The sequence below is a fragment of the Stenotrophomonas sp. S41 genome (assembly GCF_016624625.1).
Classification (GTDB): domain Bacteria; phylum Pseudomonadota; class Gammaproteobacteria; order Xanthomonadales; family Xanthomonadaceae; genus Stenotrophomonas.
The window spans coordinates 1-55,595 of sequence record NZ_JACVTV010000013.1 but is presented as its reverse complement, the minus strand read 5'-3'; the positions used below and the strand labels follow the sequence as shown (position 1 = coordinate 55,595).

Here is a 55,595-nt window from a genome sequence, read left to right as displayed (position 1 = left end):
ACAGCAGCCAGGCCGAAGCAAACCGCTTGCGCCAGAACAGCCATGCCAGCAGGGCTGGCACGGCGGCATGCAGGAACAGATGGAAGATCGCGCGCGCGCTCATCGGCGTCGGTTGCGCCGGGTCATCCCCGGCGCACCGCAGACATCACGCCAGCGGTTCGTCGGACAGGTAGGTGTAACCGGTCAGGCCCGCTTCCAGCGCCTGCGACAGTTCCTGCGCACGTTCCGGCGACAGCTCGGCCGCGGCCACGCGCTCGGCATAGGCCGCGCGCAGGTCGTCCAGCTTGTAGCCCACGTAGTCCAGCATCACGTCGGTGGTGTCACCGCGGCGCTGCTGGGTGATCGCGTAGCCATCGGCATCGGCCACCACTTCCACGGCATCGGTATCGCCGAACAGGTTGTGGATGTCGCCCAGGATTTCCTGGTAGGCACCGACCATGAAGAAACCGATGCGGTAGCTCTCGCCGTGCTTCATCGCGTGCAGCGGCAGCGAGGTGTCCAGGCTCTCGTTCTCGACATAGGTCTTCACCATGCCGTCCGAGTCGCAGGTCATGTCGGCGATGATGCCGCGACGGTCCGGGGTCTCGTTCAGGCGCTCGATCGGCACGATCGGGAACACCTGGTCGATCGCCCACGCATCGGGAATCGATTCGAACACGCTGAAGTTGACGAAGTACTTGTCGACCAGGCGCTCGTTCAGTTCGTCCAGCGCCGGGCGGTGGCTCTTCTCGTCGTAGCTCAGGCGCGCACGCACACCGTGGGCGATGGCGTAGAACAGATCGTCGATGCGCGCACGCTGCGGCAGGTCGATCTGGCCCAGCGCGTAGCTGGCCAGGCCTTCGGCGTGGAAGTGCTGCGCTTCCTGGAACAGTTCCACGGCCGGGCGGGTGTCCAGTTCCTCATGGATCTCGCGCAGGTGGCGGATCGAGGCCGGCTCGTCGTCGTGCTGGTCCGGCACGCGACCTTCCTGCGCCTGCTCCACTTCAGAGACGTTGGCGATCAGCACCGCGTGGTGCGCGGTCATCGCGCGGCCGCACTCGGTGACGATGCGCGGCGGGGTCAGGCCGTGTTCTTCGCAGGCATTGGCCAGCGGCTGCACGATGTTGCTGGCGTACGAATTCAGCCCGTAGTTGATCGAGCAGAAGCTGCGCGAACGGGTGCCTTCGTAATCCACGCCCAGGCCGCCGCCCACGTCCACGTGGGTGATCTTCGCGCCCAGCTGTGACAGCTCGACGAAATAGCGGGTGGCTTCGCGCATGCCGTTGGCGATGTCGCGCACGTTGGAGATCTGCGACCCCATGTGGAAGTGCAGCAGGTTCAGGCAGTCGGCGTATTCGGTATCGCGCAGCGACTTCCACAGGTCCAGCAGCTGGCGCGGGGACAGCCCGAACTTTGCCTTGTCGCCACCGCTGTTCTGCCACTTGCCGGCGCCCAGCGAGGCCAGGCGCATGCGCACGCCCAGGCCCGGCTTCACGTCCAGCGCCTTGGATTCCTCCAGCACCAGCTTCAGCTCGGACGGCTTCTCGATGACGATGAAGGTCTGCAGGCCCAGCTTGCGGCCGATCAGGGCCAGGCGGATGTACTCGCGGTCCTTGTAGCCGTTGCACACGATCAGGCCACCCGGGCGCGACAGCGCCAGCACGGCCATCAGCTCGGGCTTGCTGCCCGCTTCCAGGCCGAAGCCTTCACCGTGGTGGCTGGCCAGGGTGCCGGCCACGCCGCGGTGCTGGTTCACCTTGATCGGGTACACGGCGGTGTAGCCGCCCGGGTATTCCCAGTCCTGCTGGGCCTGGGCGAACGCCGCCTGCAGCTTGCCCAGGCGCTGGCCGAGGATGTCCGGGAAGCGCACCAGCAGCGGCAGCTTGGCGCCGCCGGCACGAGCCGCGTCCACCACCTTGGGCAGCGACACCACCGGGCCGTCTGCCCCGGTCGGTCTCACCACCATGTGCCCGGCCTGATCCACATCGAAATAACCATCCGCCCAATGCGGGATCGAGTAGGTCTTGCGGGCTTGGTCGAGGGACCAATCGGTCATTGCAGTCGGCCTTGTTGGCAATAAAAGGGGGGGCATGATAACGCCTATATGCCCACAGGTTCGTTATCATGCGCGCCCGCGCCCGTGGCAGGTCTGAACCTGAACGGGCCGATCCGTCCGGATGTGGCATCTGTGCCACGCGGCCCCGCCCGCCAGCCCGGCTTCAACCCTCCGAACAGGACCGTAATCCAATGACTGACAGCAGCAACTGGTACATCGAACACTTCGAACGCACTGGCTCGGCCATCGGCTTCCGCATCACCGGCAAGCTGGACGAGGTGCAGTCGCCGTTCCAGAAGATCGAGATCTTCCAGACCACCGACTGGGGCAACCTGATGACCATCGACGGGGCCATCATGCTGACCAGCAAGGACAACTTCTTCTACCACGAGATGATCAGCCACCCGGTGCTGTTCACCCACGCCGCGCCCAAGCGCGTGGTCATCATCGGTGGCGGCGACTGCGGCACCCTGCGCGAAGTGCTCAAGCACAAGGGCGTGGAGAGCGTGACCCAGTGCGATATCGACGAGCAGGTCACCGTGATGGCGCGCAAGCACTTCCCGGAGCTGTGCGATTCCAACGATGACACCCGCGCCGAACTGCTGTTCGACGACGGCGTGGCCTACATGGCCAACTGCCCGGCCGGCAGCGTGGACGTGGTGATCGTCGATTCGACCGACCCGGTCGGCCCCGGCGAAGGCCTGTTCAACAAGGCGTTCTACGAGAGCTGCTTCAAGGCCCTGAAGGACGACGGCATCCTGGTGCAGCAGTCCGAATCGCCGCTGATGCAGCTGGAGCTGATCAACGAGATGCGCACCGAGATGGGCAAGGCCGGCTTCGGCTCGTTCAAGACCCTGCCGTTCCCGCAGCCGTGCTACCCCACCGGCTGGTGGAGCGTGACCATGGCGCGCAAGGGCGAGAGCGGCTTCGACTTCCGCCAGGCCGACTCGGCTGCCAAGACCTTCAACACCCTGTACTACACCGCCGCGCTGCACACCGGCGTGCTGGTGACCCCGCCGTTCGTGGCATCAGCCCTCAAGGGCTGATGGCAAGGTGTGCCGACCAACGGTCGGCACCTACCGGGGCTAATGCGTGCCGACCAACGGTCGGCACCCACCAATGAAAAACCCGCGCTGGCGACAGCGCGGGTTTTTCGTGTCCCGGTAGCGCCGGGCCATGCCCGGCGAACGTTCAATCAGATCGCCCAGATACCCGCAATCACCGCCACCACCAGGCCCCACTTGATGACCTGGTAGGCCACCACGCTGCGCTCGCGCAGGGCCTTGGCCTTCAGGCGCACCTTGTACACGCCACCGAAGGCCTTGTTGACGCCACCGGTCGGGTCACCCGGCAGGTTCGGCGAGGCACCGCCGGCCAGCAGCGTGGACGCCACCGCGCGGTTGAACAGGCCCGGCAGGCCGAAGCGCAGCGGGCGGGCGATATCGCAGAACAGGATCACGCGGTCCTGGTCGGTCTCGTTGTGCGCGTGGTGGATGTAGGTCTCGTCGAACATCATCCACTCGCCATCGCGCCAGCTCTTCTTCACCCCGTCCACCACGATGTAGCAGCCATCGTCGTTGGGCGTGCTCAGGCCCAGGTGCAGACGCAGCGAACCGGCGAAGGGATCGCGGTGCGGGCGCAGTTCGCTGCCCGGCGGCAGCTGCGCGAACATCGCCGCGCGCACGTCGGGAATCGATTCGATCAGGGCCACGGTCTTCGGGCACATCGCCTTGGCCGACGGGTGCGACGGGCCGTACCACTTCAGGTAGAAGCGCTTCCAGCCACGGCGGAAGAACGAATTGAAGCCGGCATCGTTGTAGCTGCTGGAGGCGGCGATCTTCTGCGCATCGCGCAGCGCCAGCGCCTCGTCGCGGATCACCTGCCAGTTCTGCCGCAGCGGCTCGAGCTGCGGGAGCTCCTTGCCCGGGTCCAGGAACGGCGTGGTCGGCACCTTCGAGAACAGATACATGATGACGTTGATCGGGGCCATGAAGCTGGAGTGGTCCAGCAACTGGCGCGACCAGCGCGCGCGGACCTTGCCGCGGTAATGGATGTACAGCACGCAGGCCACGAACAGCGCTGCCAGGACAATCTTGATGATCAAAACACTTTCCTCCAGCGGGCGCCGGACAGGGAAACGAACGATGCGGCCGCGCGGCCTGCACCAGGGGAGACGCGGCAGGGGACGGGGACGTGCCGGGTGGGGGCGGCCGCCGATGTCGCGGGTTAACAGCTTATGGTCCGCAGCCGCTGCGCCGGGGTCAAGTTACCCGTGCGCCCTGTTCAGCATCACGTAGCTGAACAACCGGCCTACGCTGCCCGGATGCCTGCCCGCGACCCCGCCCCCTACCCTGCCCTCAGCGCCCGCTACGCGGATTTCTTCCCGGACCAGCCCGCCGCCATGCCGCGCAGCGAGGCCTTCCAGTGGGCGGGGGGTTCGCTGCAGCTGGACCGCCACGGCCCGGCCGATGCCGACGCGACCGTGCTGCTGGTGCACGGCGCCGGCGGCTACGGGCGCATGTTCGCCCCGCTGGCTGCCGGCCTGGCCCACGCCGGGCATGAAGTGCTGGCGCCGGACCTGCCCGGCTACGGCCTGAGCGTCGCCCCCTGGAAGGCCATCGACTACGGCGTGTGGAAGCAGGCCCTGCTGGCCCTGATCGACGCCGAGCACCAGCGCCGGCCGCGCCCGATCGTGCTGCTCGGCGCCAGCATCGGCGGCTACCTGGCCTACTTGGTCGCTGCCGAATCGCCGTGGGTGCGAGGCCTGGTGGCCACCACCCTGGCCGACCCGCGCGATCCCGTGGTACAGGCCGCGCTGGTGCGCCAGCCGTGGATGCGCGCCCTGCTGCCCACGCTGCGGCCCCTCAGCCACCTCACCCGCGGCCTGCGCGTGCCGGTGCGCTGGTTCACCCACATGCAGCGCATGTCGCGCGACCCGGCCCTGACCGCGCTGGTCTGCGCCGACCCGCTGGGCGGCGGCAACCGCGTGCCGCTGGGGCTGATGGCCTCGCTGTTCGACACCGCCCCGGCGCTGGAACCCGAGCAGTTCCAGCGCTGCCCGGTACTGATGCTGCACCCGGCCTGCGACGACTGGACCCCGGTGGCGATCAGCGACCGCTTCTTCCAGCGGCTGGCCGCGCCCAGGCAGCGGGTGCTGCTGGATGCCTGCGGCCACTTCCCCATCGAGCAGCCTGGCCTGGACCAGCTGCGCGACGCACTGCTGCCGTTCGTGCAGCGCATTGCCGGCCAATTTGCAGGCAAACCATTGAATGAAAAGGCCCGAAGCGCTAAGTGAGACGAAATTGTCCGATCAGGCGCGACGAACTGTTCCAGCCACGACCCCGACATTTCTCCGACAAAACGTGGATTAGCGAACTCGGCGGTACTAAAATTCACTTAACGAAAGTTTAGCTACCTCCCCCCAGTCGTACCGGTTCGCTTGACGCTCCAGCGCCACCCACCGGGTCGTCGTCCGAGACCCCGCCATGACTTCCACTGTTTCCCCCTCCCCGTCCTGCGGCGATGACGCCGTGGCCCCGCTGCTGCTCAAGCGCGGTGAACGTTTCCTCGCCCCCGATGTGTACCGCACCTGCCTGGACGGCCGTCCGGCGGTGGTGAAGGACTACTCCCGCTACCGCGGCACGCCGGTTTCGCTGATCGCGCGCCTCATGGTGCGCCGCGAAGCGCGGATCCTGCAGCGCCTGGGTGGCTGGAAGCACGCCCCGGCCCTGCTCGGCACCCTCGGCGGCCTCGCCCTGGGCATGGAATTCATTCCCGGGCAGACGCTCAGCACCGCGCAGGCGGTGGGCAATGAAGTGTTCGACCAGCTGCAGCATGCGCTCAGCCGCCTGCACGCGGCCGGCATCACCCACAACGACCTGCACGGCACCAACGTGGTGGTGAGTGGTGGCGTGCCGGTGCTGCTGGACTTCACCTCGGCCTGGCGCGCCCCGCGCTGGCTGCGCCGCAACCCGCTCAGCCGGCAGATGCGCCGCAGCGACATGAAGAACCTGCTGAAGATCCGCCAGCGCGTGACCGGCCAGGCGCCGAGCGCCGCGCAGGCGGCCCTGGTGGCCGACCCGGGCTGGGTCGCGGCCGTGCGCCAGGGCTGGAAGCGGTTCTACAAGTGGGCGAAGCAGCGCTAAGCGCTGCTGCCGTGCGTGATGGCGGGGTAGAGTCGACCGCTGGTCGACTGCCCTTCCATTCGCGCCAGAAATGCCCGCGCTGCGCGCGATCGTCGACTACGTGATAGTCGACTAACAGTCGACTCTACAAAAACGGATTACAGCGCGTCCGCGTCCAGCTCGCCGGTACGAATGCGCACCACGCTGCCCAGGTCGTACACGAACACCTTGCCGTCGCCGATCTTGCCGGTGCCCGCGGCCTTCACGATCGCCTCGACCACCAGTTCCACCTGGTCATCGGTCACCGCCACTTCCAGCTTCACCTTCGGCAGGAAGTCGACCACGTACTCGGCGCCACGGTACAGCTCGGTATGGCCCTTCTGCCGGCCAAAGCCCTTCACCTCGGTCACCGTAATACCGGTGACCCCACGCTCGGCCAGCGCTTCGCGCACGTCGTCGAGCTTGAACGGCTTGATTACCGCCATGACCATCTTCATCGTCGATCTCCTGTATTCCGGCGTGGAGGATAGCGCCTGAACGCGCCCGGCGCGAAACCGCCGCCGCCTGTGCGGGCGCGCGGCCCGCAAGTATCCTTATGCAGGAACGGCCTGCCAGGCCACGGAGTCCCCCATGATCGACCTGAACCACCTCGATGACCTTGCCCGCCGCCTGAGCGACCTGGTCCCGCCGGGCCTGCGCGAATCGCGCGAGGAACTGCAGGCCACCTTCAAGACCGCGCTGCAGGCCGGCCTGGCCAAGCTGGACCTGGTGACCCGCGAGGAGTTTGAAGTGCAGCGCGCGGTGCTGTTGAAGACGCGCGAGAAGCTGGATGCACTGGAAGCGACTGTGCGTGAGCTGGAGGGGCGGGATTCAGCCCAGGGCTGAGGATCCAAGGTGCGATGCATGGTCGTCGGCAATCTCCCATAGCCGAGCGACCGTCGTGTCATGAAGTGAGCCAGTGACACCAAGCCACAACCCAAGCACCATGCTCTTCTCCTAGACGCGCGGTCATCGCTGGCGAAACGCCAGGGCGGGATCAACCTTGGCCGCGCCCAAAGCGGGAATCAGAGCGGCGATCTGGCAACTCAGCAACGTCAGTCCCGCACCCAGCGCCACCGAAGCGGCGCTTACTGCAGCCATCTCCAGCTGGAGCGCAAGAAGACGGTTCGCCGCTACGGCCAACCCTGCACCCAGGATCACGCCAAGCCCTGCAACAACGGCACTCTCCACCGCAAAGAGGGCCACCACGTCACGTCGGGATGCCCCGAGAGCGCGCCGGATGGCAATCGACCGCTGTCTGGCAGAGACCCAGTAGTGGCTCATTCCGAACACCCCCAGCGCTGAAGAAGCGGTCACAACAACAACCACTGCCAGCAACACATTTGACCTGGATGCGTCCTTGGCGAAGTGCGCTGTCCTGAGCTCGGCAACGGAGCGAACCGGCTCCTGTACAAAGCCAGGCATGGACGAGGACAGGGCGCGAATCACGGCCCGCTTCGCCTCCAGATCAAATGGCACGCTCAGCCGGACGGCATACAGCCCCCCGATACTCTCGGTATCGATCTTCACTTCCGAGATCACGGCCTCGTAGTCGCTGGCATCACCGGTGGATGCGCTCCTGAAGTCTGCCGTGATACCCACGACCCGCAGGGTCAGTGGATAGCTGCCCCACACCTCGGTATGGACCATCTTTCCCAGAGCGTCGCCGGCAGGGAAAAGACGCTTGGCGAGACTGCGGGTGACGACCGCAGGTACGGCCAACGTGCTGTTGGGCTCAAGTACGTCCTCTACGGCAGGTGCCTGCAGGCTCCCCAGCGCAACGCCCTGGACAACTGACGTACCCAGTACGCTCGCGAGCTGCTCGCTTCCAAAGTAGATATACGGGTGCCCTGACGCATCGCGGTTGGACTTCTCCAGCCGCACCGACCCACGCTCCACCGCGAAAGGGACCGGGCCGATTGCTGCGGCGCTGATACCTGGCACATCCCGCAGTGCACGCAGCCCAGCGCCCGAACTGGTTGCGGCATCTTCGAAGCCGATGACGCCTATGTTCTGCACTACGGCGATACGGGCCTCGCTCAGGCCGGACTCGGCATCGATGCGTTCCGAAGCCTCCAGAACAATCGTGGATATGTTTGCAAGCACCGCCATGGAAACTGAGATCTGAAGCACCATGAGCGCGACTACGGTGAAGTGCTTCGACACCGTTCTCAGCGTCGTCATCAGCGCGTGAACCACCGTCATGGTACTTCCCCCATGCGCAACGATACGAACCGCTGGCTGGCTCTCCACAGCGGAATCGACGCCGACAGAAGTGCAGACATCGCCGCGATCAGGGGGCACAGGGCCACGTACCACCACGCAATCGAAAGGTGCGATGCATACGCACTTGAGAGATCCTGCACGACCCGGAATCCGAGGAGGACCATTGGAATGGAGACGAGTCCTCCGGCGGCCCCCAGCACGGCTGAATGAACGGCGAGCTGCCTGACGATGTCTCCACGGGTTGCGCCAAGCGACCGGCGAATGGCGATCTCCCTGGATCGCCCCACGAAGCCAGCCAGAAAGAGGCCGGCGGCATTCACGAGGCAGATGACCAGGACACCGGCTGCGAAGCACAGCTGTGTACTGACTTCATCGGGAAGTACGTCATTGATCGCCAGCCACTCCTTGAGCGGTGCAACGCGGGAGAACACGTCAGTGGCTCTGCCTGAATCGACCTGCGCCAGCCCATAGCGGTGCAGCGCACTGCTGAATGCGCCGATCGCCTGCGTGTCGATCAGCTGGACCCATAGCTGCAGCCAAGCGCACGATGCGCTCTCCGGATCCTCAGGGACACCGTCGCGACAGGACATCGCGCCCATGCCGTAGTCCTTTGGCAGCGCACGCCATGCCGCCAGCGGGATGTAGAGACGTTCGCTCTCCGCGTAGGCACCGCCTCGAAGATCGTGGAATCGTGGAATGGGATTCCAGTCCTCCACCACGCCGACGATGGAGAAGCTCCGCGTGGCCAGCTCGATCTGTCTGCCCACCGCAGATTCCGATCCGAACAGTTCCCTGGAGAGTGATCGCGAGATCACTGCAACGCGCGCTCCATTCTGGTCATCATCGGATCGCCAGAAGGCCCCGGAGAGCACCTTCAGGTCGAACAGGGAATGCGCATCTGACGTAAAACCTCGAACGGCAATCATGCCGAGCGGCCGATCCGTTCCCATGGGCCTGTAGGGAAGCCAGGATGATGACGTTGCGACGCTCGGGACGCCGGTGAGCCGAGTGATCTCCTGCACATCGTGGAGCGACAGCACAGGCAGCGGCCGGGCAGAGCTGGATCGGGCGGCATCATCCCGCAGATCAAGCTCCACGTGATAGAGAGAATGACTGATGCTGGGTGCGGGGTCGCCCCCGAGACCGATCCGGATCAGCAGCATCGTGGCAAACGCGCTTATGCCTGTCGCCACGGCGAGCACGATCAGGATGCTGAGAAGTTTCGATCTATGGATGCCGGATAGTGCGAGTTCCAACGCGTATCGCATGCGCTCCTCTCCTTGGTACGCTGGAAGAGATGCGCCGCCGCAAGGGCGGCACATCAAGTGCAAGTCTCAGGATCACTTGCATGCACAGCCGGAAACGCAATTCCCGCTGTTTACCTTGCAGACCGCGCCGGCAGCCTGGACGCCCCCAGCGCCCAGCATTTCCAGAGCGCGCGGATCACGCACTTCGCAAAGGCCGTTCTCGTCATAGACGAACGGGTGATTGGTTTCAGCGGTCTGTCTGATCTCTTTCATAACCTCTCCTTGGCGCTGCGATGTGCCCGACGAGCCCAGCGGCTCGTGGGGATCTGCCGATGTACGGCAAATTCGATGCCCGCGGCCTCATGCGGGTTGAGTTCGTTTCTTCCACTCCACCCTTCGCTCTGCCAATAGATTCTTGCTATCGACGGCATCCGAGCCTGTCGCAATCGCGGGAATCAGTTGATACGCCAGCGCTTCATCATCTGCGTGGCACAGCAGGCGGCTCTTGCTCTCTGCGTGCCCATGAGATGCATTTGATGCCTATGACGTCATGCAGGAAGCGGATTGCCCCGTGATCGACCTGGGTCCCTCTCAGCGGGAAGCACGACCCACATCCCCTTCTTCCGTGATAGCGTCTGAACGACCACACCGGGCACCGGACGCCCCTCGATCCCGACAGGAGTCACGATCATGTTTCGATGCTGTGCGTTGTTGTTCGCGCTGGCCCTGCCCAGCGCCGCTGTAGCCGCAGACGGCCTGGACCCTGCAGCCACCGAGCGCTGCGTGGCCTGGATGAAGGAACGCCCATCCAGCGCACCGGCCGAGGTACGCACGGTCGCGCCCGATACGCTTTGTGCCGACTTCACCAGCAGCCTGACCAGCGAAAGCCGCGATGCCTTCCTCACGCAGATGGCGAACACCCCTGCAGGCATCACGCCGCAGGTGATCGTTCGCTCGCTGGGCGGCGACGTCGAGCTGGGCATGGACATGGGCGATGCGATTCTTGATCGCAAGGCCAGCGTCCATGCCTATCAGGTATGCGTGTCGTCCTGCGCCAACTACCTGTTCCTGCGCGCACGCGCCACGTCATGGCCGACAGCGTCGTGCTGTTTCATGGCGGCATCGTGCCCCGCATGAAGAAGTTGCCCGACGTCACCGCCGAAGGCAGGCAACGCCTGCAGCGCAACATCGAACGGCAGGATGCATTCCTGCGCCGCGCGTCAATCTATCCGCAGCTGTTCGAATGGATGGACCGGCTCAACCAGCCCAATCTCATTGTCATGCGGCACTGCTCCACCGACCGCAAGATCACCTTGATGCAGCTCTCTGATGCGGTACTGGCCGGCATCGGCGCGCCGGTGTCGAGCAACGAAGGCCCGCAGGGCCAGGAAGCGGTGGATGCACTGGTGGCGCGCTACGGGCCGGCGATGGCGGTGTGCTACTGGGACCACCCGGTAAAGCTCTGACCTGCTCTCCCTCGATCTGGGGCAGATCAGCGGCAGTAATACGGCGTTGCAACGAAGTGCAGCACCTTTGACGGCGATGCAGCAATCGTCCCGGGATCGCCGAACGTTGCGTAGTTGATCGTGCGTCGCAGCGTCGCCTTGGGGGAAATGCGATGCTCACCGCAGCCACCGGGGCAATATATGCTGGAGAAAATGCTGCTCGGCGCCAGCGCCTTTGCATCGACCTGCAGGTAGGTCGCTTCCTGCGACACATCAAAACCGCCGATGTCATTTGGCCAGTTCTCGGCAGAGACGCACATCGCGCGCATGTCCAGGGAGGTCAAGGTGATCTCGAATCTGCGCGCGTCAGCGTTATCGAATATATCCAGCCGGAATTTTTCCGCCGACGGACGCTGGAAGGGTGTTGCGCAGGACGACAGCAACGCCGCCAGTCCCAGCAACATGCATCCTCGTGGCCATGCCATGAAAAACTCCTTCCCTGGTGAATGTCAGATCCGCGCATCGGGCTCGGCGCGGGCCCGGCGACCTGCATGATGGCACGACCGTCCGTCACATGTGGTCGGCATGACCTTGGGGCGTCGACCGCAGTTTCTCAGCGGTCTGCAGCGGCCGGTATCGCGGCCATCTCAGCAATCGCCTGCACTACCGCAGCCGGATCTTCCCTGGCGATGTCGTGGCCGGTAGCAACGTAGCGATGCACACCGCGCGCGAAGGTCGAGAACAGCAGCGCCTGCTGCGCCTTCCAGATCACCTTGCCCTCAGCGGTTTCCTCAAAGACGAAAGGCGCGTCGGCCACCCGGGTTGCGGTCAGCAGCGCCACCTGCACGTCCGGCATCGAACGCTCGCTCGCCGCATCTGCCGCATCAAGCTGCTCGACCAGCGCGCGGTAGTCCGCGGCCATCGACGGCGGCAGCATCGCCAGCAGCGCCGCATCGTCCGCCTGCACCCGCGCCGCATCCGCCTTCCTGTAGGCCTGCCGCTGTCCCAGCGTGGCCGGGTCCATCAGCACGATGCCACGCACACGTTCTGGATGGCGCCGCGCGAACTCCGTCACCAGCAGCCCGCCGTAGGAATGACCCACCAGAATCACCTGCTGGCCCGGCGCGACGGTCTCGATCAGCGCGCTCAGATCACTCAGGTGGTCATCAATGCGCTTGGTCACGCCATCGGTGCCTGACTTGCCCAGCCCAGCCCGCGCGTAGGCGACGCTGCGGTAGTCGCCACCCAGGCCGCCGATCACCTGCTTCCAGGCACCCGGGCCCTGGCCGAAGCCGGCCTCGAAGACCACCGCGGTCCTGCCGGTCCCCGTCTCCTCGCCCTGCAGCGTGTAGCCCCCGCGCTTGACCGAAATCTCGCCTGCGTGCGCCAGACCGGCGGTCGCCAGCAGGAGGGTCGCTGCCCACATCGTCATTGCCTTGCCCATGGAACATCCCCTGTGCGGGCGCACGCAGACCCGTGGAATGTGGAGGCTGGCGCTTGAGCGCCACGCCACGACTCGCGGCAAATCGTGCTAGTAATGTAGTTACCTACCACACCGAACACCCCTGCCATAGGTCATGACTGTCAGCTGTGGGCGATCTCCTAGCCGCGCGCTCTGAAAACCCTGATGGCGGTCAGTTGCACCCGCGTCGCACCATCAAGCACCTCTCCGCAGGAACCACACATGAGCCTGGCGCTGGTCTACAGCCGTGCCCGCGCCGGGGTCGATGCCCCGCTGGTGCGGGTGGAAGTGCATCTGTCCGGCGGCCTGCCGGTCACCCAGATTGTCGGCCTGGCCGAAGCCAGCGTGCGCGAGTCGCGCGAACGCGTGCGTGCCGCCCTGCTCTGTGCGCGCTTTGACTTCCCGCAGCGGCGCATCACCTTGAACCTGGCCCCGGCAGACCTGCCTAAGGAAGGCGGCCGCTACGACCTGGCCATCGCGCTGGGCATCCTCGCCGCCAGCGGCCAGGTCGAGCCGCAGTCGCTGCTGGGTTACGAGTTTCTCGGCGAGCTCGGCCTGACCGGCGAACTGCGTCCGGTCAGCGGCGCGCTGCCTGCGGCGATTGCGGCTGCCGAGGCCGGGCGCATCCTGGTGGTGCCGCCGGGCAATGCCGCCGAGGCCGCCCTGGCCGAACATGCCGACGTGCGCGTGGCCCGCACCCTGCTGGAATGCTGCGCCGGGCTGGGCAACCCTCGCCTGCTGCCGCCGGTGCAGCGGGTGGACACCACACCGCTGCCCCTGCCCGACCTGGCCGACGTGCGCGGGCAGGCACATGCACGTCGCGCATTGGAAGTGGCTGCCGCCGGTGGCCACCATCTGCTGCTGATCGGCAGCCCCGGCTGCGGCAAGACCCTGCTGGCCTCGCGCCTGCCCAGCCTGCTGCCGGACACCGAGCAGGACGAAGCGCTGCAGCTGGCCGCGATTGCCTCAGTGAGTGGCGAAGGGCTGGACCCGCGGCGCTGGCGGCAGCGGCCGTTTCGCGCACCCCACCACAGCGCAAGTGCGGCGGCCTTGGTGGGCGGCGGCAATCCACCCTGCCCCGGCGAAATTTCGCTCGCCCACCACGGGGTGCTGTTCCTCGACGAGCTTCCCGAATGGAACCGCAGTGCCCTGGAGACGCTGCGTGAGCCTTTGGAGTCCGGGCATATCCGCATCGCGCGTGCGGCGCGTAGTGTGCAGTACCCGGCGCGCTTCCAGTTGGTGGCGGCGATGAATCCTTGCCCGTGCGGATGGGCGGGGGATCGCAGCAATCGCTGCCTGTGTACCGATGAGCGCATCACCCGCTACCGCGCACGCGTGTCGGGGCCGCTGCTGGACCGCATCGACCTGCATATCAGCGTGGCCAGGATGGATGCAGTGGAGCTGCGGGAAAGCACGCCGCTGGGCGAGCCGAGTGCGGTGGTACGGGCGCGGGTGGAAGCGGCGCATGCACGGCAACGCGCACGGGGTGGGCTGAATGCGCATCTGCCACCGGCAGCGCTGCGGGCGTGCACGCGGTTGAGCGAGGGCGATCAGGATCTGCTGGAGCAGGCGATCGAGCGGCTGCAGCTCTCGGCTCGGGCGATGCACCGGATTCTGCGGGTGGCTCGCACGATTGCGGATCTGGATGCGTGCGAGCGGATCGGGACCGCACACCTGGCGGAGGCGATTGGATATCGGCAGTTGGATCGGGGCAAGGCAGGGGCCTGAGAGCGCTCTCGCTTACGCCCAGAGCCCGACTAACCCAACTCCGCCGTCTCCCGGTCCCTACGAACGTCCTGCGCCCGGCATCTGGAACGTAAACAAGGTTCCCGCGCCTTCATTGGACGCCACCTCGAGTGTCCCGCCATGAGACCTGGCAATTTCCGATGCGATGTAAATGCCCAGACCCAGGCCGGGCCTCGGCAGCTCGCCCTGCTCGCGCGAAAACGGGCTGAAAATGTTACCCAGCCTCTCCGATGGAATGCAGCCTGCGTTGTGCACATCCAGGGTCAGAGCATTGGATGCGGCGTGAACCCTCAGCGTGACAGGCGCAGAGCGCTCGCCGTGCTGGGCGGCATTCGTCAGCAGGTTGGCCAGCAGCTGCGAGAGCCTGCTGGGGTCGCAGACCACGCTGCCCTCGATCTGCATCTGCACGCTGATGTCCTGGCGACCGGTCGCGATTGCCACCTCCGCCGCAACGCGCTCAAGGTCGGCCTGCAACGAATGGCTTTCCCGGAGCGAGATCGGAATGCCGCCACCCAACCGGCCCCGGGCGAAATCGAGCACATCGTTGATCAGCCCATCCATGCGGGTGACGCCCGATGCGATGTGCGCGAGCATCTGCTGCTGACGCTCAGACGTTGCGTCCATTTCCAGCGAATCCGCAGCCACGCTGATCGCCTGCAGCGGGCTGCGAAGATCATGGCCCAGTACCGCAATGAACTGATCGCGCAGGTCTGAAACCCGCTGTGCATCGGTGAGTGCTGTCTCTGCTTCCAGCAGGCGATCCTCCTTGTCGAGGTAATTCCCAACAAGGTCGGCAAGCAGTTCCATGGAGCGTCGGATATGGGCTTCATCGAAGTTGCCCGGCGTCGAGTCAATAGCGCAGAGGGTGCCGAAGAAGCTGCCGTCCGGGCGATGGATCGGCACGGACGCGTAACTCTCCAGCCCGTAGATCCGCGGGGTGTGGTGCTTGGAATACAGCGGGTGTGCACTGGCCTGCGCAAACACGACCGAGGTGGGTGACTGCCTGATCTCATCACAGATGGTGGTTTCCAGGACCAGTTGCCCGCCTGGAACCAGCCCAAACCCCAGGGTGTCCAAGGTGGCGCAGGCCGTCCAGGTCGTCTCGGTCACCCGGGCAATCGCAGTGAATCTCGAGCCGGTGATATGGGCCACGGTTTCAAGGATGCGCGGCACCGCCTCGATACGACCAATCTCAGCGATGTCGTTCAGCAGATTGGGATCGGTCAGGGTATGCATGTAGGGGCAGTCGGGCGCGGTGGCGCATCATCCCATGAAACCGCCGGGGCAGCCGGGGCGCTGCCCGGTCGGGAATGATTGTGCTCCTCCAGTCAGCACCAGCCAGCAACAGCCGCTCTGGGTTACTTCCGGCATTCGCCCGTTTCCCCATCCAGCCCTCATCGTAGGCGCTCATTCAAGCCAAGGGATGGCCGATGCGTCGTAGTGCACTGTGGGCGGTACTGCTTCTGTTCTCACCCGTAATTGCCAGTGCATCTGCACCCAAGGCACGTGCTTGCGAGGACGGCGCGTCAGCCGCCCTGCTCGGATCACAGTGCGCCACGGTGGACGTTCCACTTCGCCATGCCGATCCATCAGGCGAGCACATTACGCTGTTCCTGCGGCGCATAGCGGCCAGTGCGGACGTACCCAGACGAGGCGAGGTCTGGCTGATCTCTGGCGGCCCGGGCGAGTCGGGCGCGTCCCTGTATCCCCTTGTGCAGACCTACCAGCGTGCGTTCCCCGGGTTTGATCTTGTGATCCCCGACCACCGGGGAACGGGTCGGTCATCGCGGATCTGCCCGATCCAGGAAGCACCTGAAAGCCCGGAAGGTACGGGGTTGGCAGGCGCCGAATGGGGCCCGTGCATCGGCAGCATGTACGCCAGCCTGCAGCGCACGTCGGCCTTTTCCATCACTGAGGCTGCGCATGACCTTGGCACTCTGATGTCACAGGCAGATCGCAGCGGGCAGGTGTTGCTGTATGGCGTTTCCTACGGCACCCAGCTGGCGTTGCGTTCGCTCCAGGTCAATGATCTTGATGTGGATGGGCTCATCCTCGACGGACTGGTGCCGCCCGAGACCACTGAAACATGGGACCTCAGCCGGCGCACCGCGCTTGTTGACCAGGTCGGGCGGCAGAGCATGGATGAACGTAGCCTCCAACAATATCGGACGCTGCTGGCGGTGAAAGATGCGGCCTGGCAGAAGGACGTGCCAGGTGGCGACCTGCGCCGGTTCTTCTCCGCTCTGCTGAGCTTCCCTGCGCTGCGCGATCGAATGCCGAAGATCGTGCAGGACCTTTCCGAGGGTGATGCCCGCACCCTCGTTGCCACAGTAAAGGACTGGAATGCCGCGCTGGCGCAGCTGGGACAGGCAGGAAACAACCAGCCGGCCCTGCCGCTGGTGATGCTCATCGCCGCGTCGGAGAACAACGCACGTCCGGAGCTCAGCATGGAGACCGTGAACGAAGAGGCCAAAGATGCGTTGTTCGTCAGTCCCATTCCCGGCCTGCTCGTCAGTGGCAGTGTCCCGCGTTACCCGCGTTATGCCTGGTTCGGAAAAACCCCGGACACCCTGCCACGGACACTGATCCTGCAGGGGACGCTGGATCCGAATACCGCCTACGCCGGTGCCCAGGAACACGCCGCCATGCTCCGCGGGTCAGGTCCTGTCACGTTCCACACGGTGGACCGCGGCGCCCATCTATTGCCGTTGGTTGCGCCAGGCTGCTTCGTCGCAGCTGTCAGCAGCTTCATTGGGGGCGGCATGGTCAGCGAGCGATGTGCAGACCCCTCGTTGGAGTGAGAGGGCTTCCCTGGGGCTGCTTATGACCAGAATGCGCTAACCGAACGCGAAGACAGAAGATCAAGCCGAGACTTCTCGTTCACGAACCGTTCGACGGAATTTTCAGGGCACCCGTCTAGTCTGCAGGCTCCTTCAAGACGGGATGCCTACATGGCCATCAAGGGAGCGGAAGACACATGTTGCTGGCCAGGAGTGGCGGCAACGCGAAGGCCGCTCAGGCGGCGTAACCCGGGCACTGGCCTGCCATGACGTCGCCAGCGACGGCGGCGCCCCCCTTGCCCGCATACACCGAGGTGCCTGCATGCATCCAGACATTCTGGGCTGGGTGGCCACCGTGGTATTGATGGCCACCCTGATCCGGCAGATGGTCAAACAGTGGCAGTCTCCTCACCCGGAGGCCGTGTCGAAATGGCTGTTCCTCGGGCAGATGACCGCCTCCACGCTGTTCACCATCTACAGCGCGCTATTGGGCTCCATCGTGTTCGTGGTCACCAATGCGCTGTTGCTGTTGACCGCGGTGGTCGGCCAGGTGATGGCGTGGCAGCGCCGCCGAAACGCCAGCGCAGCAACTGATGGACGCTGACCATGAGCACGAAAAGCGCGCTGATCATCATCGACCTGTTCAGCCTCTTTGACTTCCCCGAGGGCCGCGCGCTCGGCCCGGCGGCAGTCCGGGCAGCTTACGAGGCCGCGACTCTCATTGCTGCGTTCGACGAGCGGGATCTGCCCGTCATCTTCGCCAACGACAACTTTGGCGACTGGAAGCGTGATTTCCCAGGTTTGGTTGAAGCGTGTCGCCAGCGCGGTGGGCATGCCGCAGACATTGCCGAACGCCTGACGCCGCAGCCGCGGCATTACTTCATCCTCAAACCCAAACATTCCGCGTTTCTGGCAACACCCCTGCCGGTGCTGCTGGCCAAGCTGGGCGTCCAGCGCCTGGTCCTTGCCGGCATGGCACTGGATTCCTGCGTGCTGGCCACTGCCCTCGACGCCAATTCGCGTGAATACGAGACGGTCGTCGCATGGGAAGCGACCGCTGCCCTGCCGGATCGACAGAAGCCGGCGCTGCAGCTTCTGCAGCGCTCCGGTGCCGCAAAGGTGCTGGGCATGCGCGAGGTCATCGCACTGCTTGATGCATAGCACCCGGCATCCCCGGGCGCAGATCAGCCCAGATGAGGCTGCACCACCGCGTTCAGGTGGTCCATGGCAGCCCAGGGGCTGCCCTCCCGTCCGGCCCGTCTGACGAAGCCACGCCAGTCTGCATAGGCCGCTTGGCTCAGCTCGTGTGCATCGGCAGGCAGCAGCCGCATGGACCAATACGGGAACACCCGGCGACCCACGCGCCCCCGCGCCAACTCCACAATCTCGCGATGGCTGCTGGCGCCCAGAATGCGCGAATACGCCACGCCCAAGGCATCTTCCGGGCCTTCGATGTACTGTAGAAAACGCTGCCCATCGAACAGCAGCACGCCGGTGATCCCGGCATCGTGATTGAATCGGGCCGCGTCTTCGACCATCGCGGTCAGGCGCTGTGGATCAAGACCGGAGATTGCCTCGCTGGCGTAGGCGATTGCGCGGTTTGCCATGGTGCTTATGGGTGGGTTTGCCTGAAAGGAAATGTACGGATCCCGCGTCAACGCCGGGTCTTTGCTTGGCCCGCGTGCCGTGAAACAGCGGCCGTCACGCAATCTGTACCGTTCACGATTACCCTGTGAGGAGATGCTCAACAGGTCTTCACATGCGGCGTTGCGATCTACCGGTGTCCTCTCCCGACTCCCTGGCATACGGGCTGCTGCAGGACAGCGCGTGGGTGCACGCGGGGTTGGCTGAATCAGCGCCCGCAGAACTCCGCACCGTGCTGACGATGATCCTCGACTGCCCGGAACCGCTGTGGATCGCGTGGGGGCCGGACAACCTGTTCTACTTCAACGACGCATTCTCGCCCTGGATGGGAAACAAGCTGGACGGCGCCATGGCCAGCCCGGTCAGGATTGTCTGGCACGACGTCTGGGACGAGCTGGGCGGTGCGATTGCCGATGCCATGGCCGGTACCCATCGCAGCTTCCGTAACCTGCGCGTGTTCATGGATCGGGATGGCACGCGGCGGGAGACCTTCTGGACATTCTCGTACTCGCCCATCCGCATTGCTGACGGCAGCGTCGGCGGCATCCTGTGCGTGGTCAGCGACCAGACCGAGTTCGTCTCCGAACGCAATGAGCACTCACGGCAGGTGGAAGCCATCAGCGAGGAGGCGCGGCTGGCCCATGCCGAACTGGTGAGGGCGCGCGAGCAGCTGCGGCAATCGCAGAAGCTGGAAGCCATTGGCCAGTTGACCGGCGGTGTCGCCCACGATTTCAACAATCTTCTGCAGGTCATCACCGGTTCGGTGGACATGCTGCGTTACGGCAGCCCTCGCGACGAGCGGCAGAATCGCCATATCGAGGCCATCGGTGCAGCGGCCGATCGCGCCACCAGCCTGGTGTCCCATCTGCTGTCCTTCTCGCGCAGGCAGACCCTGTCACCCGAAGTATTCGACCTCTGCGCGGGCGTTGAAGGACTGGCCGACATCATCCGCACCCTGCTCGGCGGGCGGGTCGGCCTGCAGCTCGACCTTCCCGACAAACCGCTCCATGTACTGTTGGACAAGACACAGCTGGATACCGCGCTGATCAACCTGGCGGTAAATGCGCGCGACGCGATTGCCGAGCACGGCACGGTGCGCATCTGCGTGCGGCGGGTGGAGGCGATGCCATCGGTACGGTTTGCGCCACCGCTGAAAGGCATGTTTGCCGCGGTCTCGGTCAGCGATGACGGGTGCGGTATTGATGCTTCGGTGATGACCCACGTGTTCGATCCGTTCTTCACCACCAAGGGCGTGGGTGAAGGTACCGGCCTGGGGCTCAGCCAGGTGTTTGGCTTCGTCAAGCAGTCTGAGGGCGAGGTGGATGTTGAAAGCACGGTGGGCGAAGGCAGCACCTTCGTGCTCTATCTGCCGTTGACACATCAGACGCCCGCGGCCGTCGGTATTTCCGAGACGCAGTCGCTGCACGACGCCAAGGGTCTGAACGTGCTGGTGGTGGAAGACAACGTGGATGTGGCTGCATTTGCGGTGTCTGCACTGCGCGAGCTCGGCTGCGGCGTCTTCCTTGCCCGCAACGGCAGCGATGCGTTGGCCGAGCTGGAGCAGAACCATCAGCGCTACCACTCTGTTTTTTCCGATGTGGTCATGCCGGGCATCAGCGGCCTGGAGCTGGCGAAGATGCTTCGCGAGCGCTATCCCGATCTGCATGTGGTGCTGACCAGTGGCTACAGCGAGCTGCTGGCACGCGAGACCGATCACGGCTTCGCGCTGCTGCGCAAACCCTACACGCTGGGGGATCTGGCCCGGGCGATCAACCCGCCCAGAGCGTCCTCTGTGGCGATTGAATCTGCGGGAGATGAAACGGTGTGGCGCACGGTGACCTGAGGCAGCGGCTCCCCCGCTGCCCCGGCGCTGTCCTCAGCCCGCTGACGCATGCTCGGCCGCAAATTCGCCGTACGTACGCAACGGCCGACCGAGCAACTGCATCAAGCGCTCCACGTCGCCCGCGCCCGGCAGCATGCCGTCGCTGATGAATCGCTCGGCCATCTGCCGCATGTCGTAGGCCATCCACGCCGGCATGAACTGGCGCAGGTTCTGCTCGAAGGCGGCCGTGTCATCGCCGCCGTAGGTGATCGTGCGGTTGAGCACATCACTCCAGATGGCCGCGACCTGTTCGCCGGTCAGTGCTTCCGGGCCCACCAGGTTGAGGCGGGTCAGCGCGCTGTTGTCCGGTGCCTGTTCGCGGTTGAGCAGTTCAATGGCGGCGATCTCGGCGATGTCGCGGGTATCGATCATCGCCAGCCCCTTGCTGCCGATCGGCATGGGGTACACGCCGTAGCCCTGCACCACGTCCTTGATGGTGAGGTCGTTGTCGATGAAATAGGCCGGGCGCAGGATCGTGGCGCTGAAGCCCATCTGCTCGATCATGCGCTCCACGCCGAATTTGCCGGCGAAGTGCGGCACGTTGACGTAGCGGTCGCTGTGGATCACCGACAGGTAGACCACCCGCTTCACCCCGGCCTCGCGGGCAACGTTGAGGATGATGAGCGCCTGGGTGAATTCGTCGGCGACCACGGCATTGAGCAGGAACAGCGTGGAGACGCCCTCGAGTGCGAGGCGCAGGGCATCCACATCCAGCATGTCGCCCTGCACCAGCTGCACGCTTGCAGGGAGGTTGGCGGTGGCGGGGGTGCGAACCAGGGCGCGGACGTTCGCGCCGCGCTGGGTGAGGTGCTGGACGACCTGACGGCCGATGGTGCCAGTGGCGCCGGTAACAAGAATGGTCATGGGGTACTCCGGGTGAGTGGTGAGGCCTCATGATTGTTGATCCGCATACGGGCCGATAGCCCATATACTTGGACCACCCGTCTCACTGGTGGAACACATGGACCTGCTGGCCCTGGCCGACTTCAACCTGGTGGCGCGGCACGGTGGGTTTGGCCGCGCCGCGCGCGCCGCAGACCGCCCAAAGGCAACACTGTCCCGGCGCGTGGGTGAGCTGGAGGCAAGCCTGGGGGTGCGGCTGTTCGAGCGTGGCTCGCACACATTGAAGCTCACCGAGGAAGGTCGGGCGCTGTTCGAGCGCACCGAGACGCTGCTGACCGATCTGGAGGAGGCGGCTACCTCCATCGCCTCGGGCGGCGACACGCCCCGTGGCCGGCTGCGCGTGAGCGCGCCGATGCTGTTCTCGCAGATGGCACTGGGCAAAATCGCAGCCGAATTCGCGCGGCGCCACCCTCAGGTGCGGCTCGATATCACCACTGAAGACCGCGCCGTGGATATGGTGGAAGAAGGCTACGACCTGGTGATACGCGTCAACCCGGATCCGGATGATCGGCTGGTGGGGCGCGTGCTGGTGCGCGACCGTCTGGTGGCAGTGGCGCACCCGGACATGCCCCTGCCCGCGATGGGCGAGACGGCACCTGCGGTGTTCCGGCCATCCAGCGGTGCCACCACCTGGGATCTGGTGACGCCGCGTGGCGAGACGCGTATCGCGGTGGATCCGGTGCTGCGTTTGGGCGCATTGACCATGGTGCGCGATGCCGTGCGCGCAGGCACTGGTGCGGCGCTGCTGCCCTTCTCACTGGTTGCCGACGACCTCAGGGATGGCGCCTTGGTGTCGTGGGGGCATGCGAAGGCGCCGCCCATCGAGATCTGGGCGCTGTACCCCTCGCGTAGGCTGCTCAGCGCGAGGGTGTCGGCGCTGCTTGATCTGCTCAAGGAGTTCTTCCCGAAGGGGCAGGCAGAGGAGCTGGCGGCGCTTGCGGGTGGCGGGCGCATCGTGACCGGCGCAGCCGGATCATCGTGATCGCATAGCCACGACCAGCGAGCAAGCGCCGCCTCATACTCACTACGAAGCGCATTCATTGGTTATGGTCAGCTTGCAGCAGCCCGCACATCTGCGCTCACCAGGAGTAACCATGCGATCAAGTACCGCTCTCATACTTTTCCTTTCCGCCAGCTTTGTTTCCGGCGTTGCGTCGGCAGCTACGCCTTCCAAAACCGCGGGGACTACTCCGAAGGCGTCTGCTTCATGGCAGAAGATCGACACGCTGGGCGAGGCAACGCCAAGGCATGAAAGTTCGGCAGTACTGATCGCCAAGGATCTCTATGTATTTGGTGGCCGTGGAGATCGTCCCCTCCAGGTACTGGACCTGGAGACCCGGCGCTGGAGAACACTGACGGCACCGCCGCTGGAAATCCATCACGCACAAGGGGTAGTACACAACGGTCGCATCTTCATCGTGTCCGGATTGACCGGGCAGTTCCCTGAGGAACCGGCGCTCGAACATGTGTACATCTACGACCCTGCGAAGGATGCCTGGTCCAAAGGACCTCGCATTCCGCAGGAGCGACGTCGCGGTGCCTCCGGTGTTGTCGTCATTGGAGACCTCGCCTACATCCTGGGCGGGAACACCCGAGGCCACAACAGCGGCTATGTGCCCTGGGCCGACAGCCTGGATCTCGTGACCGGCCAATGGTCCGTGTTGCCCGATGCCCCCCATGCCCGCGATCACTTCCATGCAGCGGTGGTGAATGGACAGATCTACGCCGCAGGTGGTCGATTGTCCGCTGCGGATGCTGGGGAGCCCTTGTCCCCCACCGTTGCCCAGGTGGATGTCTTCGACCCAAAGAAGGGAGCGTGGTCGACCCTGAAAGCAGACCTGCCCACGCCTCGAGCAGGTACGGCTGCCGTCCGGCTCGATGGCCGCTTGCTGGTTCTGGGTGGGGAGAGCGATCGACAGGTTGCGGCCCACTCAGAGGTAGAGCAGTTCGACCCGCAGACCCAGACGTGGACGGCTCTTCCCGCCATGCCTGTCGGCCGGCACGGCGCACAAGCTGTGGCAAATGAGAGCACGCTTTGGATCACATCCGGCAGCGCAAACCGCGGAGGGGGGCCTGAGCTCAGTGATGTGATCCAGCTTTCGCCCTGATTCACCCACCGCCATCAAGGTGGGCGAGTGAGTGCGTGTGCCGCGAGTCCGCAGCGGCACACCACTTCAAGCTACCGCTCCACGGATCCGCGGGAAGAAAACAACCACGACGAAACCAGGGAACCCAGCAGACATCCTGCGCCAATCGCAGCAAACAACCGCCATCCCTGCCCTGCGCCTGTGATCACGGTGTAGCTCATTGCGCCCAGTGCCATTGCACAGAGAATCAGGCCTGCCATGAAAGACTGCTGGATGAACTGGCCGTACTGATACAACGGCTCATCCATGGTCGGCCTGTGCATGGGCTGCTTCAAAAGCATCGAGAAAAAGCCTGTAACAAGAACATTGAGCCCAGCGAACGCCAGGGCCAGGATCAGCGCATCAGCGAACGACCCGGCATCATCCACGGTCACCATTGGGCCTACGACGAGGCCAGCCGTGAGCAGGCTTACATTCGCGATCCTTGATGTAGTCCAGCCATTTCGTCGGTCAGTCATCATTACGACCTTATCGCAACTGCTTGCTCGCCTGCAGCCTTCTTTGCGGCCAGCGCAACCACAAGCGCGAGGCACAACGCAACGTTGAACAGGAGGCTGGAGCGTATGGCCACTCCACCCCCATCCTGCCGACATCATGGGTGCTCCGGACTAACGGAGACGTAGCCGTCTTCCCTCAGTCGGACGTTCACGTAGGCATCTGGAGGAGGCGGCCGATTGATCGAGGCCCCTTCAGGAAGGAGTTCCCAACTGGTGATCGAGCCGCAGACTGTTCTATGAATCAACCGGCGACTATCGAACCCCCGCTTGGCAAGCTCAGTAACAACCACTTCAGGAGGATGGTGATCAAAGCCCTTGTAGGCAGTACAGGTCTTTCCCGTCTGACCCATAGGGTGCGTTGAACTCTCCCCCTCTTCCCTGCACCCCATCTGGCCTAGCACGAGGGACAGTATGGCTAGTATCCGAATGCAACGCATTGCCTGTCGCTCCTTGCTGAGGCGGCCGCGGGTGGCGCATGCGCGGCAGGAAAGTGGAAGTGGCAAGCCGATCTAGTTGCGCCCATTTTTGGGATCTTGGCACCTCATTCAATCAATGTCCGCTTCCGACCAAAACCTGACATTCCCCTAACTTCGAGAAGTCTTCCCAATCACCAGCCAAGCCCGGAAGGTACTTTGGGTTGAGTTCAGAAGTCTGCCGTGGATCATGCGCGTCCGCATACTTGTTGTGACACCTTTTGAAGTCGGGCTGCCGCTACGGACACTATTGCGATTACGACCAGCGCCGCTGGGGCCGTATAGGCAACAGATAGGCCTGCGGTGTCTACCAGGAAACCACCACCTGCGGAACCAACGGCGATAGCCACCTGAACAAACGTTGTGAACAAGGCTGAGCCTGCTTCCGAGTGCCCCCCTGGCGCCTCGCGGTGCCACATGTTCATACACAGCGGAATCGCCCCCCAAGCGGCTCCCCACGCGATCACCAGCGCTACGCGCGCCGTGCCCGAGCTCAAGGCAGGCAAAGCCAACTGTACGATTGCCATCATGGCAAGTGCCAGGATTAGTGTCGTCTTTAGGTGCTTGGCGACTGCGATGGAAGCTAGATGATTGGCCGCCAGTCCTGCCACGCCGAATGCCAAGAGCGTCCAAGTAATCGCATGCCCATGAACGCCGGCGTCATTCAAGCAAAGGCTTACAAAGGTGTAGGTGGCGAAGTGCGAAGCGAAAACAAGCAAGATGAGGCCAATGCTAAATACTGCTCTTCGATTCCGGAGAAAGGTCGTCAATGCACGGGGCGTAAGCGAAGCTGTTGAAGGGAGGTTCGGCAAGCTTGCCCATTGCATGACCAGTGCAACTAAGGCAAGAGCTGCTGAGGCAGCAAAGGCTACTCGCCAGTTGAGCGTCTCAGAAATCCAACTTCCCAATGGGACGCCAAGTATCATGGCTGCAGTCACACCAGCAAAGACGATTGCTGCTGCCTTATGGATCAGACTAGGCGTGACGAGGCGTCCGGCCACGGCGAGTGCCAAAGCCCATGATGCACCAAGTGAGATGCCGAGCATTGCTCTTCCAACTAGCATTACCCCAAAGTTTGGGGCGAACATCGAGGTAAGCGAGGATGCAAGAAGCATTGCTCCTAAGAATAGAAGCACGTTACGACGATCGGTCTTGCCGGCAACGAACATGACGCCCGGCGCGGCGATAGCGGCGAGAAGGCCTGGGAGCGTCATCATCAGGCCAGCGTGGCCTTCACTGATAGAGAAGGCGCAGGCCACGTCAGGCAGCACACCTACCGGCAGGAACTCTGCAGTGACCTGTGCAAAAGTTCCAAGCGCAAGAGAGATCAAGGGAAAATTCTTCCCTAACGGTGTGGAACTGGTTTCTTCGTTCAAAATCGTTTGGCTCAAGTTGATGCTGCCCGAGCCAGATCATCGTCTGCTAGACAGGGTATGCGAGTAGGTAAGGACGTTTTCGGCGCTGCGCGCCTAATTCAGTCGCGCCAGCTTATTGCTACCAAAAGGCGGGATAAACGACTGAATTGTTCCGTCACTAGCAGCCTATGGTTGAGGATGCTGCGCCGTGATCGCTCTGTTGTCACTCACCGAACGTCTTCACAGCCTTGTCGACAAACGTGCGAAGCTTTGCGGTCATCTGTCGATCGCGACGGTAGATCAACCGCATTGGGATCTGGGGCCCTTCATACGAAGGTAGAACTCGAACCAAGGTTCCTGACGACAACGCGTCAGCAACTGCGTCTTCCTTTGCAAGGATGATCCCAGCCCCACTCAAACCAGCGCTGATCATGGAGTTCATGTCGTTGACCTTCAGATTGCCACTGACACGAATACCGATCTCCTCGCCTTCTCCCTTGAAGCGCCACACAACCTCTGGCTGCCCGTCCGAAAAGACGTAACAGATGCAGTTGTGTTGAGCCAAGTCTGACGGGTGCTGGAGTAGTTGGGCTTTAGCCAGATACCGCGGGCTGGCACAGAGGATGAGTTGCATTGGCTTGAGCGGGCGTGCCACAAGTGTCGAGCTGTCGACAAGAGATAGGGCGCCAACTCTAAAGACGGCCTCGAATCCCTCGTCTACAAGATCCACAGCACGCTCTGCCAGGATGACTTCAATGTCTACCCGTGGGTATTCCAAGAGGTACTCGTTGAGGAAGCCCATGAACGCACCCGCGCCGAAGTTCACGGGCGCGCTAATTCGGATCCGGCCTTTGGGTTCTGCCATGGCTTCACCGGCCAAGGCATCGGCAGCATCGGCATCCGCAACGATTTTTCGCGAACGCTCAAGGTACCGTTCACCGAACTCTGTCAGGCTTTGCCTGCGAGTCGTCCGGTTGATCAGGCGCACGCCTAACTTGGACTCCAGGCCTTGGACGTGCTTTGCGACCATCTGCGGAGACATGCCCAATCGCGTTGCGGCGGCGGCGAAGGAGCCCGATTCAGCGACTGCAATCAGCACCTCCATCTTCAGGAGCCTATCCATGATTAACCACCTTTCATGTACATGTCCGGCAATGGTAAGGGTGTTTATCAAGAATTTGTATGCCAGTAACCTTCGCCGATGGCGATTTCGTCCGCACTCGAAGGTTCCCCCATGGCCACAGCCACCACTACCCTTAGACTTCTGTTCCCGCAATGGCAGGGCGGGAATCATCCTGCCTACTCCATCGGTGCTCGATTGCTCGCTTGGCTTGCTCCCGAGAGCTCGGCCCCGCTTGAGACTGTCAGCGTAGATTCCTATCGCACAGATCTTCCTGTCCAAGACGGGATCTTCGCTCGAGACGCCCTGAGGAAGCAGGCCGACCGCGCGAAGCTTATTTTGGACGCTCACTCTCCCGATCGCGTAGTTGTTTTTGGCGGCGATTGCCTAGTCGATCTGATGCCTTTCTCTTATCTGAATGAACGATACGAAGGTGACTTGGCTGTGCTGTGGGTGGATACACACCCTGACATCATGACTCCAAATCAGTTCGTCAATGCGCACGCGATGGTTCTGGGCAACCTAATGGGCAGAGGGGATCCGGAGTTCGCCGAAATGGTGTCGCGCCCGATCGCACCGTCGAACGTAATGCTAGCCGGCCTAAACAGCCCAAGCGATTGGGAGAAGGAGCAGATCGGAGAGCTGGGGTTGGCAGTGGCGGGGCCAGAAGATCTGGCTAAGGACTCGCGCCGTGTCCTCGAATGGCTCAAAGGCACTGGCGCTAGGCATGTTGCCATCCATTTCGACCTGGACGTCCTCGATCCGCGTGCCTTTTCGGGTCTGCTCTTTAACGATCCCGGAGCACCTGAAGGCTTCTGGGACGCTACGCCTCAGGGACGCATGAGTATCGCGCAGGTCGTGCAATTGATTAATGACGTCGCGGAGGTCGCTGATGTCGTCGGCCTCGGAATTACGGAACACTTCCCCTGGGAGGCGATTGCTATGCGCGACATGCTTGCGAAGCTGCCTTTGCTTAAGGAATGAGTTTCTCTACCTAATGTATGCAGTGGCGACGAGGACACTGGGCTCAGGTCATGCAAGCCTCTGATCGTTTCCGAGCTGGTGAGGGCCAACCTGAATCCGCTACCAGAGTTCTTAGACAGTGCCCTGGTCGCGGGACTTGGGGGCTCGCATTTCAACTGCAGATCTCCGCTATAGAAGGAACTTTGTAGTTCGATTCGCTCTGTCCGATAGGGCCACGCTCACAGATGAGATTGGAGCGCCAATAGACTTGATATCTCCGTTGGAGAAGCGCGAAGTCAGAAGCGCACTGCCATGGGAAAGCTGGAAGTGCACACCCCCGAGGAATTGCATGAGTTCTTGCGCAGCTGGCAGTTTGATGACTCAAGAACGTGATCCTGTGGTTGAAAATTACCTTGTCATACCGGTCGACTGAGTCGGCCAAAATATAGTAGGCAATCAGGCGTACTGCTTTGCACGTATCGTCGTTTGAGCTTTCCCGGTGACGAGTTGGACTTCGTTCCAACACTGCTGCCAGCAACGCCGGCAGTACCAAGCCTCTGGTCGTGGCTATAGCGCAGCGTCCACCTACTTATCGCTCATCGGCGCGCTGCCATGATGTCGACAGTAGCGTGCCACTACAGATCGCAGTCTTTCCGTTCAATGCAAAGAGCTATCGCCTCCAGGTCCTCTACCGCCGCTGCCATGGCGGGACAACGGGGGACGTCTGGTTGAAGGGGATAGAAGCGGGGCTCGATGTTAGATTTCAGCCAGAAGCGGACACCAACATCCTGATGCTGTCGAGCGGGTTCCCAAGCTGCGTGAAGAATGAAGGGGAAAAAAGCTGGCTTTGCCGATGTGAAAAAACCGAGGAGGAGCGCAGGAGCGCCGTCCTGAAATTTTGGTGGCATCATCCCAAGTACCCCCTTGGTCCCTGATCCGATGCCAGACCCCGCTCCCCGGCGAAAGCGAAGTGCCCGTTTCACCGAGATCGCTGCAGTGGCGGGGGTCAGTGAGAGCACGGTGGATAGGGTACTGAACGAGCGCGGGAGTGTTTCGGACACCGCGCGGCGCAAGGTCATCGAGGCGGCACGGTCGCTGGGCATCCCGCGCGTGCTTCCGACCGTGGCACACGGCGTGCTTCGGTTCGATGTGGTGCTGGGTTACGAGCGGGACAATGATTACTACCGAAACCTGGACGCGGCCGTGCAGCGCTACGCCCAGCTGCTTGGCTCACGCATCGCCGTCCACCGGCACCACTGGCCGTATGAGCAGGAAGCCGAGATGCTGGCCTTCATTCAGCGCCCACCCTACAAGCGGCATGGGCTGCTGATCGCGGCTGCAGATACACCGGAAATCCGTGCCGCATTGGTGGATCAGCAGCGGCTAGGCGTGCCGGTGGTGACGGTCACCAGCGACATCAGCGGTCTCGAAGGCCGTCAGTACACTGGCATCGACAACCGTCTGGCAGGGTGTACTGCGGCCTACCTGCTAGGAAAAATGGTCAACGGCCCCGGGCGCGTTGTCCTTATGGCCACCTCCATGTCCTGGCTGGCGCACGTGCAGCGGATGGACGGCTTCGTCAGCGTGTTGCGGCAGCGTTACCCCCATCTGGTGCCGGAGCCTCCTATCGAGCACCTGGACGACGAGGCGCGCTGCCGGGCATCCATGCGCCAGGCGTTGCGTGCAGAGGGACCAGTCGTGGCCCTCTACAACACCGGGGTGGCTTCGGCGGGCATCGTATCGGCACTCAGTGGATCAGGCTTGCCCAGACCTGCGTGGATCACCCATGAGGCTACGGCTGAACACCAGCGGCTGATGCAAGAGGGGTGGCTCGACCTGGTGCTTGACCAGGACCCGGACGCCCAGGTCCTGGCTGGGCTGCAGTCCCTGATGCACGCCTGCGGCGAAATTGACGGCCCGTTGCCCGGCCCAACGCGGTTCCGGATCGAGACTCCGGAGAACCCGGCGCGCTGAAGGCCGCGCCTATCGTGCGCACGGAGCTGACCCACCGCTGATGTTGCAAGAAGGCTCAAATTTTTGAGCGCTTCCTGATGTTGTGATGGAGCACTTCGGAGAGCGACCTCCAAAGTTTCGCTGCCCGTGCGAGTTACAGTCGCGTTGTTGCGATCTTCGCAGCTAGCCCGACAAAGACGAGCGCGGAGACCTTGCTCATGATCTTCTGGGCACGCTCGGACTTCAGGAACTTGGCGCCAATCGTTGCCGATCCCGCAACCAGAAGGCCAAAGCAGATGATTGTCACGGCAATGAAGATGATCCCAAGCGTCAGGAGCTGAAGCTTCATCCCGCCAGCTGATCGTTCGACGAATTGCGGAAGGAATGCCAGGAAGAAGATGGACACTTTTGGGTTGGCGATGTTCATCACAAGCCCACGCAGGTACAAGTTCTCTGATGGCTTGGCTGGCGGAGCGCTCCCGGCCACAGCGGTACCGTCAGGCTTCCAGCGGTACGCCATCCACGCAAGGTACAAGAGATATGCGGCACCCACGTACTTCAGGATGGAGAACGCAAACTGCGACTGCTGCAGCAGTGCTGCAACGCCCAGTGAAACAGCCGTGGTGTGAACCAGCAGTCCGCTGCACAGTCCAAGCACGGCTTTCATGCCGGCTACGCGCCCGCGCATAGCAGCTTGGGTAACGACGAAAAGATTGTCGGGACCCGGCACGAAAGCGAGAATCGTAGATGTCAAAACAAATGCCGCAATACTCTCGATCGTCATTTTCGCTCTCTACCTACTGAGAAATGGGGTTTTCCGCACCATCACAGGGACGTCTGGCTACTTCTGCCAGTTGCCCGGCATCATCCTTACAAGCACGTTGTCGCGTCGGACGAAGTGGTGCATAAGTGCGGCAATGACATGAAGACCAACCACTACCCAAGCCACCCATTTGCCAACGAAGTGGTGAACAGCGTCAACCGGTGGTTCAAATGCTTCCCAGGTGATCCCGGTTGCTGAGCTGAACCAAGCAAAGAGCCTGGTTTCATTGAACGCTGTCACGGAGAAGAGTCCAAAATCGGTAGGCGCTCCAGTTCCGACGTAGCCGGTGAGCGGCATCAGGATCATAAGCGCATACAGCCCGTAGTGGGCGCACTGGGCCAGCACATGCTCAGCAGCCGATGATTCTGGAGCCTCAGGTTCAACATTCAGCCAACGCCAGAGAAGGCGAGGAATCACCAAGGACCCAACAATCAATCCAAGCGCCCAATGGACGTTGAGCACTGGCATGGACTCGGGCTGGGTATCGTCCATGAACCATATGACGTAGTAGACAACGAGGTACGCGCCAATGAAGGATGCGGCAGATGTCCAGTGGAAGAACTTTGAGGTCGCGCCGTAGTTCTTCTTGTCGTTCTTGATCTTCATATTCGTGCTGCCACTTTGGTCTCTTCAGCCTTTCAGGCCGGCAAGCATTGAATCCATTGCAATGGTTGCTTCGTTCAGCCGCTGCGCTTGGTCTGCATCGACCTCTGCGATCCAGAACGAAGCCTCTGTCACCATCCCGTAGATCATCCGAGCGGTTACTTGAGGATCAACCGGACGGATAGTTTTTTCGGCGATCAGTTGCACCAAAATCCGAGCGATCGCATCTATTCCGACGAGCTGATTCGGGAGCGGGACATCGCCGAACACGGCTCTGGTGTCCTGCAGGATGATCTGACGAATCTCTGGTACCAAAGCCAACCTTGTGTAGAGGTGGCATCTCGCTAGCAGGCCTTCCCAAGACGTTGCCGCCGCAGAGCTGACAGCATCGAGCTTTACAGCGACCTCATCTTCGATCTGCTGCACAACAGCTTGGAGCAGACCCTCTTTGCTGCCGAAGTGGTGATAGAGCGCGCCCCGAGTGAGGCCAATCTCTGAAGTGAAGTGGTCCATGGACGTCTTGGCGAAGCCCTTTGTCCCAAATGCCCTTCGAGCCGCGGCAATCAGCTTGCCCCGAGTCTCTTCAATCATGTCGGCTCTGGCTCGACGTGCCACGTGGTCGCCTCTCTTCAGTAGGCGACGGATGCTATTGACATACGCCGCGTATGTCAATGAGCGAGCGCCAACTATGGTCAAGCAGCACTGCGAAGTCCAACCGACTAGTGAACTTTTGGCCGAGGTACTACTGGTACTCCGAAATCTCAATCAGGTTCAGGTCGGGGTCTCGCACGTAGACCGAAAGAATTGGGCCCACAGCCCCTGTTCTTGCCACTGGACCTTCCACGATTGAAATTCCATTGTCCTGCAGTTGCTGGATTACCCCGGCCAACGGGATCGCTGCCACGAAGCAAAGGTCGATGGCTCCAGGCACAGGCAGATGCGCCTTGGGCTCGAACTCTTTGCCTTTCACATGAACGTTTATCTTCTGCGATCCGAAGCAGAGGGCCTTGCGCCCCTGTCCGAACGTCTCAAGCCGCATTCCCAGTCCTTCCGTGTAGAACTTTACGCATGCGTCTTCATCCACCGTCGTGATCACAAGGTGGTCAATGCTCTTAATCATGTTCAGAATCTCTGTTAGTTGTTCAATGTTTCGTAAGTCTAGTAACAACCATGGCAGCAGCTAGGGCGACGCGCTCTTCTGCTACTGAACCGCCTTGCTGGGGCAGGAACAGTGTTGCCTGAGTCCGTAGGCTACTCGTCCGGCACTCTCATCCACCTTGAGAACGCGTCCGCTGACGCTGCTGATCCCTGCAAAGTATGGTTGATGTGCCTGATGTACCACGAATCGAACGAGCCTTGTATTGGCGATTTATCGTCAACACACCCCGTGACCGGGTGGACGGCTGCACTAAGCTGCGGCGCGCCGCCGTCGTACTAGGGATCACCGTGCCTGGTCGAAGGTTGGCGTCTTTCCGGCCGGAACACACGTATGTCTCACTCCCCCCATCTGCTTTGGCTGCCTCTGGCTGGCCTGCTCGTCTTTTCCCCAAGCGCTGGTGCGGCCGGCCATCTGTTGCCCGATGCGCAGGGCCGCCGAGCAGCGTTGGAAGCACAAGGAATAGCCGTCGACCTAGGCTACACCTCCGAGGATGCCCGCAACCTGAGTGGTGGCGACCGTCATACCGGCACGCATGCCGGCCAGTTGGCCATGGGGGTCCGGCTGGACCTGGAGCGGCTGTGGGGCTGGGACGGCATGCAGGCCCAGGCATCCGTTTCGCTGCGCGACGGCGACAACCTCAATACACGGGCGAACCTTGGCCAGCTTCTGCAGAGCCAGGAAACCTACGGCCGCGGGTCGATCTGGCGGCTGGGAAGCCTGTGGGTAGGAAAGAAATGGTCCGACGGAAGGGTAGGAGTGAAGGCCGGCCGCATGGCGGTGGGCGACGACTTCAACTCCTTGGACTGCATGGCAATGGACCTGACCTTCTGCGGCAGCCAGCCAGCCATGTTCGCAGGCGATTACTGGTTCAATGGCCCTGCCAGCCAATGGGCTGCGGTGCTTGAAGTAAAGCCGCGATCGAACCAGTACCTACGGGTTGGCGCGTACCAGATCAATCCGTCGTATGCCAACGAACACGGTGGCGGCCTGCGCCTGGCGCCCTCGGGCACGGTCGGAACGCTCACGCCCGTGGAATTCGGCTGGGACCCGGAGGTCAACGGCCTCTCTGGCCACTATGCCCTGGGTGGCTGGTACAGCAGCGCCCCGCGAGCTGACGCCTGGAGGGACGAAACCGGTACGGCCTGGAGTGATTCCGGCCTGCCAGCCCTCATGCGTTCCGGCGCTTACGGTGGCTATGCCAGCCTGCACCAGCAGCTGACCCATGGGAACGGAGGCGATCCGCAGTCCGGACTCCGGGTGATGTTTGATCTGACCCGCACCGATCGTCGTACGGGTGCCATCGATGGAACGACCCATGTGATCCTGCGCTACACCGGTGTCGGCTCGACGCGGGTCCATGACCAGGTCGGCATCGGCATCGGTGCCACGGAGGTCAATCCCCGCTATGGGCGAGGTCTGCAGAACAACACGCACTCGGCGCACACGGAGTACACCGCAGAGGCCTACTACACATTGCAGGCCCTGCCGGGTGTCGTGCTTCAGCCTGTACTGCAGTACGTCGTCCACCCAGGCGGGCGCTCGGACAACCATGACGCCATGGTGATCGGCATGAAGACCCAGCTGTCCTTCTAGGGCACGCTTGACGATTTATCGTCAACGGTTCCGGGCCGGTCCGTTTAGCGGCCGCGACAATACGCCGCATGCGGGCAGGGCCCCGGCGCTGTCGTGCGCCACGCCGCTCCCCGCCAGGAGCGGAAGATGAAACGACGACAAGCCTTGCTGACCCTGGGTGCCGCAGCCGCTGTACCTGTGGCGGGTGCCATTGCAAAAGAGATGCGGGGCTACCCGCACGATATGTCACTGGACAAGGCATTCATGCCCTCCCCAGTGCACCAGGGAACCAGCTGGAAGGTCCTGACCGATGCAGAGGAGCGTCGCACGCTGGGCGCGGTCTTCGATCGGTTGATCCCGGCCGATGAGCTCGGCCCCTCTGCCACCCAAGCCGGCGCGCTGGTCTTTCTCGACGGTCAGCTGGCCGGCCCTTATGGGGAAGGCGCCATGCTGTACCGCAAGGGTCCCAAGTCGCCGGGCGAAGACCAGCTGATGCAGAAGCCGCAGTTCATCGCTACGCCGCGTGAGCGCTACGCCACGGGCATCAAGGCGCTGGACACCTATGCATCGCGTGCCCATGGCAAGCGCTTCGCTGATCTGCCGCCTGAGCTGCAGGACCAGACGCTGGCGGGCATGGAAGATGGAAGCATCCAGCTCGGCCGCGACGTCAACACGAAGGCATTCTTCGAGCTGATGCTGATGAACGCGCGTGAGAGCTACTTTGCCGACCCGATGTACGGCGGCAACCAGGACATGGTCGGCTGGAAGCTCATCGGCTTCCCCGGCGCGCGTTACGACTACCGGCTCTACGCTGATCGCACCGGCCAGGCTCTGGGCCTGCAGCCGGTCAGCCTCATTCCGAAGGACTGAGCGCCGCCCTGCGGCAGTCAGCCTCTCGCTAGCTGAAGAAGACATCATGGCAAACAAACGCTCAAAGGCCGACGTGGTCATCGTCGGTCTGGGTTGGTCCGGCTCGTTGATGGCCGAAGAGCTCACCCGTGCTGGCCTGAATGTGGTCGCCATCGACCGCGGCCCCTGGATGGATACATCCACCCATACCCCACCCGCCGTTGACCCGGACGAACTGCGCTGGGGCCAGCGCAAGGAACTGTTCTCGCCGCCGCGCGACAACACCGTCAGCTTCCGTAACAGCCTGGACCAGGTTGCCGCGCCGCTGCGCGACTTTGGCATCTTCGAGATGGGCGGTGGCGTCGGCGGTGCAGGTTTCCACTGGGCTGGCATGGCGTGGCGTTTCAGCCCTTGGGACTTCGAGATCCGCAGCCGGACCATCGAGCGCTACGGCCGGTCCCGCGCCGATGACGGCGAGATGCAGCTGCAGGATTGGGGCGTCACCTATGACGAACTTGAGCCGTTCTATGACCGCTGGGAACGCATCGCGGGCATCTCCGGCAAGGCCGGCAATATCAAGGGCGAGATCTCCAACGAGGGCAACGTCTTCGAGGGGCCGCGCAGCCGTGACTACCCCACGCCCAAGCTGAAGACGCTGCGGATGATGGAACTGTTCAATGACGCGACCACGCGAATGGGCCTGCATCCGTTCACCATCCCGGTCGCCAACATCTCCCAGCCCTATGTGAACCCCTTGGGTGTGACGATGGGCGCGTGCACCTACTGTGGCTACTGCCTGGCCTACGGGTGCGGCAACTTCTCCAAGTCCAGCCCGCAGGCCTGCATCTTCCCGGTGCTGATGCGGCGACCCAACTTCCAGGTCATCACCAAGGCCTGCGTGACCCGGGTGAACAAGGCGGCCGATGGCAAGACGGTCACGGGTGTGACCTATGTGGACGAACACGGTACCGAGGTGGAGCAGCCTGCGGACATCGTCTGCCTGACTGCATTCCAGGTCGACAACGTGCGCATCCTGCTGAACTCGAAGATCGGCCAGACCTACGATCCGCACACGGGCAAAGGCACGATTGGACGCAACTTCGGCTTCCAGACGATTTCAGGCACCGACCTGTGGTTTGAGGATGAAACCATCAACCCCTTCATCGGTGCCGGTGGCCTCGGCTCGCAGATCGATGACTACAACGGCGACAACTTCGATCATTCCAAACTCGACTTCATTGGCGGTGCGGGCATCCTGACGCTCTCGCGCGATGGCGCCCCCATCGCCAAGGCGTCCAACCTGCCGCCTGGCACTCCGCGCTGGGGCAGTGGCTTCAAGAAGGGCTACAAGAAGTACTACCAGAACTACGGCGTGCTGTTTAATCAGGGCTGCTCCATGCCCACGCGCCTGGGCTCGCTCGATCTGGATCCCAACTACACCGACCGGTTCGGCGTGCCGCTGCTGCGCCTGACCTACGACTACGCGCAAAGTGATCGCAACATGGCCAAGTTCACCATGGACCGCGCCGTGGAAATCGCACGCGAGATGGGCGCCGCCCATGTGTCGCCGTTCAACTTCGCCGACAAGGCGTTCACCACCGGAATCGTGGCATCTGACCACGTCGTCGGTGGCGCCGTCATGGGTGCCGATCCGCAGACCTCCGCGGTGAACCCGTGGCTGCAGAGCTGGGATGCCCACAACCTGTTTGTGGTCGGTGCATCGGCCTTCCCGATGAATGCAGGCTACAACCCGACCGGCACGCTTGGAGCCCTGGCGATCCGCACCGCACAGAAGATTCACCAGGACTACGTGCGCGACCCGCGCCCGTTGGCGGGAGGCTGAGCCATGGCGAGCAAGAAGCGCATTGCAGGTATTGTTCTGGCCGTCGCGGCGGTTGGGGTTGCAGGCTTGGGCTGGAGCCGGCTCAACGTCAGCCGCTCCAACGTGGCCGATGACAAGGTGACCTTGGCCGACGCCACGAGCAGTGATCGCGCTGCTATTGAGCGCGGCGCTTATGTCATGAGGACCGGCGACTGCCTTGCCTGCCACACCGCAGGCAAGGGCGAGTTCGCTGGCGGGTACGCGATCGACACCCCGTTCGGTCAGATCATGTCCTCCAACATTACCCCCGACCGTGAGACGGGCATCGGGGCAATGACGGAGCGGGACTTCTTCAAGGCAGTGCGACACGGCCAGGGCAGCAAGGGCCTGCTGTACCCGGCAATGCCCTACACCGCGTATCAGCGCTTGAGCGATGAGGACATGCATGATCTGTGGGCATACCTGTCCACGGTGAAGCCGGTGAGCAATGAGGTCCACGAGAACGCAGGTCTCGGCTCCCCCTTCAACATCCGCTATGCGATGGCGGGCTGGAACCTCTTGTTCTTCGACAACCGCGGTTTCACCCCTACGCCCGGTCTTTCGCCCCAGGCCAAGCGCGGCCAGTACCTGGTGGACGGTGGGACGCACTGCGCCGCCTGCCATAGCCCGCGAAACCTGCTGGGTGCTGAGATCGGCAGCCGCTACCTGCAGGGCGGCAACCTGGGCGACTGGTACGCCCCGGACCTGACCCCCAACCCGCACTCGGGGCTGGGAAACGAGCCTGAAGAGGGGATCGTTGAGTACCTGCGCACCGGCTCCAATGGCGTGTCGGTAGCCAGTGGCCCGATGGCAGAGGCTGTTGAACACTCCTTCCAGCATCTGACCGAAGACGATCTGAAGTCCATCGCCACCTACCTGAAGACCCTGCCAGCATCGCCGGGTGGCAGCCCCGCTGCAGTGGCTGCCAATACGCCCGCCATGCAACGCGGCGCGCTGCGCTATGAGGTCAACTGCTCTGCATGCCACGGCGTTCGCGGCGAGGGCATGGGGGGGATGACAGCCGCATTTGCAGGCAATCGTGCCCTGCTGTCGGACGACGTCACCAGCCTTCTGCACGTGATGTTGGTGGGTGGACGTGCTGCATCGACGATGGAAAAGCCCACCGGCGCGGGCATGCCATCGTTCGCGTGGAAGATGGACGACCGCCAGATTGCCGAGACGTTGGACTACATCCGCAACAGCTGGGGCAATGCGGCCAAGCCGATCGATGAAAAGGAAGTCGCCAGGATGCGAGCGCAGCTGCAGGCAGCAAAGCAGCTGCCTGCCAACTGAGATTCCCAACAATGGCTAGCTCCCTACCGCTGCGCTCTGATGCCTACAGCAGCCCGCAATCGGCCTTGGGCCGCGCAATCATGCGCGCGCGTCGAAAGAGTGGTGTCACGCAGATAGAGCTGGCGCGCCAGCTGGGAATGCACCGGACCCAGCTGGGGCACGTCGAACAGGGCAGGAAGGACTTTCAACTCTCTACCCTCGTTCGTATCGCCGATGCCCTGGGGATACCCCTCTCGATGTTGGTGAGGAGCGCTGAACTGTAGCGCCAGCGAGCCAGGTGTAGACGTTGTAAAGATGCCTGTGCAACCAGATGCGACACTCGGCCTGTCCATGGATTCCCCAACGTCACGCTTGTTCCTGATGGAGACGCATGCATGAAGACAAGCCTTCCGATGTTTCTCGTCGGTGCTGCTCTGCTGGTGAGTGGATCAACCGCCCAGGCCGAAGACATTCTGATACGGGGCGGCTATGTGATGACCATGGACGCCGGCGTGGGCGACCTTGAGAACACCGACATACTGATACGAAACGGGCGAATCTCCGGGATTGGCAAGGGCTTGAATGCCAGCGATGCCACGATTGTGGACGCGCGCGAGGCAATCGTACTGCCCGGCTTCGTCGACACCCATTCGCACCTTTATACCACCACGATGCGTGGACAGTTCCGAAACGGGGACGGCCAGTTCTTTCCGGTGAGTTCCAAGGCGGCTGCGAAAATGACGCCGGAGGATGTGGAAACCGCCATGCATCTTGGGGCAGTAGAACTGATCCAGGCCGGTATCACCACGACTGCTGACTTCTTCGATAACGTGTCGAGCCCGGCACATGGTGAAGCTGGGTTACGAGCACTGCAGCGGTCAGGCATCCGCGGAACGCTGTACTACGGCGGCCCTGACCGGTCGACCAAGCATCCGATCAATCTCGACCAGCTCCGCATGCTCGTTTCCAGACAGAAGGACGACGCCCAGATTGGCATCGGCTTGGCCTGGCGGCTTCCGCGCGATCGCGAGGATGCGCGCAACTGGGCCATGCGGCAGCGCGAGTTCGATACAGCACGTGAACTTGAAATACCCGTCCAGGTACATGTGAGCGGCGAGCCCGGGCCAATGTTCGACGCCCTCATCGAACGTGGCTACCTGTTCCCTTCGCTTACGGTTGTGCACGCCACGGACGCCAGTGCCGCACAGCTGCAGGCACTGGAATCGGCGGGGGCACGCCTGGCGCTCACACCTATCAGCGAGCAACGCGTGGGCTACGGCTTGACCCGTCTTGATCACTATGCGGGAGTCAGCCGTCGAGGCTTGGGTATCGATGGCAATTCCTTGGCCGGCAGTGCCGACATGTTCGCCACCATGCGGTTTGCAGCACTTACCTTGAGTGGTGCGCGGCGTAGTGAAGCGGCGCCGGATGCACGCAGCCTCCTTGAGCTGGCCACTCGAGGAGGATCCGAGGTCATCGGTTTGGCTGATGAAATTGGTACGCTGAAAGTAGGCAAGCGCGCCGACCTTCAGATCATCCGTCTTGATTCACTCAATCTGGCAGGTTTTGGCGGCGGAGACCCCTCGGCCCTGCTTGTCTATTCGGCACGCCCCAGTGACATCGACACCGTTCTCGTATCTGGAAAGATACTGAAGCGAAATGGACAGATGGTGGATGCAGACTTGCCACAGCTTTTGCAAGCGGCGGAAGCGTCGTCGCGTGCAATCAGTGGAGAACCGAAGCCGTAACGCTGAGGCCTTCAAATAGCAGGCGCTGGCCCCGGACATGTCGAGATTGAATCCCGGCGGTCGATGATCTGCAGGCTGACCACTGAATGTGCCAACCCTGTGCACTCAGATGTTGTGACAGCACGCACGAAGCACTGGTCAGCGTGTTTCCGGTGTCCGCTTTCGGCCAGAAGCGGACGCTCGAACTCTGGAATTAAGCCGCTCCGCGAAGCGAGTCCAGCTTGAATGAACTTTTATGCCTCTGCGACCAAAAGCCTGTCGGCAGCCGAATCCGATACGAGGATGCAGCTCCCGATGGGCAAAGACCCTTTAGACAGCCCGGGGAAGGTAATGTGCAGCTTGAAGCCTCCCGGGCTGAAATGGGTCAGAGAGAAATTTGCAGAGGCTTAAAATGGCTCGGAATCTGGGGGCTCGACCACAACCGTATCGGTGAAGTTTGCAAAGCGGGGCGCGATGGGGATTTCAGGCACAACGACCAAGCCTCGGCCCGTTACTTGGAACGTGTCTTGGACTTGCAAGAGATGTTTCATCGCAGAGGCCTAATATTTTGATTCAAGCCGACCCGCGAAGCGGGCTCGTTTTGAATGCATTGTCAGGCGTCGGCCGGTGCCAAGGCCAGCTCATCCGCCGAGAAATCGCCAAGCCAAATTGTCTCACCCGACCCACTGATGCACTCAACAACGTACCGGTCGGGCAGACCGAATCCACGGAGCAAATCGACGACAGCACCTCGGTCCCCAACCTGGGGCGGCGCCTTATTGATCTTGAATGGATCGTAGAACGTCGGCGGATGCCGAATCTCCGTAACGACCACAGTGGAGTACTTAGAGATCATCTGACAAGGCCCAATTACCTGATAGACGGACCCGCAGGTCCGATTGTACGACTTACCCACAAGGCGCCATACGGTGGGCTTAGCCCTTGATACAGCCCGATCTTAGGGCCGCTGGGCCCGGCTAACAAGCCGACGTTTAACCGGAGCCAGCGCTAGGCTCGGCGGCGACACCAATGGCAGAAGCGGACGTTCGTTGTCGGCTACCACGTGCCGGTCAGGAGATGAGAAGGAAGCTCCTCTAGCGCACACTGCGGTGCATCCACTTCCCAATAGACGACGCAACAACCGCACCCCTCAAAGTTTTCGGGGCAGGTAGCCATGTTGTCTCGCCAGCGGTCCAACCATTGCTCGACAAGCTCCCACTCGGCATTGAACGTAGCCTCGGATCCGGCGTCGTCACTCGCACCTGACAGGACAGTTATGACAGCTCGCGGCATCGAAGGAGAATGTCTGCTTTGGGGTCGAAAGCGGAGAGTAGCACCGCGTCAGGCGCCGGCGCAGCGCTGATGTCTGCTTCCGGCCAGAAGCGGACATTGCTACCCAATGCTATTTGCGCACCCAAACTCACAGCTCAGCTCGGGAGTTCCAATGAGAATTTGTCCGCAATCTCAAATGAGCAGTCAGATGAATCCTCGACTCACAGGCAATCTGTAGAGCGAGCTTCCTATGTACCAGTAGGTCAGGGCGATGCCCAATGCGCAGTGTGTATAACGTTTCCGTTGGCATCCACTTCGATAGACCACGCTTCAGTATCTAGACTAAGCCTGTTCTCATACCACAGCCGCTCAACGCACCTCTGGCTACATTTGACACTCGCATATCGAGTGAATCTTTCGCCCTCGGTTTCAACGAAATCAGCTCTACCCAGCGACTCCAGCACTGAGACTCTAGAATCCCCCTCTCGAATTTGATCAAATTTCTTTGTGGTTGTTACAGATACTGCCGAGCAACTCCCGATATAGATTACAACCAGGGCCGCGACGATAAAGAGAAAAGCTTTCAACGATCACCCCCGACATGATTGCCTTTTTTTCGTAAGCCGGCAGGGCATCCAACAGCTTCTTTCCACATGAGGAAAGCGATGCGGCGATAACCACGGAGATGAATCACCTACTCACGCCCTCCCTGCTGATCGCGGCGCTTCCCGCCTCGAGCATGCCCCCCCCCTGAGCGGATCAATTTTTATACCATCTCGCACAAGCATTCAATATATTCTCACGACCAACCATGTCCTTATCAGATGAAAGCGCCAGCCTAGACATGATCGCGGCTCGGCTTTCTACGTCCCCGTCATCGGCCATTTTTCGCTGCCATCTCTGAGCCTCGATATCATCTCCTGAAACAAATTCATGATAAAGGTAGAGCTTTCGCATCGCAGAGATGTCGCCCTTTTCTGCTTTGATCATCAGATCCGATACCTGGGAGGCACTCAGAGAGGCACTTGCGGGCGCGTAGACATCTTTCCCTTGGTCCTCTTCAAAGAATGAATCTCGTTGCTGCATTGATCGCGACACAAAAAAAACCTGTCGCGAAGGAAGCAATCATGATGGTGAGCAGCTTCATGCGGGTATTCATTCACCTCTCCTTAGAATGACATGAATAGGCCAGGATTGCTGGCATCTTTCTGACCCTCATCGGTCCTCCCCCATATTCCAGACACACCGCCTGGATTGAACCACATATAGTTTGTCGCGCCTGTGGTCGGCGTATTGTAAGCCCTTGAGAATCGCTCAGCTATCGAATTATCGCCTTGTGCGGATCGGCACCCCATAAAGTCAACGGGCTCGCCGGGTTTCCACCCTGCCTTTACAAGCATTGCTGCGACGTCCGCAACATTCATTCTTGCGCCACCCTTTTTGTCGTTCTGCACGACGTTGGGACTCATATGGGCGTAGATCGCCCAACGCCCAGGGACGTCCGGCATAGACCGTGCGCCTTTGTAGAACTTCTCTTCTTCCTCCCTGAAGAGGACGATCTTGGCAAGCCCCAGCGGATCGACACTGCTGACGGGGTTGCTCTCAGTGTACGCGTAAGTATTCACCCCTCCGATCAGCCCAATCGGATCACTCTGCGAGTACCGCCCCACCGCCGGGTCATACTCCCGCTGGTAGTTGTAGAACATCCCACTCGCATCCGTCGCCTGCTGACCCGGGAAGCGCAACGCGAGATCAAACGCCACACCATCTCCGTCAGGATCATTGGCCGCCGTTTGGTCGCCAAATACCTCGCTCTTGTTGCTCCACACCCAGATTGCAACATCCCGCACCGGGTCGATCGCTTCGCCCTCACCCCCCACGTAGTACACACCGCTTAGTTCCGCGTAGATGGGCTTCATTTGCAGCTCTCCTAAGCGGCCATTCCCGCATCCACTGAGGGCGAGCACACAGCCGGATGCGAGAGATAGAGAGCGCAAGAAGAGACCTCTGGCATTGATGGGCATCGTGAAGAAATCCGGCATGTGTCGATTACCTTCAATCGTCCACTTCCAGAAGCTCCAGCGGAACGATTTATCCTGTTGCAATATTGATCCGCACGCAAACTCATTCTGCCTCTTCTTCGTAGCCTTCATCTGGCGCTTCTACGTAGAACTGCTCCACCACTTCCCACCCGAACTCCTTTTCAAGTGCCTCTCGCACTAAACCAGTAATCGCAAACCAAGAGGTGTTCGTGTGTGCGTCAATACCTCGCGAGTCGAAATGCGAAAGAAGGTATGAAGTTTCAGCGTGGGTCATCCGAGTTCTCTCATCATTGAGAATTGACCGACGATGCTTTTTAAGAAGTAGCCGCAATTGCTTTACTGTCGAAATCCCAAGCTGGCCAAGTTCAGCCACCACCTCTGAGAGGTCAAAGTCGCCATAGTCGTGGCGGCGGCGGAAAAGATTGAGTACCACCTTCCTAATTGCGTCTGGAGTAATTTCCCCCATGTCCTTTGTCGCACGCGCACGCAACTTCTTCATCTATTCAACCTCGCGTCTGCGCCAGTGTCGCCGCTAGTGAGCGGGAAATACTCCCGGCTCTTGCTGAATCAAACAGGATTTCTCTGGCTCTAGAAGAGCTGCGACGTCGTCCCGCCCGTAGGACACATTGCTACATTTGGCTCAGTGAAATCTACCCCGCCGCAGGCCTCGGGAAATAGTCTGACCGTCTCCTGATCCAGCACAGGCCAAGTCAGAACCTCGGATCGGCAGCTTGGTGCCCGGCCGCTGCACCAGTGGCCGTTATTGTTCGAATGCTGCCATGTCGAGCGCACTGCTGCTATCGGCCAGAAGCGGACACTCAACTCTGGAGGCAAGCCGACCGGGGGGCGGGCTCGGCTTGAATGAACTGTCAGGCCACAAGCTAGGGGAACTTCACTTGCGACCCATACACGACCTCACCAGCCTGGACTCGTAGCTCAATGTCCGCAAGGCGCTGATAGATCATGCGCCAGTGTCGCACCCAACGCACCAATAGCGGCAGGCCGAACAGGACGTAGCTGACCGCCGCCAGGAAAATGGCCGCAGAGACCTCTCCAGGGCGTACCCAAAGCCATGCCGCGAGCACGAAAGCGCTGAAGATGATTCCGCCGACACCTGCGGCAAGAATTGATCGTAAACGCATGACCGATACGGCCTTGCGGACATCTGAGAGATCATCAAGCGAGATGCGATCAGAGCTGTCCATGCGGCTTGATTACCTATTAGACGGACCCCGGAGTCCGGTTACACGACTTACCCACAAAGCACCGCATGGCGGGCTCTCCCCTTGGTACAGCGCGATCCTTGGTTAGACCGCGATGCCAGCGATGCTATTTGGCATCGAATGCCTGAAAGAGTTGGACGCTGCCCCATGTGCCAAGTGCAGTGGCAAGAATAGCTAGCGGGACAGATAGCCAGTACAGCATGATCGACTGGCTTTCAGGAATATGAAGAAAATACGGGAGCGCCCTCATAAAGAAGGCGGCTATCGCGAATACAGTTGAGATTGCCAAAGTAAGGAAGAACTGCTTCCTGTGTTTGCGATAGGCACGCGCCTGCATGTAAAGAATTACAAATGCACATAGCGCCGTCACTAGAAACTCAATCTGAAAAGCAGAAACCAAAGCGTTCACTGAGCAATCCTTAGCGGTCCAACTACCTGGTAGACGGTCCCGTGGTTCGGGGCATACGACTTACCCACAGAGCAGCGTATGGCGGGCTTCTCCCTTGATACAGCTTGATCGTAGGGCGGCCGGGTCCGGCTAACAAGCCAGCGTACAACCAGACCCAGCAGTCTCGATGGACAAGCGTGGGCTAGGCCAAAGCTTCGATCGAAGAGCCATCAGCCCTCCCTACCTCAATGCACCGGGCCCAGATTGCTGGGCATGCCCTTGCGCAGCACCGACAGATACCGCAGATACTTGCCAACAAAGATCCCGGTGAACCCACCGGACAACAGCAGATAAGCAGCACTGAAGCTGCCGTTGGCACTCAGCGCAGGCGACACCGCAAGCGCCACCTCGAACCCGTACTTCACCAGGAACGTGACCAGCAGCAGCGGCAGCAGGCTGTAGTCTGCGCTGCGCCACAACCGGCCCGTCGCTTCATTCACGGTCAGCGTCGCCCGGCGCAGCAGCACCCAGCCAAGCATCGCGCCCGCACAGATGCCGGCGAGCCACTCGCTCCACGCCACCAGCGAACCGCCGTAGCGGTGGCTGATCGACCAGATGCCCCACACCGTGAACAGCGCCGGCACGATCGCCAGCCTCCGCAGCGAGGTCTGTCCTGGCCGCATGGCCGCGACGCCGCGGGTGATGAGGTACGCCAGGATCACCCAGACCCAGATCGGGGTGTGCGAGAGGATGGGCAGCAGCAGGTTCACGGGACGTCCTTTCAGTGAGTGCCCGCACGGAGGGCGGTTGGTGGCGCTCACTATTGACAGACCGGACCCGCTGAACAAGTGACAGGTGTCAGCGACCGCTTTCCGGCCGGCGGTCGACGTCCTGCATGCCCATGCTGATCGCAGCTACCGCGCCTGAAGCTCTCCCAGGTCCAGGTGCCTGGCGTATGAGCGCTGGCTGCTGATCTGAACCACGTCGGACTCGAATCTTTGACCGTCCCTGCACTGGACGATGAAGTGGTAGCCCTTGGGCTCGGGACCGGCTACGACCATCATGGGAACCGAGAACACGCGCCCAACGGGTTTCGACGAAACCACGTTGCCGCTCTCTCCGAGCATGCTCAGCTCGCAACCGAGCCCGCCATCATCACTCTGGCCTGTCGGCACCCTTCCCGAAACGCGCACGACCATATCGCCGCCGAAGGTCGCACAACCAGAGAGCACAGCCAAACCCGCAATGGCAGCCACGGCATACTTCACTGTCGGCACTCCTGTTTGCCTGTAATGCATGTGTTGAATGCATCCGCGTTTGCATCTGCAGATGCGGCATCACTTCCGGATCTGTTTCCCCGCGCGGGGCCATTGCTTATGCACCCCGCAACATAGGCTTTTGGGATCAGCGCTTCAAGGCATTACCCAGCGCCTCATCCAGCGCCCCCACCTTCTCCCCATACGGCGCACGCAGCCGCAGGTTCGACGCCCCATCTTTGGCCTGCACCACCACCGCCTTGCGGTGGCTGAACTGACGGAAGCCATGCACGCCGTGGTACGCGCCCATGCCCGACGCGCCCACGCCACCAAACGGCAGTTCTTCCACCGATGCATGGGTCATCACATCGTTGATGACCAGCGCGCCCGACGTGGTCTGCTGGGTAAACGCCGCCTGCCCTTCTGCGGTGTCGCCGAAGTAATAGGCCGCCAACGGGCGCGGGTGCGCATTGATGTAGGCAATGGGCTCCGCAGCAGCGCCGTAGGCGATGACGGGCAGCAGCGGCCCGAAGATCTCTTCCTGCATGATGCCCATCTCATCGGTGGCCTCCAGCACCAGGTGCGGCGCGATCTTGCGGGTGGCCGCATCGAACGCGGGCTCGCCGGCCGGGGCCAGGGAAATGATCGTCGCGCCCTTGTCGGCGGCATCGGCCAGCAGGCCAACCAGACGATCGAAGTGGCGCTGGCTGACGATGGAGGTGTAATCCTCGTTGTCCTGCAGGGTCGGGAAGGTGCGGGCCATGAACTGGCGCGCATGCTCCACCAGCGCAGCGTTGCTGCCCTCGGGCACCATCAGGTAATCCGGCGAAAGGCAGATCTGCCCCGCATTGAACGTCTTGATGGTGAGCGTGCGTTCGATGGCGGTTTGCAGGTCGGCATCAGGTGCCACCACCACCGGTGATTTGCCACCCAGCTCCAGCGTCACCGGCACCAGGTTGTTGGCGGCCGCGCGCATCACATGGCGGCCCACGGACGTGCTGCCGGTAAACACCAGATGATCGAACGGCAGCTCGCTGAAAGCCTTGCCCACCTCGGCATCGCCCAGCACCACGCCCAGCTCCATCGGGTCGAAGTACTCGGCAATCAGCTCGGCCAGCAGTTCAGAGGTGGCCGGGGTGAGCTCAGAGGGCTTGATGAGCGCGGCGTTGCCTGCCGCGAACACGCCAGCCAGCGGCGCGAAGGCCAGGTTGATCGGGAAATTCCACGGGCTGATGATGCCGACCACGCCCAGCGGCTGGTGTTCGATGCGCGTCTGCATGCCGGCCACCGGGGCCTCCACCGCTTCGCTCTGCATCCAGGTGCCGACGTTGGCGGCGGCATGCTTGAGCGTGGCCGCGGTGGTGCCCACGTCCACCAGCAGCGACTGGTAGCGGCTGCGCTGGCCGAAGTCCTTGGAGATGGCCTCGGCAATACGCTCGCGCTGCTCCAGCAGCAGCCTCGCCGCGCGCTGCAGGCGGTCGCGGCGCTGCTCAAGCGTGGCCGGGCCTTGGGCAATCTGATGGGCGCGCATGGCCCGCAGGATCGTATTGAGTTCAGTGGCGTGGGTGCTGATATCCATCTGGGGCAGCCTCTTGGAATACGTGGGGAGGACGCGAAATCCCTTGCAGCACAAGGGCTTTCGCCATGGAGGAAAGGCTACGCCCCCTGCCCGGCCCCGGCCAACGAGGCTTTCGATGAAGGGTCATAAATAATGTTATGGTCCGCGCATGTCGCTCTCCCGCCTGCGCACCTTCATCGAGGTCTACCGCCAGCGCTCGATCAGTGGCGCCGCGCGCCGGCTCAACCTGACCCAGCCTGCGGTGTCCCAGCACATCGCCGGCCTGGAAGCCTCCCTCGGCCGCACCCTGTTCCATCGCCTGCCCAGCGGCGTAGAGCCCACGCCCGCCGCTGATGAACTGGCGGCCGATGTGGGCGACAAGCTGGACCAGGCCGAGGCCGCGCTGGCCGCCGCCCGCACGCGCTCTGACGAAGTGGCCGGCGCGCTGCATATCGTCGGGCACGCCGATTTCCTGGCCGAAGTGGTGGCCGCCGAACTGGTGCCGCTTATCAAGGTGGGCATGCGCGTGCGGCTGCAGACCGGCAGCACCAGCGTGGTCTGCCAGATGCTGCTGGATGGATCGTGCGACCTGGGCATTACGGTCTACCCGCCCGAAGATGATCGGCTGCGCTGCGAAACCGTGCGGCAGGAGCCGCTGCTGGCCGTGGCTGCACCGGAGGTCGCGCAGCGCATCGCCGCGCGTGCGGATTGCGGGGCGGCGCTATGCGAGGAGCCGTTGCTGGCCTACAGCCTGGACCGGCCGCTGGTGGATGCGTGGCTGCAGTTCAACCAGTTGGATGTGCGCCCGCCGCTGCCTGCGTTGCTGGGGCAGGATCTGCGGGGATTGCAGCGGCCGTTGCAGTTGGGCGTGGGCTGGACGGTGCTGCCGCACTATCTGTGTGCGGATGCGCTGAAGCGAGGGACGCTGGTGGAGATTGAAGGGCCGGTGGGACGGGCGAGGCTGGATTACTACTTGATGTGGACTGCGGCGGGGTTGCGGCAGCCGCGGGTGGCGCATGCGAGGCAGGCGTTGCTTTGGAGGTTGCGGTCGGGGGTTGGGGACGAAAAGCAGCACGTGTGACAACGGATGACTGACAAGCGCTAAGCGACGGATAAGAAACCTCACCGCAGTGCACCGAATTGCGGATCCAATTGGCCAAGATGGATATGGGGGAACTGCGAGAGAGCACGACATCTGGGAAGCCCATTGCGGTTGAGCTGACCTCAGGCAAGGCGCTAGCGCGTGTATACATGCAGCCCCGCGTTGCAGGCGCTTCGACTTCCCACAACGGAACGGCGACTTGAACTTGCCCCGGCCTTCTCAAAGTACGGCGGGCTCTACGCTCTAGTCACTGCACTGGATAGCCTCGCCGCGAGCGGGAAGGTCGAACCGCAATCGCTTCGGCACTACGAATTCCTCGGCGAGCTGGCCCTGACCGACGAACCGCCGCCGGTCAGCGGCGCGCTGCCGGATACTATTGCCAGTGCGAATGCAGAGTGCATCCTAGTCGTGCCGCGGACAATGCCGCCGAAGGCGTGCTGGCCCAAAGGTCACTGGCAACAGCACTGAACAGCCCCGATATTGCGAGCTTGAAACAAAGGGCTGGAGCGACACGTAAGCGGCTCTTGGAAGTAGAGCCCAATTGGGACTATCGTGGCAGAGATGTTCCAGGCAATTTCAATGCTGCCAAGAAAGCGTTGACCATGAGCTCAGAAAAGCTCGGGCTCCGAAATCGAACGATTTCGGAGCCCTTTTGTTACAGCGTCAGGTCAGCTACAGGCCGTCACTTATGCAGGCATTCGACACACCCTATCGCGGCAACCTTCAGACCTACCGCGCCAACCAACCGCAGCATCAGGGAGGCACGGGGGTAAGGGATAGCAGCGGCGGTCGCAAGACTGCGTACTCGATGCCGAAGTTTTGACTCAGTCTTGAACGCTCATGGTCAGAAAGATCTCGCAGCCAGGCATGGTCGTGCTGCCGCGACCGCCCAAACCCACGATTGAAGTGCGAACACCAGGCTTCACCGAAGCGTTTTGGTCTGGGCTATCGGCCGCTCCACAGCGACTCACACTCGGAGCAAGTCCCGCCTTCGCCTCGATGCTGTTCTTGGCATGGTGAATAAGTGTGGTAACAGCGCCGATGCGACGAAAGGCGATGTTGCCATTGGTGAGTGGGTAGGGCGTGAACTCCAACTCGTATGACGTATCACCTTTCGCTCCGCGGACAACGAACGGTACACGCTCGACCCGCCCAACTTCGCTGCTCGTGCCAACGAGGACGCCGTTGCTGAAAACCTCAACAAAAGCATTGTAGGTGACCGAGTGATTCACGTTTTCTTCTGCGGAAGCTGAAGTCGCAGCGCTGAGCACCGCAACCAAGGCGAGAGAAAGAGCAGAATTCAATTTCACGATAATTCCTTTTAACGGTTTATGGAGTAAATCCGATTTACAAGCCGCTTCATTGGCGGACAGCGGATCGCGCACCCTACGGCTTGAAATGGGACAATACCCTAATGAAGCGTTTTCCACAGCCCTTTCAGTGAACGCACTCAACCGGTTCATGGTACCTGCGCTGGAACTTCGGGACGGTCACTATTGTCTAGCCAGACGATCAAACAGTAGAGTCCGGCTGGGGCGTGGAACATCCTTGTCCACCAGCAGCAGATCGCATGCAATCCTGAGTGACGAGACCGAGAGCCAGATGCCGGCTCTGCTGTGCGACTCGGCGATCAGGAAGCTTCGTTGAGAACTTCCTCACTTACTACCAGCCAATGGAACTGCGATAACTCGAAAAGGTCAATGCTCACCTCAGCGTAAACCCTCCGCATTTGATCGTAATCAACAAGCCCGCGCAGCTGTTCGATGGAAAGCCGACCGGCCATCGCGTCCAAACGTAAGCCACGCTGTATTGAACATCTTCGTCAGATCTGACGCCTGCTGGCCAGGCTACCATTCCTAAGGGATTGCACAGCAACTTCAATGAGCTTGAGATCAACGCTGCTGGAAAGTAGTCTTCGCCCTAACTCGCGACGTTGTCCAACTGATCAGCACTAGGCTTCCGATGTCCTTCAAGTTCCCCGTTGGCGCAGCCGCCGGCATCTGTAACATCTGTGGCAGACAGGCAGATCTCACAGTCAACCATGTGCCCCCAAAGGGGTGGGCGAGGGGAATAGCCCTTCGGGTATCGAGTGTTTCAGACACTATTTCGGGACAAAAGCGTCCTCAATCCTACAAGATGCCTGACGGCGTCTGCTTCCGCTCCTTGTGCAAAACCTGCAATGGAGCAGTCATGGCGCCCTACGACAAGGCACTGATTTCAATGACAGATCAGATTTGCCAGGTGCTGACCGATGCCCAAAAGGTAACTTACTATCAGTCAATCAGGATCCGCCCACAGCAGGTGGCTCGGGGAATTCTCGGGCACATCTGCTCCGTAGGCCTCGGAAGGTACGACGAGCGCCTCAGCAGGCACCTCTTCAACCCTGACTCTGATCTTCTTCATGAAGTCCGCCTTAGCTACTGGGTCTATCCTTACGCAGGACGCACAGTAATTCGCGACTTCGCGCTGGGCAACTTTGCCACTGGCATTTCTAGCGCTATGTATCTGCTCAAAAGCTACCCGCTTGCGTTTGCAATGGCGTGGAACAAGGACTTCCTTTTCGACAAGTGGCAACCCCAGAACTTTGATCGATACGCCAACATTGGACCGGCTGACGAGGTTGACCTTCCCTTGGACTTTGTGGGCCTTCCTGGACAGCTATGGCCAGAGCACGTGCAAGGCAACCACTACGCTGGCATCCACGATGAAGGAGCATTCATCGCCAAGGAGAAAAGCCACCAAAGCCCAGTGCGCGAGTAGTGCCCGTGCAGCTGCATGCTCAGCAGCAATTCTCACGCCAATCTAAGGGATGTGTTTAGCGTAACTACGGATATCGAGCATCGGTACCGTTCCGAGCTCCTGGAGTCTGGCCATTAGTTCAAGCAAGAACCGTGTGGTTGCCCGTGACCCAACCTGCAGTTCGAGAGCGCCTTCATCGCTCATGAAGAACGTACCCGCATCTGCAATACAGCCCATATCCAGCTGTCCGTTCCCGCCTTTCCCAAGAACATGGTCGACCAGGGTGCCCCCCAGCGGAGGGGTCCACGAACTGCTCAATGAAAGCAGCCCGGCCAGAATGCGCCCTGGCTCCTTTGCTGGCTTGGGACCATCAAAAGTAGGCACAGGCATGCTTGTTCTGACCAAGCGCCTCACACTCTCTGCCTTGATTTGCGCATAGCCGATAGTCTCCGCGCTGGTCACCTGCTTGGCCTCAAAGACCGCATACACACTCTCCGCAGGAACGTAATGCACGCCCGAGTACGCAAAGACCAGTGGGGAGTACTGGCGATCGTGTATGACCACGTCGATCTGCTGACTAAAGTTCCCCTCGCTATCCACAATATGGGCTTTGCTCACCACGTAGCGCTTGGGCAAGTAGCTGCTTAGCAGATCGATCCAGACCTGTTCACTGGCATCTCCCTTATCGGTGGGGTGATGCAACGCCAAGCGGGCAGTCTTAAGCGCGGCTTCCACCTGCTCGTGCAGGTGATCCAGAAGGTTGGGAAGTGACGGCTGTTTCATTGGACGATGCTGCCCCATGACTCTTGCGCAAGCGCAACCTGAGCGGCGCGCTCAATCGCTAGCTTGTCTGCAACCGTAAGATCATCAGAGATTACGTTGTTTCCGTTAGAGGGATCTGTAACACGAGCGGCTACGAAATTACTGGCCAAGAAGCGCAGTACCACCAGAACGCGCTCGGCCAAGCTTACGGAGAAATTTAGCTGCAACGCCCGGATCACAATCAACTCAAGGTAGACAGATGGGAAGTCCAATCCATTCTGATCCCGCCAGAGTTTGATGATCCTCGTCTCAGGTTGCATGCCCGCCGTACGCACTACGTCAATGTGGGTCTGTACGTTGGTCTTCGTCCAAGTATCTGCCCGACTACGATAGAGACTATGGTCCGTGGTGAGCACCGTTTGCTGTTTCCCTGGTACAAGATCCACATCAATCTGACCCACCCGAATGCCCAGAGACACATCCTGCTTACGAGGAGCGTGGCCCGCATCTGACAGAGCGTTGAAGAGCGTCAGGTAGATCTGCTTAAGGCTATCGGGGGTCGAAGGAATCAAGGAAATGAAGAGATCCACATCAGTGCCACTCTTATTGGATGTCCCCTTAGCGAAGGATCCGCTTGGAGTTACTGACTGCACGTACTGACCGCCCCAAGCATTGATCACCGGGGTCAGCGTTGCCCTCGCTAAGAACGCCGGGGAGAACAAGGTCGTATCGACGGCCTCCCGCGTAAGAATCGCCTTCAGGTATAGGTCGCCAGTCAAGTTCGATCTCCGTATCGTGCCCCCCATTGTACGACCCCTGTTTGCGCTGTGAGCTCCATTGGGTGCAGCCGGATGCTTACCCGGCTCCGCCACACCCTTTTCCAGATTTTCCCCGCCTCGCTCGATCTCAGATGATCTCCACCAGCGGCGCTCACGGCGACGCCCGCCTTCGATTGACGTGTCGCATCTGCCATATCCATTCGCCCTGATCGGCAATCTGACGCACTCGTCGCAAAAACGCCAAAGTCCTTGTCTGCCAATGGCCTGCTTGCGCTTAACCCTATAAGAAAATTACGAAAGAGCATTGGGTTGTGGCGGCATTGCCCCTAACCTCTTGGCAATCCCAACAGCATCAGGCAACTCTGGCAGTGCCACCGACAAAGGGTGGCCGGGCGTCGAAAACCCGACATGTTAGACGTTGTTTACGCTTGCCAGCCGGTACCACCTTGCGTGGTGCCGGCTGGCAATCCGTCTGCCGGCTATGGCGGGCGGTGCGTGGGGGTCTTGTACCCGCCGGCATTGTCTAACACCGGTTTTCGAGCCACGCATCGTCCGCCACCTTCATCGGTGGCGGCTTCTGCCTGCTTGCACGGAGCCTCCCATGAACAAGCCGCATTCCCCTCCCCCGCGCCCCATCCAGGAAGCGCCCTCGCCTGGCCTGGACCCCAACACCCTCATCGCCCTCCTGCGCAGCATTGGTGCGGGTGCGGCGTCCGATGGACAGCCTTGGCCTGAGCGCCATCACCTTCGCGGCCGGCAGATCGCCATGGCCGATGCGGACTGCGCGTTGGCGGGACAGCGCGTGGTGCAGGAGATTCTGCTGGCGGCGATTCGCGCGCAGCAGAACGGTGACTCTGACCAGTACGTGGGGGATCGCGTGTTGGAGGGATTGGCGATGGCTTCGCTTGCGCTTACGGCGTTTATCCAGGAGCGGGTGCGGCCGGAGGGGTGAGGGTGGTTGGTTGGCCGCGAAGGGCATCCACGCGTGGCGTGGATCTACTTGGGGTGGGGGGCCCCCCCCCGGGGGGGGGGGGGGGCCCCCCCACCACGGTGGCCGGTTGGGGTCAGAGCCCGGTGGTGTTGGGGGCGGAGGGGTCTGACCCCGGTGGCCTGGGTTGATGGAGGTGTGGGATGAAGCAGTGGTATTTCGGCTTGGCGGTGCTTTGCGTGGGTTTGGCGGCGGCAGTGTGGATGCAGTGGCCCGCGCGCGCAGGCGATGAGGTTTCGGCTTACCGGAAGTTGCCTGTGGTTGAGTACCGGCTGCTGCGCAGCGAGGCGATGGGCTATGCGTCGAGCCAGGCACTGCAGGGGCTTTCGTTCCATGCGCGCTCTGATGGCGCGGGCTCGTTCGAGATTCGCTGCAAGGGCGTGGCGGTGATGGAGGTGGAGAACGCGCCCGCGCGTGTGCTGCTGCGGATGCCGTCGGATGCGCTTACGCGTGCGCCGGATGTTGCGCGGCTGCTGGAGAGCTTCCAGCAATGGCTGGTGGAGGAGCCTGGCCATGCGCGATCGGTGGGCGAACGCGGGGAGCCGTCGTGGCTGGAGGCGCGGTTGCGGGACGTTGTGGAGGGCGTGCCGAAGGAGGAGCGGTGCGTGTTTGGGGGATAGGCGGTTGGTGAGGCGTAGTCGAGCAAGCTCGATGCTACGGGTCGGGTGCTACGCGATGTGGAAGGAGGCGCGGTGGGTGGCGTCGAACTGGAGGGCAGCGACTGGCACGGTACCGACCATGGCCAGCAGACCTAACGCGTGCTTCTCCCACGGTTCCACTGCGTCTTCCACATCGGTGCCCATGGTGTGCACGCGGTACTCGGCGGGGTAGTCATCCAACGCATCGTCAAAGGGGCAATCGAGCAGCCACTGGCGTGAAGCCTCATCGGCCACCCACATCAGCCGCGGCAGGTCGTGGAACTCACGGTAGTCGAGGATGCGGTAATGGCCTGAGGGCAGAGACATCGGCGTTTCCTGCGCTGGCGCGGATGGAGGGCCGCGTCTCTACGATACGCCGTGAGGTGGGGTCAGAGCCCTTTCCTGCGGGGAGCAGTCGAGCAAGCTCGACTCTACCTACCTACGGCCTAGGGGCCCTTGCAGCGACGGTGGCCAGGCGGCGGCTGACGAGTCCATAGAGGTCCTGCAGCTCGGTGGCACGCTGCGGCGTCATATTGCTGCCGAAGAGGACGCGTGCCAGTGCGGCTTCGTGGGTGTCATCGGGGAAGCGTTCGCGGGCGCGGTAGACGTTCTGGAAGACCAGCCAGGCCAGGCGGAGGCCGCCGCCGGGGAGTGGGCGCACAAGGCGTTCGTAGGCCTGCCAGAACTGGTATTCGGCCTTGAGATCGACCGTCGGCGCCGCGTAGGGCACCGGACGCGGACGTCCGTGGGCACGCGGGCGGGTGGGCAGGTAGACGGGATCGGGATGGGCCATGGTGGACAGCATGCCCCAGCAACATTGTGGGAACCTTGCGTTGGTGCCGGAATATCAGTGCGGGTTGTGCAAGTGCGACGGAGAGAGGGGGGGGGGGGGGGGGGGGGGGGGGGGGGGGCGGGGCGCGCGGGGGGGCGGCGCAGCGGCA

At 61.9% G+C, this 55,595-nt stretch carries 57 protein-coding genes and 1 pseudogene (1 of these 58 running past the window's edge); 25 read left to right on the top strand and 33 right to left on the bottom strand.

Features of this window, described 5'->3' with window-relative positions; all coding sequences use genetic code 11:
• Together IAE56_RS05010 and speA are read right to left on the bottom strand one after the other, a co-directional pair.
• A protein-coding gene (locus tag IAE56_RS05010) for a DUF6122 family protein (RefSeq protein WP_079223965.1) crosses the window boundary here: on the bottom strand, window positions 1-103 show its start. It extends 218 nt beyond the left edge of the window; 103 of the gene's 321 nt are visible here — the first part of the coding sequence; the start codon lies at window positions 101-103; the stop codon falls past the left edge of the window.
• A 42-nt stretch (window positions 104-145) separates the two neighbouring features.
• Window positions 146-2,035: an arginine decarboxylase gene (gene speA, locus IAE56_RS05005; RefSeq protein WP_200751709.1), complete on the bottom strand. Its 1,890-nt coding sequence runs from the start codon at window positions 2,033-2,035 to the stop codon at window positions 146-148.
• Between the two features lie 191 nt (window positions 2,036-2,226).
• Between speA and speE the strand changes: the two genes are divergently transcribed.
• Entirely contained in the window at window positions 2,227-3,081 is an 855-nt protein-coding gene (speE, locus tag IAE56_RS05000; protein ID WP_108770288.1) for a polyamine aminopropyltransferase, read from the top strand.
• A 149-nt stretch (window positions 3,082-3,230) separates the two neighbouring features.
• On the opposite strand, the gene IAE56_RS04995 is transcribed toward speE, so the two are convergent.
• Window positions 3,231-4,136 (bottom strand): aspartyl/asparaginyl beta-hydroxylase domain-containing protein, encoded by a 906-nt coding sequence (locus tag IAE56_RS04995; protein WP_174208738.1) that lies wholly within the window; start codon window positions 4,134-4,136, stop codon window positions 3,231-3,233.
• Between the two features lie 222 nt (window positions 4,137-4,358).
• Between IAE56_RS04995 and IAE56_RS04990 the strand changes: the two genes are divergently transcribed.
• Window positions 4,359-5,330: an alpha/beta hydrolase gene (locus IAE56_RS04990; RefSeq protein WP_200751708.1), complete on the top strand. Its 972-nt coding sequence runs from the start codon at window positions 4,359-4,361 to the stop codon at window positions 5,328-5,330.
• Window positions 5,331-5,520: 190 nt separating this feature from the next.
• The gene (locus IAE56_RS04985; protein ID WP_116862549.1) at window positions 5,521-6,180 is read left to right on the top strand and encodes an RIO1 family regulatory kinase/ATPase; all 660 of its coding nucleotides are present in this window, start codon (window positions 5,521-5,523) and stop codon (window positions 6,178-6,180) included.
• A gap of 137 nt (window positions 6,181-6,317) precedes the next feature.
• Here IAE56_RS04985 and IAE56_RS04980 read toward each other — a convergent pair whose 3' ends face one another.
• Window positions 6,318-6,656 (bottom strand): P-II family nitrogen regulator, encoded by a 339-nt coding sequence (locus tag IAE56_RS04980; protein ID WP_079223976.1) that lies wholly within the window; start codon window positions 6,654-6,656, stop codon window positions 6,318-6,320.
• A 133-nt stretch (window positions 6,657-6,789) separates the two neighbouring features.
• Here IAE56_RS04980 and IAE56_RS04975 point away from each other — a divergent pair, with 133 nt between their 5' ends.
• A complete protein-coding gene (locus IAE56_RS04975; RefSeq protein WP_108770291.1) occupies window positions 6,790-7,044 on the top strand; it encodes an accessory factor UbiK family protein in 255 nt (84 codons plus the stop codon).
• A 123-nt stretch (window positions 7,045-7,167) separates the two neighbouring features.
• Here IAE56_RS04975 and IAE56_RS04970 read toward each other — a convergent pair whose 3' ends face one another.
• From IAE56_RS04970 to IAE56_RS04960, 3 genes are all read right to left on the bottom strand, one after another.
• Window positions 7,168-8,403, bottom strand: coding sequence for an FtsX-like permease family protein (locus IAE56_RS04970; protein ID WP_200751706.1), 1,236 nt, complete (start codon window positions 8,401-8,403; stop codon window positions 7,168-7,170).
• The gene (locus IAE56_RS04965; RefSeq protein WP_200751705.1) at window positions 8,400-9,692 is read right to left on the bottom strand and encodes an ABC transporter permease; all 1,293 of its coding nucleotides are present in this window, start codon (window positions 9,690-9,692) and stop codon (window positions 8,400-8,402) included. The genes IAE56_RS04970 and IAE56_RS04965 overlap by 4 nt, the downstream gene beginning before the upstream one ends.
• Window positions 9,693-9,764: 72 nt before the next feature.
• Entirely contained in the window at window positions 9,765-9,944 is a 180-nt protein-coding gene (locus IAE56_RS04960) for a hypothetical protein (RefSeq protein WP_164074200.1), read from the bottom strand.
• A gap of 417 nt (window positions 9,945-10,361) precedes the next feature.
• On the opposite strand from IAE56_RS04960, the gene IAE56_RS04955 reads away from it, so the two are divergent.
• Together IAE56_RS04955 and IAE56_RS04950 are read left to right on the top strand one after the other, a co-directional pair.
• Window positions 10,362-10,808, top strand: coding sequence for a hypothetical protein (locus tag IAE56_RS04955; protein WP_200751704.1), 447 nt, complete (start codon window positions 10,362-10,364; stop codon window positions 10,806-10,808).
• Window positions 10,805-11,137: a hypothetical protein gene (locus IAE56_RS04950; protein ID WP_200751703.1), complete on the top strand. Its 333-nt coding sequence runs from the start codon at window positions 10,805-10,807 to the stop codon at window positions 11,135-11,137. Before IAE56_RS04955 ends, IAE56_RS04950 begins: the two co-directional genes overlap by 4 nt.
• A gap of 26 nt (window positions 11,138-11,163) precedes the next feature.
• Here IAE56_RS04950 and IAE56_RS04945 read toward each other — a convergent pair whose 3' ends face one another.
• Window positions 11,164-11,580, bottom strand: coding sequence for a hypothetical protein (locus IAE56_RS04945; protein ID WP_200751702.1), 417 nt, complete (start codon window positions 11,578-11,580; stop codon window positions 11,164-11,166).
• Between the two features lie 149 nt (window positions 11,581-11,729).
• Complete coding sequence (locus tag IAE56_RS04940; RefSeq protein WP_234455889.1) at window positions 11,730-12,560, bottom strand: alpha/beta fold hydrolase; 831 nt, start codon at window positions 12,558-12,560, stop codon at window positions 11,730-11,732.
• A 240-nt stretch (window positions 12,561-12,800) separates the two neighbouring features.
• On the opposite strand from IAE56_RS04940, the gene IAE56_RS04935 reads away from it, so the two are divergent.
• Window positions 12,801-14,306, top strand: a complete 1,506-nt coding sequence (locus IAE56_RS04935) for a YifB family Mg chelatase-like AAA ATPase (protein ID WP_200751701.1) — start codon at window positions 12,801-12,803, stop codon at window positions 14,304-14,306.
• A gap of 57 nt (window positions 14,307-14,363) precedes the next feature.
• Here the strand turns inward: IAE56_RS04935 and IAE56_RS04930 are convergent, their stop codons facing one another.
• Entirely contained in the window at window positions 14,364-15,560 is a 1,197-nt protein-coding gene (locus IAE56_RS04930; RefSeq protein WP_200751700.1) for a GAF domain-containing sensor histidine kinase, read from the bottom strand.
• A 194-nt stretch (window positions 15,561-15,754) separates the two neighbouring features.
• Here IAE56_RS04930 and IAE56_RS04925 point away from each other — a divergent pair, with 194 nt between their 5' ends.
• From IAE56_RS04925 to IAE56_RS04915, 3 genes are all read left to right on the top strand, one after another.
• Window positions 15,755-17,125 carry an alpha/beta fold hydrolase gene (locus IAE56_RS04925; RefSeq protein WP_234455888.1) on the top strand — a complete coding sequence of 457 codons (1,371 nt, stop codon included), beginning with the start codon at window positions 15,755-15,757 and terminating at the stop codon, window positions 17,123-17,125.
• 301 nt (window positions 17,126-17,426) lie between these two features.
• On the top strand, window positions 17,427-17,708 hold the full coding sequence (locus tag IAE56_RS04920; RefSeq protein WP_200751699.1) for a hypothetical protein: 282 nt from the start codon (window positions 17,427-17,429) through the stop codon (window positions 17,706-17,708).
• 2 nt (window positions 17,709-17,710) lie between these two features.
• Complete coding sequence (locus IAE56_RS04915) at window positions 17,711-18,265, top strand: cysteine hydrolase (protein WP_200751698.1); 555 nt, start codon at window positions 17,711-17,713, stop codon at window positions 18,263-18,265.
• Window positions 18,266-18,288: 23 nt separating this feature from the next.
• Here the strand turns inward: IAE56_RS04915 and IAE56_RS04910 are convergent, their stop codons facing one another.
• Entirely contained in the window at window positions 18,289-18,711 is a 423-nt protein-coding gene (locus tag IAE56_RS04910; RefSeq protein WP_200751697.1) for a BLUF domain-containing protein, read from the bottom strand.
• A 152-nt stretch (window positions 18,712-18,863) separates the two neighbouring features.
• Between IAE56_RS04910 and IAE56_RS04905 the strand changes: the two genes are divergently transcribed.
• A complete protein-coding gene (locus IAE56_RS04905) occupies window positions 18,864-20,591 on the top strand; it encodes a PAS domain-containing hybrid sensor histidine kinase/response regulator (protein ID WP_200751696.1) in 1,728 nt (575 codons plus the stop codon).
• A 33-nt stretch (window positions 20,592-20,624) separates the two neighbouring features.
• On the opposite strand, the gene IAE56_RS04900 is transcribed toward IAE56_RS04905, so the two are convergent.
• Complete coding sequence (locus IAE56_RS04900) at window positions 20,625-21,494, bottom strand: NmrA/HSCARG family protein (RefSeq protein WP_200751695.1); 870 nt, start codon at window positions 21,492-21,494, stop codon at window positions 20,625-20,627.
• Between the two features lie 97 nt (window positions 21,495-21,591).
• Between IAE56_RS04900 and IAE56_RS04895 the strand changes: the two genes are divergently transcribed.
• Together IAE56_RS04895 and IAE56_RS04890 are read left to right on the top strand one after the other, a co-directional pair.
• Entirely contained in the window at window positions 21,592-22,515 is a 924-nt protein-coding gene (locus IAE56_RS04895) for a LysR family transcriptional regulator (RefSeq protein ID WP_200751694.1), read from the top strand.
• A gap of 112 nt (window positions 22,516-22,627) precedes the next feature.
• Window positions 22,628-23,641, top strand: a complete 1,014-nt coding sequence (locus IAE56_RS04890; protein WP_200751693.1) for a kelch repeat-containing protein — start codon at window positions 22,628-22,630, stop codon at window positions 23,639-23,641.
• Between the two features lie 71 nt (window positions 23,642-23,712).
• On the opposite strand, the gene IAE56_RS04885 is transcribed toward IAE56_RS04890, so the two are convergent.
• The 3 genes from IAE56_RS04885 to IAE56_RS04875 form a co-directional block, all read right to left on the bottom strand.
• Window positions 23,713-24,138 (bottom strand): hypothetical protein, encoded by a 426-nt coding sequence (locus IAE56_RS04885; RefSeq protein WP_200751692.1) that lies wholly within the window; start codon window positions 24,136-24,138, stop codon window positions 23,713-23,715.
• Between the two features lie 700 nt (window positions 24,139-24,838).
• Window positions 24,839-26,041 (bottom strand): MFS transporter, encoded by a 1,203-nt coding sequence (locus tag IAE56_RS04880; protein WP_200751691.1) that lies wholly within the window; start codon window positions 26,039-26,041, stop codon window positions 24,839-24,841.
• Between the two features lie 187 nt (window positions 26,042-26,228).
• Window positions 26,229-27,128: a LysR family transcriptional regulator gene (locus tag IAE56_RS04875; protein WP_200751690.1), complete on the bottom strand. Its 900-nt coding sequence runs from the start codon at window positions 27,126-27,128 to the stop codon at window positions 26,229-26,231.
• Window positions 27,129-27,239: 111 nt separating this feature from the next.
• Between IAE56_RS04875 and IAE56_RS04870 the strand changes: the two genes are divergently transcribed.
• Both IAE56_RS04870 and IAE56_RS04865 read left to right on the top strand, forming a co-directional pair.
• Window positions 27,240-28,109 (top strand): arginase family protein, encoded by an 870-nt coding sequence (locus tag IAE56_RS04870; protein WP_200751689.1) that lies wholly within the window; start codon window positions 27,240-27,242, stop codon window positions 28,107-28,109.
• 918 nt (window positions 28,110-29,027) lie between these two features.
• Window positions 29,028-30,062, top strand: coding sequence for a LacI family DNA-binding transcriptional regulator (locus IAE56_RS04865; protein WP_234455887.1), 1,035 nt, complete (start codon window positions 29,028-29,030; stop codon window positions 30,060-30,062).
• Window positions 30,063-30,195: 133 nt separating this feature from the next.
• Here IAE56_RS04865 and IAE56_RS04860 read toward each other — a convergent pair whose 3' ends face one another.
• The 4 genes from IAE56_RS04860 to IAE56_RS04845 all read right to left on the bottom strand — a co-directional run bounded on the left by IAE56_RS04860 (window position 30,196) and on the right by IAE56_RS04845 (window position 32,587).
• Window positions 30,196-30,825 carry a LysE family translocator gene (locus IAE56_RS04860; RefSeq protein ID WP_200751687.1) on the bottom strand — a complete coding sequence of 210 codons (630 nt, stop codon included), beginning with the start codon at window positions 30,823-30,825 and terminating at the stop codon, window positions 30,196-30,198.
• Window positions 30,826-30,882: 57 nt separating this feature from the next.
• The gene (locus IAE56_RS04855) at window positions 30,883-31,470 is read right to left on the bottom strand and encodes a cytochrome b (RefSeq protein ID WP_200751686.1); all 588 of its coding nucleotides are present in this window, start codon (window positions 31,468-31,470) and stop codon (window positions 30,883-30,885) included.
• Window positions 31,471-31,494: 24 nt separating this feature from the next.
• On the bottom strand, window positions 31,495-32,058 hold the full coding sequence (locus IAE56_RS04850) for a TetR/AcrR family transcriptional regulator (RefSeq protein ID WP_200751685.1): 564 nt from the start codon (window positions 32,056-32,058) through the stop codon (window positions 31,495-31,497).
• 151 nt (window positions 32,059-32,209) lie between these two features.
• On the bottom strand, window positions 32,210-32,587 hold the full coding sequence (locus IAE56_RS04845) for a VOC family protein (protein WP_200751684.1): 378 nt from the start codon (window positions 32,585-32,587) through the stop codon (window positions 32,210-32,212).
• 369 nt (window positions 32,588-32,956) lie between these two features.
• Here IAE56_RS04845 and IAE56_RS04840 point away from each other — a divergent pair, with 369 nt between their 5' ends.
• The 5 genes from IAE56_RS04840 (at window position 32,957) to IAE56_RS04815 (ending at window position 39,928) form a co-directional block, all read left to right on the top strand.
• Window positions 32,957-34,219 carry a carbohydrate porin gene (locus tag IAE56_RS04840; RefSeq protein WP_200751683.1) on the top strand — a complete coding sequence of 421 codons (1,263 nt, stop codon included), beginning with the start codon at window positions 32,957-32,959 and terminating at the stop codon, window positions 34,217-34,219.
• A gap of 93 nt (window positions 34,220-34,312) precedes the next feature.
• The gene (locus IAE56_RS04835; protein WP_200751682.1) at window positions 34,313-35,068 is read left to right on the top strand and encodes a gluconate 2-dehydrogenase subunit 3 family protein; all 756 of its coding nucleotides are present in this window, start codon (window positions 34,313-34,315) and stop codon (window positions 35,066-35,068) included.
• A 46-nt stretch (window positions 35,069-35,114) separates the two neighbouring features.
• Window positions 35,115-36,890 carry a GMC family oxidoreductase gene (locus IAE56_RS04830; protein WP_200751681.1) on the top strand — a complete coding sequence of 592 codons (1,776 nt, stop codon included), beginning with the start codon at window positions 35,115-35,117 and terminating at the stop codon, window positions 36,888-36,890.
• A 3-nt stretch (window positions 36,891-36,893) separates the two neighbouring features.
• Entirely contained in the window at window positions 36,894-38,201 is a 1,308-nt protein-coding gene (locus tag IAE56_RS04825) for a cytochrome c (RefSeq protein WP_200751680.1), read from the top strand.
• A 374-nt stretch (window positions 38,202-38,575) separates the two neighbouring features.
• Complete coding sequence (locus tag IAE56_RS04815) at window positions 38,576-39,928, top strand: amidohydrolase family protein (protein ID WP_200751678.1); 1,353 nt, start codon at window positions 38,576-38,578, stop codon at window positions 39,926-39,928.
• A gap of 1,746 nt (window positions 39,929-41,674) precedes the next feature.
• Here IAE56_RS04815 and IAE56_RS04810 read toward each other — a convergent pair.
• The 9 genes and pseudogenes from IAE56_RS04810 to IAE56_RS04770 form a co-directional block, all read right to left on the bottom strand.
• Complete coding sequence (locus IAE56_RS04810) at window positions 41,675-41,860, bottom strand: hypothetical protein (protein WP_200751677.1); 186 nt, start codon at window positions 41,858-41,860, stop codon at window positions 41,675-41,677.
• A gap of 78 nt (window positions 41,861-41,938) precedes the next feature.
• Window positions 41,939-42,169 (bottom strand): hypothetical protein, encoded by a 231-nt coding sequence (locus IAE56_RS04805; protein ID WP_200751676.1) that lies wholly within the window; start codon window positions 42,167-42,169, stop codon window positions 41,939-41,941.
• A gap of 575 nt (window positions 42,170-42,744) precedes the next feature.
• Window positions 42,745-43,038: pseudogene (locus IAE56_RS04800) on the bottom strand (RHS repeat-associated core domain-containing protein); the annotation flags it as partial.
• Between the two features lie 265 nt (window positions 43,039-43,303).
• Window positions 43,304-43,720, bottom strand: coding sequence for a hypothetical protein (locus IAE56_RS04795; RefSeq protein WP_200751675.1), 417 nt, complete (start codon window positions 43,718-43,720; stop codon window positions 43,304-43,306).
• 382 nt (window positions 43,721-44,102) lie between these two features.
• A complete protein-coding gene (locus IAE56_RS04790; RefSeq protein ID WP_200751674.1) occupies window positions 44,103-44,426 on the bottom strand; it encodes a hypothetical protein in 324 nt (107 codons plus the stop codon).
• Between the two features lie 124 nt (window positions 44,427-44,550).
• On the bottom strand, window positions 44,551-44,853 hold the full coding sequence (locus IAE56_RS04785) for a hypothetical protein (RefSeq protein WP_200751673.1): 303 nt from the start codon (window positions 44,851-44,853) through the stop codon (window positions 44,551-44,553).
• Between the two features lie 224 nt (window positions 44,854-45,077).
• Window positions 45,078-45,602 carry a DUF6622 family protein gene (locus IAE56_RS04780; protein WP_200751672.1) on the bottom strand — a complete coding sequence of 175 codons (525 nt, stop codon included), beginning with the start codon at window positions 45,600-45,602 and terminating at the stop codon, window positions 45,078-45,080.
• Between the two features lie 144 nt (window positions 45,603-45,746).
• On the bottom strand, window positions 45,747-46,100 hold the full coding sequence (locus IAE56_RS04775) for a hypothetical protein (protein ID WP_200751671.1): 354 nt from the start codon (window positions 46,098-46,100) through the stop codon (window positions 45,747-45,749).
• A 136-nt stretch (window positions 46,101-46,236) separates the two neighbouring features.
• Complete coding sequence (locus IAE56_RS04770; RefSeq protein ID WP_200751670.1) at window positions 46,237-47,667, bottom strand: coniferyl aldehyde dehydrogenase; 1,431 nt, start codon at window positions 47,665-47,667, stop codon at window positions 46,237-46,239.
• Window positions 47,668-47,815: 148 nt separating this feature from the next.
• Between IAE56_RS04770 and IAE56_RS04765 the strand changes: the two genes are divergently transcribed.
• Window positions 47,816-48,727 carry a LysR family transcriptional regulator gene (locus IAE56_RS04765; RefSeq protein WP_200751669.1) on the top strand — a complete coding sequence of 304 codons (912 nt, stop codon included), beginning with the start codon at window positions 47,816-47,818 and terminating at the stop codon, window positions 48,725-48,727.
• A 162-nt stretch (window positions 48,728-48,889) separates the two neighbouring features.
• Window positions 48,890-49,216: a magnesium chelatase domain-containing protein gene (locus IAE56_RS21060; protein WP_325167163.1), complete on the top strand. Its 327-nt coding sequence runs from the start codon at window positions 48,890-48,892 to the stop codon at window positions 49,214-49,216.
• Between the two features lie 356 nt (window positions 49,217-49,572).
• On the opposite strand, the gene IAE56_RS04755 is transcribed toward IAE56_RS21060, so the two are convergent.
• The gene (locus IAE56_RS04755; protein ID WP_200751668.1) at window positions 49,573-50,211 is read right to left on the bottom strand and encodes a hypothetical protein; all 639 of its coding nucleotides are present in this window, start codon (window positions 50,209-50,211) and stop codon (window positions 49,573-49,575) included.
• A gap of 727 nt (window positions 50,212-50,938) precedes the next feature.
• Between IAE56_RS04755 and IAE56_RS04750 the strand changes: the two genes are divergently transcribed.
• A complete protein-coding gene (locus IAE56_RS04750) occupies window positions 50,939-51,508 on the top strand; it encodes a hypothetical protein (RefSeq protein ID WP_200751667.1) in 570 nt (189 codons plus the stop codon).
• A gap of 42 nt (window positions 51,509-51,550) precedes the next feature.
• On the opposite strand, the gene IAE56_RS04745 is transcribed toward IAE56_RS04750, so the two are convergent.
• Together IAE56_RS04745 and IAE56_RS04740 are read right to left on the bottom strand one after the other, a co-directional pair.
• On the bottom strand, window positions 51,551-52,270 hold the full coding sequence (locus tag IAE56_RS04745; protein ID WP_200751666.1) for a DUF6602 domain-containing protein: 720 nt from the start codon (window positions 52,268-52,270) through the stop codon (window positions 51,551-51,553).
• On the bottom strand, window positions 52,267-53,028 hold the full coding sequence (locus IAE56_RS04740; RefSeq protein ID WP_200751665.1) for a hypothetical protein: 762 nt from the start codon (window positions 53,026-53,028) through the stop codon (window positions 52,267-52,269). The genes IAE56_RS04745 and IAE56_RS04740 overlap by 4 nt, the downstream gene beginning before the upstream one ends.
• 601 nt (window positions 53,029-53,629) lie before the next feature.
• On the opposite strand from IAE56_RS04740, the gene IAE56_RS04735 reads away from it, so the two are divergent.
• Window positions 53,630-53,980, top strand: a complete 351-nt coding sequence (locus IAE56_RS04735; protein WP_200751664.1) for a hypothetical protein — start codon at window positions 53,630-53,632, stop codon at window positions 53,978-53,980.
• A 179-nt stretch (window positions 53,981-54,159) separates the two neighbouring features.
• Entirely contained in the window at window positions 54,160-54,636 is a 477-nt protein-coding gene (locus tag IAE56_RS04730; RefSeq protein ID WP_200751663.1) for a cold-shock protein, read from the top strand.
• Between the two features lie 48 nt (window positions 54,637-54,684).
• Here the strand turns inward: IAE56_RS04730 and IAE56_RS04725 are convergent, their stop codons facing one another.
• Window positions 54,685-54,981 carry a hypothetical protein gene (locus IAE56_RS04725; protein ID WP_200751662.1) on the bottom strand — a complete coding sequence of 99 codons (297 nt, stop codon included), beginning with the start codon at window positions 54,979-54,981 and terminating at the stop codon, window positions 54,685-54,687.
• Window positions 54,982-55,093: 112 nt separating this feature from the next.
• A complete protein-coding gene (locus tag IAE56_RS04720; RefSeq protein ID WP_234455885.1) occupies window positions 55,094-55,459 on the bottom strand; it encodes a hypothetical protein in 366 nt (121 codons plus the stop codon).
• Window positions 55,460-55,595 lie beyond the last annotated feature (136 nt).

Bases quoted from the DNA above. Each gene is read 5' to 3' on its own strand.
- IAE56_RS04755 (WP_200751668.1), bottom strand. From the start codon at position 50,211: ATGAACCGGTTGAGTGCGTTCACTGAAAGGGCTGTGGAAAACGCTTCA.
- IAE56_RS04885 (WP_200751692.1), bottom strand. From the start codon at position 24,138: ATGACTGACCGACGAAATGGCTGGACTACATCAAGGATCGCGAATGTA.
- IAE56_RS04900 (WP_200751695.1), bottom strand. From the start codon at position 21,494: ATGACCATTCTTGTTACCGGCGCCACTGGCACCATCGGCCGTCAGGTC.
- IAE56_RS04935 (WP_200751701.1), top strand. From the start codon at position 12,801: ATGAGCCTGGCGCTGGTCTACAGCCGTGCCCGCGCCGGGGTCGATGCC.
- IAE56_RS04890 (WP_200751693.1), top strand. From the start codon at position 22,628: ATGCGATCAAGTACCGCTCTCATACTTTTCCTTTCCGCCAGCTTTGTT.
- IAE56_RS04915 (WP_200751698.1), top strand. From the start codon at position 17,711: ATGAGCACGAAAAGCGCGCTGATCATCATCGACCTGTTCAGCCTCTTT.
- IAE56_RS04870 (WP_200751689.1), top strand. From the start codon at position 27,240: ATGGCCACAGCCACCACTACCCTTAGACTTCTGTTCCCGCAATGGCAG.
- IAE56_RS04825 (WP_200751680.1), top strand. From the start codon at position 36,894: ATGGCGAGCAAGAAGCGCATTGCAGGTATTGTTCTGGCCGTCGCGGCG.
- IAE56_RS04865 (WP_234455887.1), top strand. From the start codon at position 29,028: ATGCCAGACCCCGCTCCCCGGCGAAAGCGAAGTGCCCGTTTCACCGAG.
- IAE56_RS04895 (WP_200751694.1), top strand. From the start codon at position 21,592: ATGGACCTGCTGGCCCTGGCCGACTTCAACCTGGTGGCGCGGCACGGT.
- IAE56_RS04720 (WP_234455885.1), bottom strand. From the start codon at position 55,459: ATGCTGTCCACCATGGCCCATCCCGATCCCGTCTACCTGCCCACCCGC.
- IAE56_RS04925 (WP_234455888.1), top strand. From the start codon at position 15,755: ATGCGTCGTAGTGCACTGTGGGCGGTACTGCTTCTGTTCTCACCCGTA.
- IAE56_RS04965 (WP_200751705.1), bottom strand. From the start codon at position 9,692: ATGCGATACGCGTTGGAACTCGCACTATCCGGCATCCATAGATCGAAA.
- IAE56_RS04830 (WP_200751681.1), top strand. From the start codon at position 35,115: ATGGCAAACAAACGCTCAAAGGCCGACGTGGTCATCGTCGGTCTGGGT.
- IAE56_RS04940 (WP_234455889.1), bottom strand. From the start codon at position 12,560: ATGGGCAAGGCAATGACGATGTGGGCAGCGACCCTCCTGCTGGCGACC.
- IAE56_RS04910 (WP_200751697.1), bottom strand. From the start codon at position 18,711: ATGGCAAACCGCGCAATCGCCTACGCCAGCGAGGCAATCTCCGGTCTT.
- speA (WP_200751709.1), bottom strand. From the start codon at position 2,035: ATGACCGATTGGTCCCTCGACCAAGCCCGCAAGACCTACTCGATCCCG.
- IAE56_RS04930 (WP_200751700.1), bottom strand. From the start codon at position 15,560: ATGCATACCCTGACCGATCCCAATCTGCTGAACGACATCGCTGAGATT.
- IAE56_RS04765 (WP_200751669.1), top strand. From the start codon at position 47,816: ATGTCGCTCTCCCGCCTGCGCACCTTCATCGAGGTCTACCGCCAGCGC.
- IAE56_RS04980 (WP_079223976.1), bottom strand. From the start codon at position 6,656: ATGAAGATGGTCATGGCGGTAATCAAGCCGTTCAAGCTCGACGACGTG.
- IAE56_RS04735 (WP_200751664.1), top strand. From the start codon at position 53,630: ATGAACAAGCCGCATTCCCCTCCCCCGCGCCCCATCCAGGAAGCGCCC.
- IAE56_RS04960 (WP_164074200.1), bottom strand. From the start codon at position 9,944: ATGAAAGAGATCAGACAGACCGCTGAAACCAATCACCCGTTCGTCTAT.
- IAE56_RS04875 (WP_200751690.1), bottom strand. From the start codon at position 27,128: ATGGATAGGCTCCTGAAGATGGAGGTGCTGATTGCAGTCGCTGAATCG.
- IAE56_RS04970 (WP_200751706.1), bottom strand. From the start codon at position 8,403: ATGACGGTGGTTCACGCGCTGATGACGACGCTGAGAACGGTGTCGAAG.
- IAE56_RS04855 (WP_200751686.1), bottom strand. From the start codon at position 31,470: ATGAAGATCAAGAACGACAAGAAGAACTACGGCGCGACCTCAAAGTTC.
- IAE56_RS04805 (WP_200751676.1), bottom strand. From the start codon at position 42,169: ATGATCAAAGCAGAAAAGGGCGACATCTCTGCGATGCGAAAGCTCTAC.
- IAE56_RS04990 (WP_200751708.1), top strand. From the start codon at position 4,359: ATGCCTGCCCGCGACCCCGCCCCCTACCCTGCCCTCAGCGCCCGCTAC.
- IAE56_RS04815 (WP_200751678.1), top strand. From the start codon at position 38,576: ATGAAGACAAGCCTTCCGATGTTTCTCGTCGGTGCTGCTCTGCTGGTG.
- IAE56_RS04790 (WP_200751674.1), bottom strand. From the start codon at position 44,426: ATGGACAGCTCTGATCGCATCTCGCTTGATGATCTCTCAGATGTCCGC.
- IAE56_RS04975 (WP_108770291.1), top strand. From the start codon at position 6,790: ATGATCGACCTGAACCACCTCGATGACCTTGCCCGCCGCCTGAGCGAC.
- IAE56_RS04985 (WP_116862549.1), top strand. From the start codon at position 5,521: ATGACTTCCACTGTTTCCCCCTCCCCGTCCTGCGGCGATGACGCCGTG.
- IAE56_RS04725 (WP_200751662.1), bottom strand. From the start codon at position 54,981: ATGTCTCTGCCCTCAGGCCATTACCGCATCCTCGACTACCGTGAGTTC.
- IAE56_RS04845 (WP_200751684.1), bottom strand. From the start codon at position 32,587: ATGATTAAGAGCATTGACCACCTTGTGATCACGACGGTGGATGAAGAC.
- IAE56_RS04770 (WP_200751670.1), bottom strand. From the start codon at position 47,667: ATGGATATCAGCACCCACGCCACTGAACTCAATACGATCCTGCGGGCC.
- IAE56_RS04730 (WP_200751663.1), top strand. From the start codon at position 54,160: ATGAAGCAGTGGTATTTCGGCTTGGCGGTGCTTTGCGTGGGTTTGGCG.
- speE (WP_108770288.1), top strand. From the start codon at position 2,227: ATGACTGACAGCAGCAACTGGTACATCGAACACTTCGAACGCACTGGC.
- IAE56_RS04850 (WP_200751685.1), bottom strand. From the start codon at position 32,058: ATGATTGAAGAGACTCGGGGCAAGCTGATTGCCGCGGCTCGAAGGGCA.
- IAE56_RS04905 (WP_200751696.1), top strand. From the start codon at position 18,864: ATGCGGCGTTGCGATCTACCGGTGTCCTCTCCCGACTCCCTGGCATAC.
- IAE56_RS04745 (WP_200751666.1), bottom strand. From the start codon at position 52,270: ATGAAACAGCCGTCACTTCCCAACCTTCTGGATCACCTGCACGAGCAG.
- IAE56_RS04955 (WP_200751704.1), top strand. From the start codon at position 10,362: ATGTTTCGATGCTGTGCGTTGTTGTTCGCGCTGGCCCTGCCCAGCGCC.
- IAE56_RS04945 (WP_200751702.1), bottom strand. From the start codon at position 11,580: ATGTTGCTGGGACTGGCGGCGTTGCTGTCGTCCTGCGCAACACCCTTC.
- IAE56_RS04750 (WP_200751667.1), top strand. From the start codon at position 50,939: ATGGCGCCCTACGACAAGGCACTGATTTCAATGACAGATCAGATTTGC.
- IAE56_RS04860 (WP_200751687.1), bottom strand. From the start codon at position 30,825: ATGACGATCGAGAGTATTGCGGCATTTGTTTTGACATCTACGATTCTC.
- IAE56_RS04950 (WP_200751703.1), top strand. From the start codon at position 10,805: ATGAAGAAGTTGCCCGACGTCACCGCCGAAGGCAGGCAACGCCTGCAG.
- IAE56_RS04840 (WP_200751683.1), top strand. From the start codon at position 32,957: ATGTCTCACTCCCCCCATCTGCTTTGGCTGCCTCTGGCTGGCCTGCTC.
- IAE56_RS04920 (WP_200751699.1), top strand. From the start codon at position 17,427: ATGCATCCAGACATTCTGGGCTGGGTGGCCACCGTGGTATTGATGGCC.
- IAE56_RS04795 (WP_200751675.1), bottom strand. From the start codon at position 43,720: ATGAAGAAGTTGCGTGCGCGTGCGACAAAGGACATGGGGGAAATTACT.